General features: G+C 55.5%; 52 protein-coding genes (2 of these 52 running past the window's edge). 15 read left to right on the top strand and 37 right to left on the bottom strand.

All coding sequences use genetic code 11. The annotated features are described in order from the left end of the window. The 7 genes in view from LK04_RS12595 to argH are tightly spaced (at most 19 nt apart) and all read right to left on the bottom strand, a layout consistent with a single transcriptional unit that may run on beyond the window. Positions 1-1,341, bottom strand: partial view of an MmgE/PrpD family protein gene (locus LK04_RS12595; RefSeq protein WP_039329624.1) — the 5' portion only. 21 nt of this gene lie to the left of the window's left edge; the window shows 1,341 of its 1,362 coding nt (coding positions 1-1,341); its start codon is at positions 1,339-1,341; the stop codon falls past the left edge of the window. Then, positions 1,325-2,212 carry a polysaccharide deacetylase family protein gene (locus LK04_RS12600; RefSeq protein ID WP_039329626.1) on the bottom strand — a complete coding sequence of 296 codons (888 nt, stop codon included), beginning with the start codon at positions 2,210-2,212 and terminating at the stop codon, positions 1,325-1,327. Before LK04_RS12600 ends, LK04_RS12595 begins: the two co-directional genes overlap by 17 nt. Continuing rightward, on the bottom strand, positions 2,205-3,050 hold the full coding sequence (locus LK04_RS12605; protein WP_039329628.1) for a polysaccharide deacetylase family protein: 846 nt from the start codon (positions 3,048-3,050) through the stop codon (positions 2,205-2,207). Before LK04_RS12605 ends, LK04_RS12600 begins: the two co-directional genes overlap by 8 nt. Before the next feature lie 12 nt (positions 3,051-3,062). After that, positions 3,063-3,884, bottom strand: coding sequence for an ABC transporter substrate-binding protein (locus LK04_RS12610; protein ID WP_039329652.1), 822 nt, complete (start codon positions 3,882-3,884; stop codon positions 3,063-3,065). A 19-nt stretch (positions 3,885-3,903) separates the two neighbouring features. Next, positions 3,904-4,668: an amino acid ABC transporter ATP-binding protein gene (locus LK04_RS12615; RefSeq protein ID WP_034820986.1), complete on the bottom strand. Its 765-nt coding sequence runs from the start codon at positions 4,666-4,668 to the stop codon at positions 3,904-3,906. A 13-nt stretch (positions 4,669-4,681) separates the two neighbouring features. Continuing rightward, positions 4,682-5,560, bottom strand: coding sequence for an amino acid ABC transporter permease (locus tag LK04_RS12620; RefSeq protein WP_039329631.1), 879 nt, complete (start codon positions 5,558-5,560; stop codon positions 4,682-4,684). 10 nt (positions 5,561-5,570) lie between these two features. Beyond that, positions 5,571-6,998, bottom strand: a complete 1,428-nt coding sequence (gene argH / locus LK04_RS12625) for an argininosuccinate lyase (RefSeq protein WP_039329633.1) — start codon at positions 6,996-6,998, stop codon at positions 5,571-5,573. Positions 6,999-7,155: 157 nt separating this feature from the next. On the opposite strand from argH, the gene LK04_RS12630 reads away from it, so the two are divergent. After that, on the top strand, positions 7,156-8,127 hold the full coding sequence (locus LK04_RS12630) for a LysR family transcriptional regulator (protein ID WP_039329635.1): 972 nt from the start codon (positions 7,156-7,158) through the stop codon (positions 8,125-8,127). Between the two features lie 38 nt (positions 8,128-8,165). On the opposite strand, the gene LK04_RS12635 is transcribed toward LK04_RS12630, so the two are convergent. Continuing rightward, entirely contained in the window at positions 8,166-8,684 is a 519-nt protein-coding gene (locus LK04_RS12635; protein ID WP_039329637.1) for a GNAT family N-acetyltransferase, read from the bottom strand. Continuing rightward, on the bottom strand, positions 8,681-9,244 hold the full coding sequence (locus LK04_RS12640; protein ID WP_039329639.1) for a helix-turn-helix domain-containing protein: 564 nt from the start codon (positions 9,242-9,244) through the stop codon (positions 8,681-8,683). Before LK04_RS12640 ends, LK04_RS12635 begins: the two co-directional genes overlap by 4 nt. 151 nt (positions 9,245-9,395) lie before the next feature. On the opposite strand from LK04_RS12640, the gene LK04_RS12645 reads away from it, so the two are divergent. Continuing rightward, positions 9,396-10,130 carry a MerR family transcriptional regulator gene (locus LK04_RS12645; protein WP_039329653.1) on the top strand — a complete coding sequence of 245 codons (735 nt, stop codon included), beginning with the start codon at positions 9,396-9,398 and terminating at the stop codon, positions 10,128-10,130. 171 nt (positions 10,131-10,301) lie between these two features. On the opposite strand, the gene LK04_RS12650 is transcribed toward LK04_RS12645, so the two are convergent. The 4 genes from LK04_RS12650 to LK04_RS12665 are packed head-to-tail and all read right to left on the bottom strand — an operon-like array spanning position 10,302 to position 14,039. After that, positions 10,302-11,033, bottom strand: coding sequence for an ABC transporter permease (locus tag LK04_RS12650; protein ID WP_039329640.1), 732 nt, complete (start codon positions 11,031-11,033; stop codon positions 10,302-10,304). Further along, the gene (locus LK04_RS12655) at positions 11,033-11,968 is read right to left on the bottom strand and encodes an ABC transporter ATP-binding protein (RefSeq protein ID WP_039329642.1); all 936 of its coding nucleotides are present in this window, start codon (positions 11,966-11,968) and stop codon (positions 11,033-11,035) included. The genes LK04_RS12650 and LK04_RS12655 overlap by 1 nt, the downstream gene beginning before the upstream one ends. Continuing rightward, entirely contained in the window at positions 11,961-13,127 is a 1,167-nt protein-coding gene (locus tag LK04_RS12660; protein WP_039329644.1) for an ABC transporter permease, read from the bottom strand. Before LK04_RS12660 ends, LK04_RS12655 begins: the two co-directional genes overlap by 8 nt. A gap of 3 nt (positions 13,128-13,130) precedes the next feature. After that, positions 13,131-14,039, bottom strand: coding sequence for an ABC transporter substrate-binding protein (locus LK04_RS12665; protein ID WP_039329646.1), 909 nt, complete (start codon positions 14,037-14,039; stop codon positions 13,131-13,133). A gap of 217 nt (positions 14,040-14,256) precedes the next feature. On the opposite strand from LK04_RS12665, the gene LK04_RS12670 reads away from it, so the two are divergent. Then, positions 14,257-15,723: an MFS transporter gene (locus LK04_RS12670; RefSeq protein ID WP_039329648.1), complete on the top strand. Its 1,467-nt coding sequence runs from the start codon at positions 14,257-14,259 to the stop codon at positions 15,721-15,723. Between the two features lie 31 nt (positions 15,724-15,754). Here the strand turns inward: LK04_RS12670 and idi are convergent, their stop codons facing one another. From idi to LK04_RS12690, 4 genes are all read right to left on the bottom strand, one after another. After that, positions 15,755-16,288, bottom strand: a complete 534-nt coding sequence (gene idi / locus LK04_RS12675) for an isopentenyl-diphosphate Delta-isomerase (protein WP_039329650.1) — start codon at positions 16,286-16,288, stop codon at positions 15,755-15,757. Positions 16,289-17,083: 795 nt separating this feature from the next. Continuing rightward, positions 17,084-18,640: an MFS transporter gene (locus LK04_RS12680; RefSeq protein ID WP_039331037.1), complete on the bottom strand. Its 1,557-nt coding sequence runs from the start codon at positions 18,638-18,640 to the stop codon at positions 17,084-17,086. Between the two features lie 102 nt (positions 18,641-18,742). Next, a complete protein-coding gene (locus LK04_RS12685) occupies positions 18,743-19,807 on the bottom strand; it encodes a Gfo/Idh/MocA family protein (RefSeq protein ID WP_039331039.1) in 1,065 nt (354 codons plus the stop codon). 10 nt (positions 19,808-19,817) lie between these two features. Further along, a complete protein-coding gene (locus LK04_RS12690; RefSeq protein ID WP_039331041.1) occupies positions 19,818-20,987 on the bottom strand; it encodes a Gfo/Idh/MocA family protein in 1,170 nt (389 codons plus the stop codon). A gap of 196 nt (positions 20,988-21,183) precedes the next feature. Here LK04_RS12690 and LK04_RS12695 point away from each other — a divergent pair, with 196 nt between their 5' ends. Beyond that, entirely contained in the window at positions 21,184-22,251 is a 1,068-nt protein-coding gene (locus tag LK04_RS12695) for a LacI family DNA-binding transcriptional regulator (protein WP_039331043.1), read from the top strand. A 39-nt stretch (positions 22,252-22,290) separates the two neighbouring features. Here the strand turns inward: LK04_RS12695 and LK04_RS12700 are convergent, their stop codons facing one another. Then, positions 22,291-24,186 carry a methyl-accepting chemotaxis protein gene (locus LK04_RS12700; RefSeq protein WP_039331045.1) on the bottom strand — a complete coding sequence of 632 codons (1,896 nt, stop codon included), beginning with the start codon at positions 24,184-24,186 and terminating at the stop codon, positions 22,291-22,293. 237 nt (positions 24,187-24,423) lie between these two features. After that, positions 24,424-25,539 (bottom strand): suppressor of fused domain protein, encoded by a 1,116-nt coding sequence (locus LK04_RS12705; protein WP_039331047.1) that lies wholly within the window; start codon positions 25,537-25,539, stop codon positions 24,424-24,426. Between the two features lie 224 nt (positions 25,540-25,763). On the opposite strand from LK04_RS12705, the gene LK04_RS12710 reads away from it, so the two are divergent. Then, positions 25,764-26,057, top strand: a complete 294-nt coding sequence (locus tag LK04_RS12710; protein WP_039331049.1) for a hypothetical protein — start codon at positions 25,764-25,766, stop codon at positions 26,055-26,057. Positions 26,058-26,060: 3 nt separating this feature from the next. On the opposite strand, the gene LK04_RS12715 is transcribed toward LK04_RS12710, so the two are convergent. Both LK04_RS12715 and bglX read right to left on the bottom strand, forming a co-directional pair. Further along, positions 26,061-26,924, bottom strand: coding sequence for an oxygenase MpaB family protein (locus LK04_RS12715; RefSeq protein WP_039331051.1), 864 nt, complete (start codon positions 26,922-26,924; stop codon positions 26,061-26,063). A 122-nt stretch (positions 26,925-27,046) separates the two neighbouring features. After that, a complete protein-coding gene (gene bglX / locus LK04_RS12720; protein ID WP_039331053.1) occupies positions 27,047-29,344 on the bottom strand; it encodes a beta-glucosidase BglX in 2,298 nt (765 codons plus the stop codon). 389 nt (positions 29,345-29,733) lie between these two features. Here bglX and dld point away from each other — a divergent pair, with 389 nt between their 5' ends. Continuing rightward, positions 29,734-31,443: a D-lactate dehydrogenase gene (gene dld, locus LK04_RS12725; protein ID WP_059109807.1), complete on the top strand. Its 1,710-nt coding sequence runs from the start codon at positions 29,734-29,736 to the stop codon at positions 31,441-31,443. 105 nt (positions 31,444-31,548) lie between these two features. Here dld and LK04_RS12730 read toward each other — a convergent pair whose 3' ends face one another. The 3 genes from LK04_RS12730 to LK04_RS12740 form a co-directional block, all read right to left on the bottom strand. Further along, on the bottom strand, positions 31,549-33,993 hold the full coding sequence (locus tag LK04_RS12730) for a DUF3772 domain-containing protein (protein WP_039335595.1): 2,445 nt from the start codon (positions 33,991-33,993) through the stop codon (positions 31,549-31,551). Between the two features lie 177 nt (positions 33,994-34,170). Beyond that, positions 34,171-35,109: a D-alanyl-D-alanine endopeptidase gene (gene pbpG, locus LK04_RS12735; protein WP_039335600.1), complete on the bottom strand. Its 939-nt coding sequence runs from the start codon at positions 35,107-35,109 to the stop codon at positions 34,171-34,173. 218 nt (positions 35,110-35,327) lie between these two features. Next, entirely contained in the window at positions 35,328-35,915 is a 588-nt protein-coding gene (locus LK04_RS12740; RefSeq protein WP_039335593.1) for a Yip1 family protein, read from the bottom strand. Positions 35,916-36,083: 168 nt separating this feature from the next. Between LK04_RS12740 and LK04_RS12745 the strand changes: the two genes are divergently transcribed. After that, positions 36,084-36,659, top strand: a complete 576-nt coding sequence (locus LK04_RS12745; protein WP_039335591.1) for a DedA family protein — start codon at positions 36,084-36,086, stop codon at positions 36,657-36,659. Here the strand turns inward: LK04_RS12745 and LK04_RS12750 are convergent. Further along, a complete protein-coding gene (locus LK04_RS12750) occupies positions 36,656-37,435 on the bottom strand; it encodes an SDR family oxidoreductase (RefSeq protein WP_058969813.1) in 780 nt (259 codons plus the stop codon). The genes LK04_RS12745 and LK04_RS12750 overlap by 4 nt on opposite strands. Before the next feature lie 119 nt (positions 37,436-37,554). Here LK04_RS12750 and LK04_RS12755 point away from each other — a divergent pair, with 119 nt between their 5' ends. Both LK04_RS12755 and LK04_RS12760 read left to right on the top strand, forming a co-directional pair. Continuing rightward, a complete protein-coding gene (locus LK04_RS12755; RefSeq protein WP_039336567.1) occupies positions 37,555-39,369 on the top strand; it encodes a glycoside hydrolase family 15 protein in 1,815 nt (604 codons plus the stop codon). A gap of 197 nt (positions 39,370-39,566) precedes the next feature. Then, positions 39,567-40,643 carry a L,D-transpeptidase family protein gene (locus LK04_RS12760; RefSeq protein ID WP_039336569.1) on the top strand — a complete coding sequence of 359 codons (1,077 nt, stop codon included), beginning with the start codon at positions 39,567-39,569 and terminating at the stop codon, positions 40,641-40,643. Positions 40,644-40,789: 146 nt separating this feature from the next. On the opposite strand, the gene LK04_RS12765 is transcribed toward LK04_RS12760, so the two are convergent. Beyond that, a complete protein-coding gene (locus LK04_RS12765; RefSeq protein WP_039336571.1) occupies positions 40,790-41,812 on the bottom strand; it encodes a transporter in 1,023 nt (340 codons plus the stop codon). 165 nt (positions 41,813-41,977) lie between these two features. On the opposite strand from LK04_RS12765, the gene LK04_RS12770 reads away from it, so the two are divergent. Both LK04_RS12770 and ppk2 read left to right on the top strand, forming a co-directional pair. After that, positions 41,978-43,588 (top strand): inorganic phosphate transporter, encoded by a 1,611-nt coding sequence (locus tag LK04_RS12770; protein WP_039336574.1) that lies wholly within the window; start codon positions 41,978-41,980, stop codon positions 43,586-43,588. 12 nt (positions 43,589-43,600) lie between these two features. After that, positions 43,601-44,521, top strand: coding sequence for a polyphosphate kinase 2 (gene ppk2 / locus LK04_RS12775; RefSeq protein ID WP_039336576.1), 921 nt, complete (start codon positions 43,601-43,603; stop codon positions 44,519-44,521). Here ppk2 and LK04_RS12780 read toward each other — a convergent pair. Beyond that, positions 44,518-45,723, bottom strand: coding sequence for an MFS transporter (locus LK04_RS12780; RefSeq protein WP_072214948.1), 1,206 nt, complete (start codon positions 45,721-45,723; stop codon positions 44,518-44,520). The genes ppk2 and LK04_RS12780 overlap by 4 nt on opposite strands. Positions 45,724-46,165: 442 nt before the next feature. Here LK04_RS12780 and LK04_RS12785 point away from each other — a divergent pair, with 442 nt between their 5' ends. Beyond that, on the top strand, positions 46,166-47,395 hold the full coding sequence (locus tag LK04_RS12785; protein ID WP_233797812.1) for a glycosyltransferase family 4 protein: 1,230 nt from the start codon (positions 46,166-46,168) through the stop codon (positions 47,393-47,395). A gap of 10 nt (positions 47,396-47,405) precedes the next feature. Here LK04_RS12785 and dusC read toward each other — a convergent pair whose 3' ends face one another. The 3 genes from dusC to LK04_RS12805 all read right to left on the bottom strand — a co-directional run bounded on the left by dusC (position 47,406) and on the right by LK04_RS12805 (position 50,470). Further along, on the bottom strand, positions 47,406-48,362 hold the full coding sequence (dusC, locus tag LK04_RS12790; protein WP_039336582.1) for a tRNA dihydrouridine(16) synthase DusC: 957 nt from the start codon (positions 48,360-48,362) through the stop codon (positions 47,406-47,408). 3 nt (positions 48,363-48,365) lie between these two features. Then, entirely contained in the window at positions 48,366-49,745 is a 1,380-nt protein-coding gene (gene rhlE, locus LK04_RS12795) for an ATP-dependent RNA helicase RhlE (RefSeq protein ID WP_039336584.1), read from the bottom strand. Between the two features lie 332 nt (positions 49,746-50,077). Next, entirely contained in the window at positions 50,078-50,470 is a 393-nt protein-coding gene (locus LK04_RS12805) for a YbhQ family protein (RefSeq protein WP_039336588.1), read from the bottom strand. A 176-nt stretch (positions 50,471-50,646) separates the two neighbouring features. Between LK04_RS12805 and LK04_RS12810 the strand changes: the two genes are divergently transcribed. Genes LK04_RS12810 through LK04_RS12820 form a run of 3 tightly spaced genes read left to right on the top strand, consistent with a single transcriptional unit; the run spans position 50,647 to position 53,614 of the window. Continuing rightward, positions 50,647-51,408 carry an endonuclease/exonuclease/phosphatase family protein gene (locus LK04_RS12810; protein WP_039336590.1) on the top strand — a complete coding sequence of 254 codons (762 nt, stop codon included), beginning with the start codon at positions 50,647-50,649 and terminating at the stop codon, positions 51,406-51,408. Next, positions 51,405-52,649, top strand: coding sequence for a cardiolipin synthase ClsB (clsB, locus tag LK04_RS12815; protein ID WP_039336592.1), 1,245 nt, complete (start codon positions 51,405-51,407; stop codon positions 52,647-52,649). Before LK04_RS12810 ends, clsB begins: the two co-directional genes overlap by 4 nt. Continuing rightward, complete coding sequence (locus LK04_RS12820) at positions 52,649-53,614, top strand: lysylphosphatidylglycerol synthase domain-containing protein (protein ID WP_039336594.1); 966 nt, start codon at positions 52,649-52,651, stop codon at positions 53,612-53,614. Before clsB ends, LK04_RS12820 begins: the two co-directional genes overlap by 1 nt. A 180-nt stretch (positions 53,615-53,794) precedes the next feature. Here LK04_RS12820 and LK04_RS12825 read toward each other — a convergent pair whose 3' ends face one another. From LK04_RS12825 to moaA, 7 genes are all read right to left on the bottom strand, one after another. Further along, complete coding sequence (locus LK04_RS12825) at positions 53,795-54,502, bottom strand: Bax inhibitor-1 family protein (protein ID WP_039336595.1); 708 nt, start codon at positions 54,500-54,502, stop codon at positions 53,795-53,797. A 57-nt stretch (positions 54,503-54,559) separates the two neighbouring features. After that, a complete protein-coding gene (locus tag LK04_RS12830) occupies positions 54,560-55,654 on the bottom strand; it encodes a DUF1615 domain-containing protein (RefSeq protein WP_039336597.1) in 1,095 nt (364 codons plus the stop codon). An 81-nt stretch (positions 55,655-55,735) separates the two neighbouring features. Then, the gene (moaE, locus tag LK04_RS12835; protein ID WP_039336650.1) at positions 55,736-56,188 is read right to left on the bottom strand and encodes a molybdopterin synthase catalytic subunit MoaE; all 453 of its coding nucleotides are present in this window, start codon (positions 56,186-56,188) and stop codon (positions 55,736-55,738) included. A 2-nt stretch (positions 56,189-56,190) separates the two neighbouring features. Further along, complete coding sequence (gene moaD, locus LK04_RS12840) at positions 56,191-56,436, bottom strand: molybdopterin synthase sulfur carrier subunit (RefSeq protein ID WP_039336599.1); 246 nt, start codon at positions 56,434-56,436, stop codon at positions 56,191-56,193. After that, on the bottom strand, positions 56,429-56,911 hold the full coding sequence (gene moaC, locus LK04_RS12845) for a cyclic pyranopterin monophosphate synthase MoaC (RefSeq protein WP_039336601.1): 483 nt from the start codon (positions 56,909-56,911) through the stop codon (positions 56,429-56,431). Before moaC ends, moaD begins: the two co-directional genes overlap by 8 nt. A gap of 2 nt (positions 56,912-56,913) precedes the next feature. Next, the gene (gene moaB, locus LK04_RS12850; RefSeq protein WP_039336603.1) at positions 56,914-57,429 is read right to left on the bottom strand and encodes a molybdenum cofactor biosynthesis protein B; all 516 of its coding nucleotides are present in this window, start codon (positions 57,427-57,429) and stop codon (positions 56,914-56,916) included. Positions 57,430-57,446: 17 nt separating this feature from the next. Beyond that, a protein-coding gene (moaA, locus tag LK04_RS12855; RefSeq protein ID WP_039336606.1) for a GTP 3',8-cyclase MoaA crosses the window boundary here: on the bottom strand, positions 57,447-57,671 show its end. It continues 762 nt past the right edge of the window; the window shows 225 of its 987 coding nt (coding positions 763-987); its start codon lies off the right edge, out of view — the gene reads right to left on this strand; its stop codon occupies positions 57,447-57,449.

Raw genomic sequence — 57,671 nt, forward strand, 5'->3', positions numbered from 1 at the left:
CACCATTTCCCGCACATCCGCCACGTCGTCCAGATCCAGACAAAGGATCTCCAACTGCTCAACCTGCTCCAGCGGCAACACCCGCCCCGCTAAGCTACGGTATTTCGCCAGCAACGCTTCAAGACTCAGCGGATTGGCCGGTGCGCCAGAGGCAACAGCAACATGATGCTGCCACTGCTCCCCGTGCTGGGTTTCAATGCGCACCCAGGGTTCATCATCGCGCCCCTGCTGTTCATCAATCTCCAGCACGATACGTGTCATGAATTCGGCCACCTGAGGGTGCAGGCGCTTCGCATCATCGTAACTCCCCAGTTCGGCAGAACCATACAGTGCACGTGCCGCCAGCGCATACGGCAAACTCATCTGCGCACTGGCCAGGCTTTCCAGCTCACGTCCGCCACACATATCGAGCAGGAACGGATTAAGCCCCACCACAATGCGTTCGATATGCTCGACACGCACCTGATGCTGAGACAGCAAGATGCCTAACGCATCAATCGCCGCATGGGTGCCGCGACAGGAGGCATAAGGCTTGATTGAACAGCGTGCGAGTTTCCACACACTGCCGAGATCGGCAGTTAACGCGGCGGGCTGCTGGGTTTCTGGCGCCAGGGTTTGTAAAAATCCGCCCCATTTCGCCTCAAATACCGCTGATGGCCCATTGATGCCACGCTGTGCCAGCAACGCAGCCTGTACGCCGCCTTCTGCCGCACGCGCAGCATGCAATTTTTTGGTGTGTGAACCGTCGTGGATAAAGCCCCACAGACCGCCGCTAAAACTGGCGGCAATACCCAGCGCAGAGGCGCACTGCTGACGATCCAGCTGCAACAGGCTGCACACGGCGGCGGCCGCACCAAACACTCCGCAGCTGGCCGTTGAGTGCCAACCCGCGCCATTGTGCGCAGAGTAACCCCCACAGGCTTCCAACACCCGACGTCCCACATCATAGCCAATCACCATCGCAACGATCAGCGCCCGGCCTTCCACCGGATGTGTAGCGAGCGGCAGTGCCGCCAGCAAGGCGGGCAACACCACCGCACCTGAGTGATCGCAGCCGCCAGTGTCATCCAGCTCATACATGTGCGCCGCCACGCCGTTTAGCCAGGCCGCCTGACGCGGTGAACACTGTGCATCACTGCCCCAGACCACCGACTGCGCCTTGCCGCCCTCTTCAGAGACTAATGCCAGACAGTCACGCCAGATGGCACTGTCCGTGCCCGCCAGCGACGCACCAAAGGTATCGAGCAGGTGACGCTTCGCTTGCTCAACCAGTGAGGATGGCAGTTGCTCAAACTCGGTGGTGGCGATAAACGCGGCCAGTTGTTCAAGCGTTGAAGCCATGGGCACCTCCAGTAATGCGAGTGAAGACTTCCGCAGGATGCGAGATATCGTTCCCTGGCTGGGATTGCCAGTGTGCAGCCACCTGCTCGGCCGTGGCGATCCACACGTTGTGCTGCTGTAGAGTATCGATCAATTCACGCAGCAAGCTGATGCGTCCAGCGGTACCCATAATCTCCGGATGCAGGCGCAGCAGATAACACAGGCCAAAGCGGTGGAAGCCGTGGAAATCTTGCGTCATATTCGCCAGCGTCTCAGCATAGGGCGCAATACGCGATTGCCCCGGTGGAATCGCCGGGCTGAGGTTGAAAGCAAAGTAAGGTTCGTCTTCCAGCGTATAGTGCATCGGCAATTCGACTAAGCGAGTGCCGGGATGGAAGTACGGCAGATCGTCGCCACGCCAGCTGGATGACCAGCGAATCCCCTGAGCCACCAGCGCTTCTGCCAGCCCCGGTTTCCACTGCCCGGCTGGAGTGCGAAAACCTAAAATCGGTTTGCCGGTCAGCTGTGCCAGTTTGTCGCAGCCGCGCGCCACGCTGTCGATCTGCTGCGCTAACGTCAGCTGCGAGAAATCTTCATGACTATCACCGCTACAGGCAATTTCATGGCCTTCCGCCACGATACGTTGCAGCAGTTCCGCTTGCTCCTCGGCGACAATCGCGGGCAGGCACCAGCTGGCTTTCAGCTGCTTTTCCGCCAGCAGCGCCAGCAAGCGATCGACACCGCGCAGCGTGCCATAGCGCCACACTGACAGGGTTTTATCGCGCCCGGCAACAGCCGGTGCCTGCGTGAGAATGCCGTGGATATCATTGAAATCGATGGTGAGAACCGCGGCCGACTGGAAGCCCAGCGGCCAGCGAGAAGATTCAGTCATGCTGTTGCTCCTGCAAATACCACTGCGCCACCGCGTCACAGCGCGCAAACCACACGTCATCACGGGCGGTCATATGTTCAAACAGTTGTTCCAGCAGCAGGATACGCCCCGGCTGACCGGATATTTTCGGATGGAACAGCGTGGTCAGGCACAAGCCTTCATCCATCGCGCCGTCGAACTCACGCTGCCAGTTATCGCGCGTTTGGGCATAGCTGGCGATGCGATCGCCGCCTTTTGGGAAATCAGGCTGACGCGTATAGGCCAGCGAGGCATAGTCATCCATCTCCCACTTGCCGGGGATCTCAACCAACGGCGTATGGCCCGCGACGGGCATCGCATAGGGACGATCATCACCGCGCATGCTGCTGGAGTAGATCACCCCCGCTTCACGCAAAATTTGTGGTGTTTCTGCATGCCAGTCACCTGAGGGAGTACGAAAACCACAGGCGGTAATTCCCAGATGCTGTTTAAAAATCTCAGCAGATTTCACCATCACCGCCCGCTGCTCTTCCGGTGAAATAGCCCAGAAGGATTCATGACGGTAGCCGTGATAGGCCACTTCGTGGCCCTGTTCGATAATCGCCTGACACTGCTGCGGCCACTGCTCCACCACCCATGCTGGCACAAAGAAGGTGGCGGGCAGATTGAAGGCGCGCAGCAGGTCGAGCAGACGCCCGAGCGCGCGGTATGGCCCGTAAGCCCCAAAGGTAAAATACTCTGGCGTTGACCACAGGCTGCCATTCAACATGGCATCGCCAGTGGGACCATCAAGGTCAAACGCCAGCGCCATACAGCCGCGTTTACCCTGCGGCCAGCGCACTGCGCCCGGTTGTTGCATCTGCTTGCTCCTTTAGCCCTGATTAACCATCGCTTTATCGATACCGTTATCGCTCAGGCCCCATTTGCTGAGGATCTTCTGGTACGAACCATCGGCAATCATGGCGTCAATCGCGGCCTGAATCGCTGTGGTCAGCTCGGTGGCATCTTTGCCCATCGCCATGCCGGTGTACTGGAAGGAGAAGGCTTTATCCAGTGGCTTAAAGGTGCCTTTTTCCAGATTCATGATGTACGGCAGGGTTTCGCTACCCTGTACTGCGCCATCCAGACGCCCCTGACGCAGCTGAGTACGCGCATCTGCCGTGCCTTCTGCGCCCACCACCACGATTGCCGGTTTACCTGCGGCTTCACAGTGTGCTTTCGACCAGTTGGCAATCTCTTGCGGGAAGGTGGTGCGACGGCTGGTGCCGACTTTCTTACCGCACAGATCCATCGCGCTGTTGATCTCAGTATGAGAACTCAAGGTGTAGAACTGTGGACCGGTTTTGAAGTAGTCGATGAAGTTGACCACCTTCTGGCGCTCTTTGGTGTCAGTCATGCCTGACATCACCAGATCAACGCGTTTGGTGACCACGGCGTTAACCATCTGCTCAAAAGCGATCTCTTGCCAGTTGATCTTTACGCCCAGCTTTTCACCAATCGCCTGGCCGAGATCGTAATCGACACCGGTGAGCTGATTGGTTGCCGGATCTTTAAAGTCCATTGGCGGGTAGTTCGGCATAATCGCGACCGTTAGCCCTTTCTCTTTGATTGCCGCAGGTACAGCGATATCTGCCCAGGCAGAAGATTGCAGCAACACAGCAGCACTGATGGCACTCAATAACAGCTTTTTCATGTTTTTCACCCCGGTCACATTAAAGAAGAATCGCGTTTATAAAGTTTTTCATCCGTGGGTTCTGCGGGTTCAGCAGAATGTCTTCTGGTGCGCCCTGCTCAATAATTCGTCCCTCATCCATAAACACCACCTGATTAGCCACCTCACGGGCAAAGCCCATTTCGTGCGTGACCACCAGCATGGTGGTGCCCTCTTTTGCCAACTGACGCATCACTGCCAGCACTTCACCGACCATTTCCGGATCCAGCGCTGAGGTGGGTTCGTCGAACAGCATCAGTTTCGGTTTCATTGCCAGTGCGCGGGCAATCGCCACCCGCTGCTGCTGCCCACCGGATAACGATTGCGGATAGTCATGCGCCTTGTGCGCCAGACCCACCCGATCCAGCAGTGCCATGGCCTCTTCACTGGCTTCACGTTTCGGACGCAGCAAAACACGGCAGGGTCCTTCGATGATGTTCTCCAGCGCGGTTTTGTGCGGGAACAAGTTGAAGCGCTGGAACACCATGCCGGTTTGCAGGCGCTGACGTGCAATCTGCTTGTCGCTCAGTGCATGTAACTTGTTGCCGGCAATGCGATAACCCGCCAGTTCGTTGTCAACCCAGATTCCGCCTTGATCGACCTTCTCCAACTGATTGATGCAGCGTAAAAAGGTGCTCTTACCCGATCCCGATGGGCCGAGGATGCACATCACCTCGCCGTAATTGACCTCAAGGCTGACATCCTTCAAGGCGTGGAACTGGTCGAAATATTTGTTCACCTTGACGGCGCGCACGATGTTTCTCATGTCTCACTCCCAATTACTGACGCTGGCGATGGCCGCGTGAGAAGTAGCGTTCCAACTGGCTCTGACCAAATGACAGCACGGTCACCACAATCAGGTACCAGATGCCCGCCACGAACAGCAGCTCCATCACGCGCGCATTGGCGAAGTAGATGGTTTGCGTGTTGTAGAGCAGTTCCGAGTACTGGATCATGCTCGCCAGGCTGGTGGTCTTGATCATGCTGATGAATTCGTTACCCACGGGCGGCAGTATCACGCGCATCGCCTGTGGCAAAATAATGCGCTGCAGCGCTTGCAGACGTGGCATCCCGATGGCTTTTGCGGCTTCGTATTGCCCGGTATCCACCGACAGCAAACCGGCACGCACCACTTCCGAGGTGTAAGCCCCTTGGTTGATACTCAGGCCCAGCAACGCCGCCAGAAAGGGCGTCATGATGGTGACGGTTTGCACGCTGAACACGCCGGGAATACTGATAGTGGGAAACACCAGCGCGAGGTTGAACCACAGCAGCAGTTGCAGAATCAGCGGCGTGCCGCGGAAAATCCAGGCGTAGCCCACCGCGATGTAGTGCAGCACCGGGTTCGGCGACATATACATGATCGCGGTGATCACCCCGAACAACACGCCCAGCCCCATTGCCAGCACGGACATGATCAAGGTGTTAACCACACCGTTGAGGATGGCCTGCGCGGTAAAGAACTGGCCGACAAACGACCATTCGATATTGCCGTGTGCGAAGGCATTCACCAGCAGCGCCAGCAGGATCAGGATGACGACGGAGGCGGTGATACGGCCGTAGTAACGACGCGGCACCACCTGATAGCGGTCAAGATCGTAGTGCATCTGCTCGCGACTGTTATTCAGGCTGGGTTCTACCGGGGTGGATTGCGACATAGATGACTCCTCAGGCACGCGGGCCAGCGTAATCTTCGGTCCAGCGCTGCTGGTCCTGCATCAGGGTTTGCAGGCGGGCCAGTTGCTCGCGCACACGTGCTGGAGCGGTGCCGCCGTAGCCACTGCGGGCCGCCAGCGCTGCTTCTAACGTCAACGCACTGCGCACATCCGGCGTTAAACGCGCATCCACCGCCTGCAACTGCGTATCGCTCAGATCGGACAAGCCGCAATTTTCCTGCTCGCACAGCTGTACCAGTTGACCGGTGATTTCATGCGCTTCACGGAATGGCACGCCGCGCATCGCCAGCCAGTCGGCCACTTCGGTCGCCAGCGTAAAGCCATCGGGTGCCTGATCGCGCATCACATCGGTGTTGAATTTCAGCGTCGACATCATGCCCGCCATCGCTGGCAGTACCAGCAGCAGCGTGTCTACGGCATCAATCACGTTGCGCTTGTCATCACTGAGATCGCGGTTGTAGGAGAGTGGCATGGCTTTCATGGTGGTGAGCAGCGCCATCAGGTTGCCGACCAAACGGCCTGAGCGACCACGTGTCAGCTCAGCGATATCGGGGTTTTTCTTCTGCGGCATGATTGAGCTGCCGGTGGCGTAGCTGTCGTGCAACTCGACCCAGCGGAACTGGCGTGAGGCCCACATGCACACCTCTTCGCACAGACGCGACAGGTTGATGCCGATCATGCTGGTGACAAACAGGAATTCTGCGGCGTAATCGCGGCTGGCGACGGCATCAATCGAGTTCTCACAAGGTGCCAGGTAAGCGAGGTCGGCGGCCGCCTGTTCTGGCTGGCGCGCAATTGCCGATCCCGCCATCGCCGCGGCACCCAATGGGCAGCGTGCGCTACGGCGATCCCAATCCTGCATACGTTCGATATCACGAGAGAACGATTGCGCATGCGCCAGCAGTTGATGGCCGAAGACGATAGGCTGGGCTTGCTGTAAATGGGTGAAGCCCGGCGCCACGCTGTTGGTGTGTTGGGCGGCTTGCTCAACCAACGATTGCTGCAATGCCAGCAGCGCCGTGACCACCTTGCGACCGTTATCGCGTAGGTAGAGGCGTAAATCGTTAACGGTTTGATCGTTGCGTGAACGGCCAGCACGCAGTTTGCCGCCCAGTGGCCCTAAACGCTCGGTCAGTGCGCGTTCGATAAAGGTATGCACATCTTCATCCGCCGCGATGGGATGCAGATTTCCCGCACGGTAATCCGCATCCAGCGCGTCTATCGCCGCCAGCATGGTGCTCAGTTCGTCGGCACTCAGCAGATCACCGCGTGCCAGTTCACGTGCATGTGCCCGGCAGCCCGCCAGATCGTAAGGTGCCAAGGCAAAGTAATAATCCGGGCTACGTGAGAGCGCGGTTAAACTGGCCGCTGGTGCCGCTTTAAAACGCGCGCCCCATAACAGTTCGGCATTATCAGACATGCTATTTCCCCTTACAGATAATCTTCAGCGATATGAAAAAAATATGGATATCTCAGCAGCGATAATAAAAACTTATTTTATTGCCAAGCTGGTAAATACGTCATATTTCAGGTTCACTGTACTTTCACCGCAATTATTCCGGAGTTGAATAGCAAAGATGGAAAGTAAAGTTTCCCAGTCAGGAAACAATGTGAATCATCGCGGCGATAATGCGGTTCTGGCACTGAGTAATATCGACTTAAAATTACTGCGGGTATTTAAGTGCGTGGTGGAAGCCGGTGGATTAACTGCAGCCAGTCACGAATTGAATATTGGTCTGGCGGCGATCAGCAAACAAGTTTCCGACCTGGAGATTCGCCTCGGCATGACGCTGTGCAGCCGTGGGCGCGAAGGTTTTGAGCTGACGCAGTACGGTATCAACGTCTATCAGGCCACGCTTGAACTGTTTGTCTCGCTGAATCTGTTCCGTGAGCGCCTGCACAACAGCCGTAATGAGTTGCTGGGTGATATCGCCATTTGTGTGGTGGATAACACGATCTCCGACCCGCAATCGCCGGTCACCGATGCGGTGCAGCAACTGCACCAGAATGCACCAAAAGTACAGATTCGATTACAGACCGCGCAATTAGATGATATTGAGCGCGGTATCAGTGAAGGGCGTTTTCATTGCGGCATCGCCCCTGTTTATGAAATGAAAAATGATTTTGATTACTTCCCACTTTATAAAGAATATTCAAAATTATATTGCTCCATGTCACATCCTTTATATTCTGGCTCTTGTGATAAAAAAGTATCAGTGGAAACATTACGTGAGCAGAAGATTATTAATCATTTATATGTCACCCCGCGTGATGACCGCCGCATCATTCCGTTGCAGGACAGCGGTGCTCAGGCCGTGCAGGTTGAATCTGTCGCGATGCTGATTTTAACCGGTCACTTTATTGGTTATTTGCCGGAGCATTATGCCGCGCCCTTTATTGCACGCGGTCAGCTCTGTGAGTTGGGTGATGAATCAGTGCGGCGTGAAAATCCCTTCTGCCTGCTGATTAAGAAAGGCCGGAAAATTAATCCGATTATCCGGCTGTTTATGCAGGCATTGGGGCTGGGTGAGGCAGCTGGCGCGCACTGAGATGGTGCAGATCACTGCGGTCTGACCCTCTCACCCCGTTATTTGACCCACTTATACATCACCGTCGTTGCATCCAGAGCCCCTTCGGTCGACTCCGCATAATAGGGAATCGATCCCGCGATTTGCCATGCCATCGATAAATAGAGATCGGTTGCCACGTCGCCGCTGCGCGTATCCAGTACCAGCAGCGTTTTACCCTGCCCTGTGGCCAACTGCTCGGCGTGCTGCATCAAGCGACGGGCAATCCCCTGGCGCCGGGCATCAGGGTGCACCAGCAGTTTGCTGATCTCCGCACGGTGGCGTCCATTCGGCATCGCACTGAATCCCACCATCACCGTTGCCACGATCACGCCCTGCTGCCAGGCCACCAGCAGTTGATTATCGCCGCTGGCCAGGCTGAAGATCTTATCCTGCCAAAAGCGCTCCATCGCACCACGATCGGCTGCATCAATAAATCCCACGCTGGCGCCGTCTGCCACGCACCCTTGCAACACATCGGTTAACGCCGCCAACAGAGGTTGGGCTTGCGTCGCGCTTAATTGTTCGATCTCAATCATGGCTTACACACCACCAAAAGGTAACGCGCGCCCCCTTCAGGATGCGCTTCAAAGGAGGATTTCCCCGTGAGATGGAAGCGCAGGCAGTCACTCGCCTGTAAAGTCCAACGCTGTTCATCCATGGTGAACGTCAACTCGCCAGATTGCAGCCAGATGTGTTGTTCCAGTCCCTGCACCGGGGGCGCGTTGTACTCAATACGCGCACCGGGCTGTAGCACGCACTCCACCACTTCGGCTTTGAACTGGCTGGCAGGTGGCGACACGCTGCGACGCTGATAGCCGCTGGCTTCATCGTGCCAGACCGTCTGGTCGCTGGCTTTCAACAGCAGCGCCGACTCTTCTTCCACTTCACTCAGCAAACGCGACATGGTTAAGCCGTAAGCCACACACAGTCGGTTAAGCAAAGCGGCTGTCGGGCTGGTTTCGGCGCGTTCAATGCGCGACAATGACGCACGACTGATGCCTGTCGCCATTGCCAACTCGTCTAACGACCAGCCACGTTGTACCCGCAACTCGGCCAGTCGGGCGGCCAGTCGGTCTTCCGTATTTAACACAGACATCGTCACCTCTCATTTATGGGAATTAAATCTCAATAATGAGATAGAACCTGAAATCGTGCACTGGGTCAAGTTGTACAGGAACAAAAGAGTTGTACAACCCAAGCGTGACGGTTAAGGTGTTGTAATGCAGGTCAGAATTTTTGAGGACGCTATGGCCTTATACAGTATCGGTGATGTTGCCGAGCGCTGTGGAATCAACCCGGTAACACTGCGCGCCTGGCAGCGCCGTTACGGTTTACTTAAACCCCAGCGCACCGAAGGCGGACATCGTCAGTTTGATGACGAAGATGTTCAGCGTATTGAAGAGATCAAACGCTGGATAGAGAGTGGTGTGCCTGTCGGTAAGGTCAAAGCCTTGCTGGAAGGCGAAACCGTGAATGCGCATGATGGCTGGAGCGCGCTGCAGGAAGAGTTAATGGGCGTGCTGCGACATGTTCGCCCCGCTAAATTACGCACTAAAATCGCCACGATTGGCCGCGAACATCCGGTGGATGCGTTGATCGATCACATTTTTGTGCCAGTGCGTCAACGCCTTGGGCTCGACCAAAACACCGCGCGCACCATGTGCAGCCTGCTGGATGGTGCGTTGATAGATTACGTGACCTTTTGCCTGGCGAGTGGACGGAAAAAAGCCGGCAAAGATGCGTTAATGATTGGCTGGGGTGTCGAAGATCGCACACGCATCTGGCTGGAAGCCTGGCGCTTATCGCAACAGGGTTGGCGCATGGATGTGTTAGCCGAACCGCTGGATATGCCGCGTCCTGAGCTTTTTCCCGGCCAAAATTTGTTTATCTGGACAGGTAAAAAGCCGACGCGCCGTCAGTTAGAGCAGTTTGAACACTGGCAGGCGCAAGGATTTTCCATCCACATCCACGATCCCGCTTAACGAAAAATCGCACACTCGGCCTTTGCCTCGCCGGATGTGCGCGCTATCATGCCGCACTCCATGACTTTACTCAGGTTTCCATTATGAACTGGAATAAAATTTTCATCGGCACCCTGTTTGCCGTGATGGCCATTGGCGGCATGGGCGGCATGATGTTGGTTGGTTACAGCCTTATCCTTCCCAGCCACTGAGTGTTCTCTGCACGCGCTCTAATACGCGATCGCAGATTAACGCCAGTAACGCCACCAGCACGGCCCCCTGAATGACATAGGCGGTGTTAAAGCCGCTGAGTCCGATGATCACCGGCGAGCCTAAACTCTCCGCGCCCACGGTAGACGCAATGGTCGCCGTGCCGATGTTGATCATCACCGAAGTACGCACTCCGGCCATGATCACCGGAGCCGCCAGCGCCAGTTCAATCTGCCACAGACGTTGCCAGGGCCCCATGCCCAGCCCGATAGCGATTTCGCGATTGCTGGCCGGCACGCTGTCTAATCCCGCTAACGTGCCCTGCAGAATGGGTAGCAGTCCGTAAAGGAACAGTGCCATGATCGCGGGCGTCGCGCCAAAACCCATCACCGGCACCGCAATCGCCAACACCGCCACCGGTGGAAAGGTTTGCCCGGCTGCTGCTAACGTCTCCAGTAGCGGACGAAAAGCCCGTCCGGCGCGACGTGTGGCAAATACCGCACAGCCGACCCCGACCACCAGCGCCAGCATGCTGCCACTCAACACCAATGAAAGATGTGCCAACGCCAACTGCCAAAAACTCTCCTGCTGATACAGCGGCCGATCCAGCTGCGGGAACCAGTGGGCGAACAGCGGTCCACTGTGCGGTAATCCCCACAGCAGCAGCAAAAACGCGGCCAGCAACCAGTAGAGTGGATCGCGCAACAGACGCATTAACCGGCCTCCCGCTGGCGTAGCAGATCGCTGAAATGCAGCACACCAAGCGGCTGCTGATGCTGATCCACCACCGGCAACTTATCTGTGCGTCGGGCGATAAATTGCGACAACGCTTCACGCAGCGTGAGTGCCGCAGCAATCGGTTCGCCCTCCAGCCACTCTCCTCGCCGAGCCGCACTGCCTGCGCGTCCCAACGCGAGCAATCGCACGCCCAACTCACTGCGGCCAAAGAAGGCACGCGCGAAATCATTGGCCGGCTGCGTCAACAGTTCGATGGGTTTGCCCTGCTGAACAATCTCTCCACCGTCCATCAGCACCAACCGATCGGCCAGCGTGAGAGCTTCATCGATGTCATGCGTCACCAGCACCACGGTTCGCCCCGAGAGCTTCTGAATACGCAGCATCTCCTGCTGCAGTGCCTGACGATTCACCGGGTCGAGTGCACCAAAGGGTTCATCCATCAATAACAGTTCCGGATCGGCAGCCAGCGCACGCGCTACCCCGACTCGCTGTTGCTGTCCGCCAGAGAGTTGATGCGGAAACCGTGATGCCAGATGCGCGTCCAGATTCAACAATGCCAGCAACTCCTCCACGCGCTGATTAATTTTCGCCTGCGGCCAGCCCAGTAAAGCGGGCACGGTGGCGATATTTTTCGCCACATTCCAGTGAGGGAACAGCCCAATAGACTGGATGGCATAACCGATACGGCGGCGTAAGGCGCGCGCATCCATACGCTCAATGGCTTCTCCGTTGAACAGGATCTCACCGCTGTCATGTTCCACCAGCCGGTTAATCATCTTCAGGGTGGTGGATTTGCCCGAGCCGGACGTGCCAATTAATACGGTAAAACTGCCTTTCTCAATATGCAGCGTCAGATCTCGCACCGCCGTTTTGCCAGCAAACACTTTGCTGACCTGGTGAAACTCAATCATGTGACCTCTCCAACAGTGCCGACAGTAAACGCAACGCGGCATCAAACATCACCGCCAGCGCCACCACCGGAATCACGCCCAGCAAGACCAAATCCAGTGCGCTACTCAGTAATCCCTGAAACAGAATCGCGCCAAATCCTCCGGCACCAATCAGCGCTGCCACCACCGCCAGCCCCACGGTTTGCACCACCACCACGCGCAAACCCGATAGCCACACCGGCAGCGCCAGCGGCAGTTCTGCATGCCAGAATTGTTGCAGCGCACTCATCCCCATACCGCGCGCGGTTTCACGCACCTCTTGTGGCACTTGCTGTAATCCGGCCACCACGCTGCGCACCAACGGCAATAGCGCATAGAGCACCAAAGCGATCAGCGCCGGGGCGGTGCCAATTCCGCTGATACCCCAGCTCGCCAGCACCGGGAAGGCAGAAGCCAAACCGGCTAACGGCGCGATCAGCAGACCAAAAAGTGCAACAGAAGGAATGGTTTGAATCAGGTTTAACACGCTGAAGGCGGCACTTTGCCAGTGTGGCCGTCGGGCAATCACCAACCCTAGCGGTACACCAAGCATTAATGTCGGCAGTAGCGTGCCACCCAACAGCAGCAGATGCTGGCTAAAGGCCGCATCAAACACCGACTTACGGTTGGCGTACTCTTTTAACAGAGATAAGTGATCGAGGTGCCCGCTGAGCAACAATACCAGCGGCACCAGCCAGATTTGCAGATTCAGCAGAATGCGCCAGGGCGTGCTGGCAGCCAGTTGGCGGATGACCTCAGCCGCCAGGAGTAACGCCAGCGCGGCGGCACACCATAAACCACTGCCCAACGAGGTACGCGCCAGCGGACTGCCGCCATTCGCCAGGGCGCTCGCGGCATGCCCGGCGATACCCACCAACAACGCCAGCATGACTTCAGCTGCCAGCATGGCCACAAGCAGAGGGTAACGATGCGGCTGGCACCACAATCCCAGCCATAGCACCAGCAACGGCAGCAGCAACCACCAGGATTGCGCTACCTGCCACAGCATCAGCGGCTGCCCCGAGACCAGACGATTCGCCGCAAAGCTCAGCAACGGCAATGCAAACAGGGCGAGCGTGATCAGCAGTGTAAGCACCAGCAGCACCGGCTGCTGGCGCGGTCTAAGCAACAGAGGCGGCACTGCTTACAGCAACTTATTCTGCTGCAACCACTGCTGCGCGACCTGGCCGGCATCCTGACCTTCAACCGCAATCTGCGCGTTTAATTGTTGCAAGGTCTTCTCATCCAGCTTGCTAAACACCGGCTGCAGCCAGTTGGCGATATCTGGATACTGTTGTAGCACGCTGGCGCGAATCACCGGCGTCGGTGCATAGATCGGTTGCACACCTTTAGGATCGTTCAGGGTTTGCAGACCCAGCGCCGCCACCGGACCATCGGTGCCATACGCCATCGCCGCATTGACGCCCGACGTTTGCTGCGCCGCCGCTTTGATGGTCACCGCGGTATCCCCGCCCGCCAGCGACAATAGCTGCGATTGATCCAGCTTGAAGTTATAGGCTTTTTCAAAGGCGGGCAGTGCGTCACTGCGTTCGATAAATTCCGCGGACGCGGCCAGCTTGAAAGTGCCGCCTTTTTTCAGGTAAGCACTGAGGTCGTCGAGGGAGTGAAGATTGTTTTTCTGCGCCACATCGCCACGCACCGCAATCGTCCAGGTGTTGTTGGCTGGGGCGGGTGTCAGCCAGACCAGATGGTTTTTATCGGCATCGAGCTTTTTCACTTTCTCGTAGCCCTGTTGTGCATTCTTCCAGGCGGCGTCTTTCTCATCGTTGAAGAAAAATGCGCCGTTACCGGTGTATTCCGGATAGATATCCAGTTCACCCGCCGTAATCGCGCCGCGCACCACTTGGGTGGTGCCGAGCTGGATTTTGTTGACGGTTTTCACTCCGTGTTTGTCCAGAACCTGCAGGATAATGTTCCCCAGCAGCGAACCTTCGGTATCGATTTTCGATCCCACCTTGACCGGATCAGCAGCGTTAGCCGCGCCCACACTCATCGCTAACGCGATCATCCCCAATAAACCCTGCTTAATCATGCCGCTTTCCTCTGCTTATGTTTCGCTGTGTGACTATCAAGCGTAGCCTGGCGAAACCAGATGGGGGCGGTCAAGCCGCGCAGTTCGAGCTTTTTCTGCTATGAATTGCGCATTGTTTATAACCGTAACGAAGGACTTATAACCAAATGGAATTTTTAAAGCGTTGACTGGGGATTATTCTCATAGGCCCACTCTTTACAATAAAATACATAACATCATGTCCGACTTAGCTTCTCCGGCGCACGTCGCGCTGGCAGGGAATACGCCATCAGGCGAAACAAAATGGATTCGCAGCGCGGCTGACGTGTCGAATCTTGTCAATAACAGCAATGAATCGCGCAGTAACGCGCGCATTGTGGTCGCTATCGCGCTGGGCGGCGTGTTTCTTGATGCGTACGACCTCGGCGCACTGGCCTTTGGCATCAAAGACGTCACGCGCGAATTTAATCTCACCCCCACCGGCACCGGTATGGTGGCCTCGGCCATCACTTTCGGCGCGATTGTCGGCGCCCTGATCGGCGGTTATCTCACGGATAAAATCGGCCGCTACCGCGTCTTTATGGCGGATATGTTCTTCTTCGTGGTCGCTGCGCTGGCCTGCGCCTTTGCGCCGAACGAATATGTGTTAGGCGGTGCGCGCTTCGTGATGGGGTTGGGGGTCGGCATTGATTTGCCGGTGGCGATGGCGTTTCTGGCGGAGTTTTCCAAACTGCGCGGACAGGGCAATAAGGCGGCCAGTGTGGCGATGTGGTGCCCCACCTGGTATGCGGCAATCAGTATTTCCTATCTGCTGGTGTTACTGCTGTATGCGGTGCTGCCGGAGAGTCACACCGACTGGCTGTGGCGTCTGATTCTTGGTTTTGGCGCGGTTCCCGCGTTGTTGATCATCGCGATTCGCAGCCGTTATATGAGTGAATCTCCGGTCTGGGCGGCGAATCAGGGCAACCTGCAGGGGGCAGCACAGATCCTGCAACGCTCCTACAACATCAACGCGCAGGTGGCGGATGATGCCGATTTAACCCAGGCCAAACCGGTACGCAAGGCCAGCTGGCGCAACTATGGCGCGCTGCTTCAGGGTGTCTATCGACGCCGGACGATTTTAGCCACGGTGACCTCTATTGCTTCATCGTTCGCCTATAACGCGGTGGCGTTTGGCCTGCCGGTGATCATTTCGAGTTTCTTCGCCCAATCGATGCTGACCACCATTCTGGTGTCGCTGGCGCTCAACCTGCTGTTTGCGTTTGTCGGCGGATTGCTGGCCGTGCGTCTGGTGCCGCGTCTCGGTGCCTGGAAGATGTCCGTAGTGGGTTACAGCTGCCAGTGTATTGCACTGCTCGGACTGGCTTTGATTGGCCGTCCTGAAGGCGGTGAACAGGCCGCCGTTGCCATCGCCATGCTGGCGCTGTTCCTGTTTGGTCAGGGATTTGGGCCGGGCTCGCACACCATGACGTTCGCTTCACTGAGCTATCCGGCTTCACTGCGTGGCGTCGGCGTTGGCTTTAACCAGACGCTGATGCGCGGCAGTTCGACCGTGTCGCTGTTTGTTTTCCCGCTACTGGTCGCCGCGTTTGGTACTGGGGTATTTTGGGTGATCTTCCTTGCTCCGTTGATCGGATTGCTGGCTCTGCTGGCGATTCGCTGGGAACCCTCAGGCTACGATGTCGATGCGGAAGACTTTAGCTAGAATGACGACGCCCCATGCATGGGGCGTTTTTTTATGCAGTCAGGCGGAAGTCGCCAAGGGTATTGGGGATGCGTGGGAAGGTGTGCAGGAACCAGGGCGTAAACTGCTCAGGATCATCCTGCATTTCCTGCTGAATCTGCGCAATCGAGCGATAGCACCAGGCATCCGCTTCTTCCGGATTGAGTTGCGGCTCAACATCGCTGATGGCGAAGAACACATGACCGTATTCGTGCTCGGTCAAACCATTGCTGAGCGGCAGGTTGTAGCTCAATTCGAATACAGGGGTCAGCGCTAACTGCATACCCATCTCTTCACGCAAGCGACGTTCTGCGGCATCGCGCGTCGACTCCTGTGGGTAAGGATGACCACAACAGGTGTTGCTCCACAAGCCACCACAGTGATATTTGCCGTTTGCACGGCGCTGCAGCAGCAGTTCATGGCGCGAATTGAACACGTAGACCGTCACCGCACGATGCAGTAATCCTTTCTCATGTACTTCCAGCTTTTCCATCTTGCCGGTGGGACGATCGAGGTGGTCGACGAGAATAACTTCAATGGCGGGCATGACAACTCCTTCGGAAAATTCTCAGCTATTGTACACAACCTCTGAGCCTGAATCTGAGGAAATCGCGCACATTCCGTGCGCTGGCGCGATGAAGATAAGCTTAGCAGCCATAAGGCAAATAGCGGAAAATTTGCAACGATGCGCCAGGTGTGCGCACAGGATCGTTGTAGGGTCACCATTTATGGCTTAATGCTCGTCAGTTAAGAACTCAGGCTGCTTATTAATAAGTGGCCTGTCTTTTCAGTGCGGGCTCTGCCGCCACTACTGCCCCCTCTGGGCCGTCCTCGCGCCGCTAAAGCGGTACCTTCGACTTCCACGTCGTGCCGGACGGACCGTTCGCGGATGACCATCCATGGTCGGCCGCGAACTGCCCCACGCCTCCCCGCGTGGGGCTCCTGGCCCAACGTAAAAGTCTCAGCGCTGCGGATAACCCAGAGGGGGCAGCAGAGGCGTCATAGCCTCAGACAATGTGCCCTTTTTAACAAGTCGCACTGAAGCTAATGAGCCGGCTGGGGTCGCACCGGGGCTGGCATTCCGCAGCGCTGAGCTGAGCGAGTATGCCAGGAGAGCCCGCAGGACGCGGGCGAAAGGTGGCGCTGGAACATGGATGTTCCATCGGCACCGGTCCGTAAGGCAGACGAGTGAAGTGAAGGCACCGCGTAGCGGCGCGAGGACCGCCAGCCCCGGTGCGGCCCCAGACGGCGTTATCGTCTGTCGCTTAACTGACAAGCACTACGCCATTTATGGCGACCCAAAAGCGCTTGATTAAGCAGCATGATGCCCTGCTTTATGTCCCTACTCTTTTAATTTAACGCTCTGAATGATCACCGGCTCACTGGTTGTTTTCTTATGCCCCGCCCCCCACACCTCGTCATAGGAATATCCGGTGAGGTCTTTAATCACCACGCGGGTTTCTGCATCGCAGTGCGCGGGGGCGCCGCCCAACTTGCGGCGCGCCACTTCTTTGATCAACAACTTGTGGCTACGCTGGGTCAACTTGAACTTAAAGGTCAGCCAGAAACTCACCGCCAGCAATGCGCTGGTGACGAACACCATTAGCCCGACAATCGCATGAATGGCACTCTCAGGCTGTGCGCCATTGCCCTTCACGAATCCGCTCTCTTGCAGCACGATGCCGATCATAAAGATGGCGATGGCAACCGAGCTTTTACGCGTCAGCACCATCACGCCCGCGAAAATGCCTTCGCGTCGTTTGCAGGTCACCATCTCATCGATATCCGGTATAAAGCTGTAAATATTCCACGGGATGTAAAACAGCCCTGCACGCACAATCCCGAGGAAGAGAAATAGCGTGCTGAACAGCAGCGTCGGTATCTGCCACTGCCACAAATAGACAGCAAATAGCAGAACGAAGATGGCGGTGATACTGAGATAGCAGATCCTCAGCGCATTAGAAGGCGTCATGTTATATCGCCCCAGCAGCATCATAAAAATAAAGGTGCCAGGGATAGACATAAACATCATATTACTCAGTAGCAGTGAGGCTAATGAAGCATCCTGCTTGAGACCGTAAATCACGAAATAGGTAAAGACCGCCAAAAAGGCGTCCATCGCGGTAAATGAGCAGATATAGATCAGCAAATGCTGGCGAAACGCTTTGATTTTGAATGACGACGCCAAATCCACAAACAGAAATTTAAGGTGCGAACCCAAACTGCCGCTTCGCGCGGATCGTTGCGCGACATCCTCCTCCGGTTGAATATCCTTTGCCTCCCAGGTGGTCAGCCAGGTAACAAACACGGCGATGCAATAAATCACCGAGAAAATCACCCCAGTCAGGGTAAAGGTGATGGCATTATCTTTACCGGTGTAGGACATGATCACCCCCGGCACAGAAACCGCGAGGAAACTGCCAAGCGCGGAGAACATCAGTCGCACACCAGAAAGGCGGGTACGCTCGCTAAATCGGTTGGTCATCTCGGATGACAAGGTTTCCCACGGCACCAGTATCATCGCTGACAGCAATTCAATCGTGAGATAAGTGCCCAGATAGTACCAATAGCCCATATCCGTCACCCAGAGTGCGCCATACAGCAGCATTAACGGTGAGGAGATCAAAATAAAGAAGCGGCGGCGACCAAATTTACGCCCCAGCCAGGTATTACCGAAATTATCGGTGATATAACCCATAATCGGACTTAATATCGCGTCGATCACGCGGGCAATAGCAAATATCGAACCGGCTTCAAATACCGATAATCCGCAGTAGGTGGTATAGAAAAACAGCAGCCAGGTGCCAATTACCGCAAAGGCACCGCCGCCAAATAAGTCAGTTAATCCGTAGCCTATAGCTACGCCATAACCGACGCGACGTTCTGTAGGTTTAACCATCGATCCGATTCCTGTTCTGGTAGGGGTGTAATAACGGCAAGGTGCAATGCCCTGCCGCTGTTGTTATCAACAGAATTGGAAATCAACGTAATAAGGGAGGCGTTATCCCGCGTTGGCTAACATCTGCGCCTTAACGCACAACTCCGCGGCTTTAAACGCATGCTGCTGGGTCATAGCGTGTTCGGTGCGATGAATACAGTCTTTAATCAGTTGCCCGAAGAAGGGAAAACCCACTTCGCCTGACACGGCATAGCGGAATTCCCCCTCTTTATTCACCAGGTAGACCACATCCTGCTCGCCACGTGTCAGGTCGGTATATTTACGAATCTCGATATAACCGTCGGTGCCGAGTAGCGTCATACGTCCATCGCCCCAGGTGGATAAGCCATCTGGTGTGAACCAGTCGCAGCGGAAATAGCCGGTCGCGCCGTTCTCTCCGGCCAGCATGGCATCACCAAAGTCTTCAAATTGCGGATGTTGCGGATGGCGGAAATTACGCACCTGGCTGGCCACGACAGTGGCATCACTGTTGCCGGTGTAATAGAGGAATTGTTCAATCTGATGACTTCCGATATCGCAAAGAATGCCGCCGAAATAACGACGTTGATAGAACCAGTCTGGCCGTCCAGTGCCTTCACGGTGTGGGCCGGTGCCCAGTGTTTGTACCACCTGACCGATAGCCCCGCTTTCCACCAGCTGTCCGGCAAACACCGCGCTCTCAACGTGTAAACGTTCACTGTAGTAGACCGCATACTTCCGTCCGGTTTTGGCGCACATCGCTTTCGCATCTTCCAGCTGTTCAAGACTGGTGAGCGGCGCTTTGTCGGTAAAGTAATCTTTGCCCGCTGCCATCACCTTCAGGCCCAGTGCACAGCGTTGTGACGGGATCGCCGCTCCGACCACCAGTTGAACCTGCGGGTCCGCCAGCAGCGTGTCCAGTGAGTCCGCCACCTGCACCTGCGGATATTGCTGCACAAACTTATCCACTTTGGCGGGATCGGGATCAAACACCCATTTCAGCGTGGCGCCGGCTTCGGTTAAGCCATTGCACATGCCGTAAATGTGGCCGTGATCGAGCCCTGCCGCTGCGATCACAAATTCCCCCGGCTGCACCACCGGCTGCGGTTTGCCTTGTGGCGCGTAGTTCATGCCATCCTGCTTATTCATGGTTGTGTCCTCACGCAAAGTTTTTGCCCAGTGGGATATCATCGACGTCGGCAAAATTGTCCACCGAAGCCTGTTTTTCATAGAAGTGCGGCGCATGGGCAATCAGCCCGCCGGTGCGATAGAAGGCGTCATCCTTAGGAATCGGCAAGGAGACGGTGCTTTTAGTGATAGCCGATTTATAAATGGCGGTGATCAGCTCCAGCGAACGCTTACCCTGCTCGCCATCAATCAGCGGTGCACGTTGTTGTTCGATGGCAGAGAAGAAGTCATCCACCTGTCCTGCATGTAACGTCCATTTGAGCGGTGGCGTATCCGCATGGAAACGTTCCAGCTCACTCTCCAGCGCCTGGTTGTTCTCTTTCTCAGGGAAACCGTTCTCAGCCGCCTGCATAGCCACCGCTTTCCACGGAGCAGAGAGTCGCGCTTTTTCACCCTGCAGCACGATTTTCTGATCTTCACCGTGATGCACCACCGAAGCGGTGAGTTGTGCGAGGGTGCCGTTGGGATAACGGAAAATAGCCGCGCTGAGATCCTCAACTTCGGCATTGTCGTGCGCCACGTTGCCGATCATGGCGACCACTTCACTCGGCGCGCCGAGCATCCACTGCATGGCATCGATATGGTGTACCGCATGGTTGAGGGTGCAGCCGCCGCCCTCTTTTTCCCAGGTACCGCGCCACCACAAGTCATAGTAGGCGTGACCGCGCCACCAAAAGGAGTCCACTTGCGCATGACAAATTTTGCCCGCCAGCCCGGAATCCACGGCCGCCTTCAGCCGCCAGAAAGCGTCAGTGAAGCGGTTCTGTGCCACCACCGACAATATTTTCCCGCTGGCTTTTTGCGCGGCGATCATTGCATCGCACTCCTCCAGCGAGGCCGCCATCGGTTTTTCACACAGCACATGTTTCCCGGCCTGCAGCGACGCAATCGTGTTCTCCGCATGGACGTAGGGCGGCGTGCAGACATCCACCACGTCAATGTCAGCACCTTCGGCCAACATCTCTTGGTGATCGCGATAAACACGCACATCGTGCAGGCCGTAACGCTGCAATTTCTCGCGCGCTTTTTCCGGATACACATCCGCTACCGCGACAATTTTGCCGCGCTCAGGAAACTGCAAAAATGCCTGGATATGTGAATTGGCAATATTGCCCATGCCCACTATCGCAATTTTTAACATCGTGATTCTCCGCCTGTGACCGCTATTGAGGTGTCTGCGAGGAACATAAAAAAGCGCGGCGGAGGGGACAAACTGTTTTTGTGAGAATGCTCGCAGAGCGGTGCGGATGTTTGTGAACCAAATGTAAAACAGTCTTAATATCAGTCCACTACGTCTGCAAAAATTTGCAAAAATTGATTGGGATGGGGATCACATTATGGCTGGCAAGCTCAAAATGGACGAAATTTCAGCAATAACCGGCTACTCGGTTAGCACCGTTTCGCGCGTATTGAGCGGGAAATCCTACACCAGTGATAAGGCACGTGATGCCATCGTAAATTGCGCACGTCGGCTCGGCGTCTTACACGAAATGATGAGTGGCCGGCTGCTGATCAATGGCATTGTGGTGTTTGCGCCCGCCCGCACCTTTACCCCGCGCGGGGACCACTTCTATCTCGAAGTGACACGCGGCATCGCCGAGGCCTGTGCATCACACGATGTGCATATCAGCTACTGTCCGCTGGAGGAGCAACGCGCCGATGTGAAGCTGTTTCTGGAGAAAGCCGGCGCAAAAAATATCAGCGCCATCATCATTATCGGCACCGACGATCAGGCCATTTTCAGTCTCGCGGCATCGTTGGATAAGCCCTGTGTGTTGATCAACTCGCGGGATAAAGATATGAGGCTGGATGCGGTCTCTCCCGATCATCGTGCGATTGGTTTTAGCGCTATGCAGCATCTGTTTGAACAGGGCCATCGTCGCGTATTGACCGTGACCTGTCTGCGCCGTGAGACACTGTTTCTGCGGCTGGAAGGAATCAAAGACGCCTATCGCCACTTTCATATGCCGTTTAATTCGCAGCATGATTTGATCGTGATTGAAGCTTACTCATCACAGGATACCGAAGCGGCGTTGCATCGCTGGCTGGATGCGCATCCCCGTGAACAGTGGCCAGATGTGATTCTGCCCGGCGGTAAAGGGATCATTACTGGCGTACAAAAGGCATTGCTGTCACGCGGTTTACGTGTTCCCGAGGATATGTCGTTGATGACCACCGATCTGGCGAGCCGCCTGGAGGGATCACCTGAAATGCCGATTACGGGATTCGCCGTGCCCTGCCGCGAATTGGGTTATGAAGCGATACAGTTGATTCAGAACCGCCTCAATCGACCGCAGTCATCAATCTACAATTTGCTGTTGCAGGGGAAATTGGTGGATCGCGGCACCGTCGCCAATGCCACACGCCATGCGGCGCGCGAAGAGATTCGTAACGCGTTTACGTGATATTGGCACGGGGCGATGATTAACATCGCCCCGCCCCCCTTACAGCTTAAAGCTCTGCACCACCAACTCCAGCTGCACGCTCTGCTCTTCCATCGCATGGGCCGCAGCGGAGACCTGCTCCACCAGCGCGGCGTTCTGCTGCGTGCTGCCATCCAGTTGCGTGATCGCCACGTTAACCTGCTCGATCCCCATGCTCTGTTCGCGGCTGGCAGACATGATTTCGCTCATCAGCGTTGTCACACTGCTAACGCCTTGCATCAGCTCATCCATGGTCTGTCCGGCCTGCTCAACCAGCTGGCTACCGGTATCGATGTTGGCCACCGACTCCTCAATCAGCTTCTTAATCTCGCGCGCGGAGTTCGCCGAACGCTGGGCCAGATTACGCACTTCCGATGCCACCACAGCAAAGCCACGCCCCTGCTCACCCGCGCGCGCCGCTTCAACTGCAGCATTCAGTGCGAGGATATTGGTCTGGAAGGCAATGCTGTCAATCACACTGATGATATCCACCACCTTGCGTGATGAGTGGTTGATCGCGCCCATGGTGCTGACCACCTGGCGCACCACGTCGGTACCACGCGCGGCCACCTGCGAGGCACCGTCTGCCAGCTGATTAGCATGCGTGGCGTTATCGGCGTTCTGACGCACGGTCCCGGTCAACTCCTCCATCGAAGCTGCCGTTTGCACTATCGAGCTGGCCTGCGATTCGGTGCGTGCAGACAAATCCGCATTACCGCTGGCGATTTCACGCGAGGCAGCGGTGATGGCTAAAGCACTGTCGCCAACCTGACGCATCAATCCCTGCAGATACGCAATGAACTGGTTAAAACTCTCCGCCACCGCATTGAATTCCGGGCTATTGCTGGCAGGTAAGCGCTGGGTGAGATCGGCACCGCCCGTTGAAAGCGCTTCAATGTTGCGATGCAACAGACTCAGGCGTTTCATCATCGCGCGCACGAAACCGAGCAGAACCAGCAGCAGAATAACTGCCAGAGGGATCTGCACCAGGCCAAGCCGCGTCAGCATGCTGTGTGTTTGCGCGTCCAGCAGGCTGGAAGGCACATCGCTGGCGAGATACCACGGACTGCCCGCAATCGCCTGCAGGAACAAGGTGTGTTCGCCATCCTCACCTTTGAAAGTCGTTTGGGTTGGCTGCGTTCCCGCCTGCGCCAGTAAACCTTTCAACGCAGACGCCATTGGCAACTGGGTATCGGACAGGTTTTCCAGCTTCGGCGTGCCGTCCAGCAGCGCGGCGTTACCCACCACTTTGCCATCGGCTTCCACGATCAGCACACGTCCCTTAATCGCATCACCCATCTGTTTTGCCAGCTGGTTAAAGAAGCCGAGTGTGACGTCGATAGTCGCCACTCCCCACACCGTGCCATCACGATAAATCGCCATGGCGCAGTTGGTGCGTGGCTGCGGGCTGGCAGCATCCTGGTAGGCTTTCGCCCAGGCACACTGCCCTTTTGCTGCCGCCATACCGTCTTTGTACCAGGGTTGTTCCCAGTATTTATCCGCCGCATCAGAGTTCCAGTATGTGTTGACCTGCAACTGATTGCTGGCATTGCGCGCAAAGAATGAACTGTCCTTCTCTTTCGCGGGATCGCGACGATTAGGCAGTGGCCAGATACCGCCACCAAAAACGTTGCTGTCCTGGTATTGGTTCACCAACGCAGGCAGTAAGGTGTCGATGGCGGCGCTGTCCATCACGCCAGCCGCCTCCGTGATCGCGCGCTGTTGTGCCTGCACACGGTTCATCTGTTCAACGATGCGCCCGGCCAGACCATCAACTTCATAGCGGACCAAACGGCTTTCGTTTTGACTCAGTTGCGGAGCAATAAACTGATTGATCACCACCACGGTAACCAGCATCAGGACCACGAAAAATGCGACCAACGTCGCGGTAAAACGAGATTGTGTAGTTTTTAACATTGATGTGCCCTTACCCTGGTTGGCGAGTTGCCTGATCGAGGTTAACGGCGTGTTAAAGCGGAACTTGAGGTGAGGCAGATCACAAAAATGCAAATAGTTGATTTAGGTGATCATTAGGGTGGTGACTAACGCTGCGCTTAGTCGGTGGAATGAGGAATTTGTGTCGCTTCCAATTGTAGGCCGCCCGTGCCGACAGAGGGCGTGCCAAGGCACGCCCCTACAAAGTTCAAATAGACTTCATTGAGAAGATGGGGAATCCACCACTTCCTGACGCGGTCGGAACACGTGATTATTCCCGTCAGCCTGTAAACGCTGCAACAGCAGCTGGCCGCCGCGTTCATCAGACTGGGCGAACTGGCGTTCCGCTTCAGTGATCGGCGTGGCCCATAGCAAATTGGGGCGATCGCCATCGCGCTTTGGCAAACGGAATTGTGCCGCTTCCGGTGCCAGGTCATTCGCCAGCAGGAAACTCTCAAAGCCTACTGGCGCCACTTCGGATGCCAGCGTATGCCCTTCGCCAATCCACGTCAGGCGCGCCCATGGTAGGTGGGCGAACTCTGCCAGCGCACTCGCCATCTGTACCGCATTGGCTTCCGTCATCACTTCGCCATCCACTGCCATCGCTAATTCCACGCGGCGATACTGCGGTGCCAGCTCATCAAACAGATAATCCACTTGCGGCATCGGACGGATCGCCATACCAAGGGTGAGAAAATACCAAACGCCATTGTGCCAGTGCTGAGAAATCGCCATCGGCGGCCAGTTGCCCTGGTCGATGGCGTAATACTTCACCGACTCGCCAAACTGCGCCTGATAGCACTGCATCACATCGCGCTGCACGCTGTCCCACAGCTGGCCATCATGCCAGTCGCGCCAGAAATGGCGCTGTTGCTCGGCGCGCGCATAGTAATCATTGGTGGAAGCAGAGCCGAGGGGTGCGGTAAGGCGATTCTCTTTGATGCAGCCAGCAGAGAAGCTGACCTGCTTGTCCTGATAGAGGCTCCAGCCGGGGATCACCGCCAGCAACTGGCCGTAATACCAGAGCGCGGCCCCGTCATCGCTCGGCTCCCACAGAATTTGTAAACCAGCAGGATCGAGCATTGGCTCCGCTTCCAGCGTACGGCAAAATTCCGCGCTGAGCAGCGGTGCAATGCCCTGCTCCATCGCTTCACGATCTTCGCGCGCCGGGGCGGGCAACAGGTTGCGCAGCCAGCAACCGCGCACGGCATACTGGCTGCGAAACAGATCGTTCGGCCAGATATAGAAATAGGCGGTACGCGCATCCTGTTCGACGATGGCAGTAAGTGTATTTTGCTGATTAGGCACCTCAGCAATCAGAGGTTGGTGTGTCATAACGCCTCGACAAAGCCTTGAGGGATCCATTTTCCCTGAGAATAGAGCAGGATCGACACTCGCACCACGTGACACAAGGGTAAAACTCTCAAAGTGCTAACAGGAATCTTGAGAGATGCTAATGAATGGCAGCAGGGTGCACTTTCAGACATCACATTAATTCGTGATTCTTTTGCCGTCTCGCATGCTATTGTCTGCGCATTACCCCTTGTGGAATGGCCGATATGGTACTGCAAAATCTCGATTTGAATCTGCGTGACGTCGTCATATTCGCGATTTTGGTGTGGTTGTTTATTCGCTACACGTGGGTGATGTCGGCGTTGACCATTTTGCTGGGTGGCGTCGCACTGCTGGTGTTGTTACCGATTGATATCTATTACAGTTTGCTGCCGCTGGCACTGATAGGATTGGGACTGGGCATGTTGTTGCATCATTATCAGCAGCGCCAACTCACCTTAAAACGCGAAGCCCGCACCCCGCGTACCTACACCAAAAAGCAGGATGAGCTTCACCTGTAACCCTCAGCACCCCATGCGTTGCATCGCACGGGCGTAAGCACCGCGCTGAATTGACCAACGCAGCAGTCCGGCAATCACGGCAATCTCTTTATCTACCCGCCACTGGGTGAAGCGGCCAATCGGATGCTGAATCTGCTGTTGCGCCCAGTCCGGTAATAGCCCCATACCCGCTTTTAACATCACTTCCATAGCCGGTTTCGCCTGCCACGAAGGTGCAGGAGCGTTGATCAGCAGTTGCATCACTTCTCGCGTGCGTTCATCACAGATCAGTTCTGGACGCATCGCCTGCAGATAATCCTCCACCGCCTTAACACTTTTTGGCACCTGTTGCGCCCCGAGCGCCTCCGCAATCAGTGCGGCTTCCTGGTAGTAACGATTCTGATCGGCGTGACTGAGATGCGGATTTTTGTAACGCAGATGCGCCGCGAGGAAGCGGCTGGTTTCCGCCACGTGTACCCAGGTGAGCAGATGCGGATCGCTGGCGGCATAGGGTTGGCCCGCATTATCAATGCCGGTCACCCGCAGATGAATACGTTTGACGCGTTCAATCAGGATGTTGGCATCCACCGTATTGCCGAAGGTGGTCACGGCAATAAACTGGCTGGTGCGACGCAGGCGTCCCAGCATGTCCTGGCGGAAGTTAGAGTGATCCCACACCCCTGCCAGCGCGGCCGGATGCAGCATTTGCAGCATCAACGCGCTGATACCGCCACACAACATCGAGGGAAAGTCGCCGTGTACGCGCCAGATAACATGATCCGGCCCAAACAAGCCAGGATCGCCAGGCGGTTGCGAGATATCAAATTCGTTAAGTGACAGACCGTTAAGGCGAAAGACTTGCTGTTCGATGCGTTTGCGCAGGTTCATGGTGATTGGTGGTTGTGCCCGTTGGCAGGAATGGCTGAGGTATATCATATACTGCGATGTGTAGCGGCGCGATTCATCGCGCGATAAATCGCGCCGCTACAGGAGGTGCAAACTGTTAATGATTATAAATAATCAAATTGCCCATCTTCAGTCCGCACGGAATCCAGGCCAATCATCACGTTGAATTTGCCCGGTTCGGCGACGTGCTGCATTTTCTGGTTCCAGAATTTCAATGCATCCACATCAATCTTAAAGCTCACGGTCTGCGATTCGCCCGCTTTCAGCATAATGCGCTTGAAGCCACGCAGCTCCTGCACCGGACGACTAATGCTGGCAACCGGATCGTTAAGATACATCTGCACCACCGTCGCGCCATCACGCTTGCCGGTGTTGGTCACCGTGACGCTGGCTTCTACCGTGCCGTTACGCGGCATGGTTTTGGCGGACATCTTCACAGGCGACACCGTAAAGGTGGTGTAGCTCAAACCGTAACCGAACGGATAAAGCGGACCGTTCACCGCGTCGTAATAGTGCGATGTGTACTTGTTAGGCTTGGCGAAATTATACGGGCGACCGGTTGGCAAGTGGTTGTAGTAAATCGGCAACTGGCCCACTGAACGCGGGAAGGACATCGGCAGCTTGCCCGATGGGTTATAGTCGCCAAACAGCACGTCAGCAATGGCATTGCCGCCTTCGGTACCGCTAAACCAGGTTTCGACCATCGCATCCGCGATACGATCTTCATTCACCACCGTCAATGGACGGCCATTCATCAGCACAATCACCAACGGCTTGCCGGTGGCTTTCAGCGCCGCCAGCAGCTTTTGCTGGCTTGGCGGGATGACCAAATCGCTGCGGCTGGAGGCTTCATGGGCCATACCCTGCGCTTCACCAACGGCGGCCACCACCACATCGGCTTTCTTCGCCTGAGCAACGGCTTCATCAATCAATTCCTGCGGCGAACGTTTGTCGACGCTGACCGCCTGCTCATACAGGTTGAGGAAATCCTGAATGCCTTTGTTGTCGGTGATGTTGGCACCCTTGGCATACAGTAAGGTGCCTTTGCCTGCCATCGCATTCTTCATGCCTTGCAACAGAGGGATGGACTGTTTGGCCACACCCGCCGCTGACCAGCTGCCCATAATGTCGCGCTGGCTATCCGCTAACGGGCCGACCAGCGCCACGGTTGCGCCTTTCTTCAGTGGCAGCGTTTCATGCCAGTTTTTCAGCAGCACGATACTTTTACGCGCCACGTCACGCGCTTCAGCACGATGCAGTCGGCTCTCGGCGTTGGTGTCCTGCGGATCGCTGCCTTTCGGGCCTAAATGACTGTAAGGATCGTTAAACAGTCCCATGTCGTATTTGACGTTCAGCACGTGACGCGCAGCATCATCAATCTCCGCCATACTCACGGCACCGCTTTTCACCAGGCCAGGCAGATATTTGCTGTAGTACTCGTCGCTCATGCTCATATCGATACCGGATTTCAGCGCAATACGCACCGCGTCCTGTGGGTCGCTGGCCACACCGTGTTTCAGTAGTTCTTTGATGGCGCCGTGGTCACTAATGGTAATGCCCTTGAACTTCCATTCCCCGCGCAGCAGGTCTTTCAGCAACCAGCTATCCGCCGTTGCAGGTGTCCCGTTCAGTGAGTTGAGCGCCACCATTACCCCGCCGCTACCGGCATCCAGTGACGCTTTGTACGGTGGCAGATAGTCCTGGAATAAGCGCTGTGGGCTCATGTCCACGGTGTTGTAATCACGACCGCCCTCTACCGCACCATAGGCCGCAAAGTGCTTGACGCTGGTCATGATCGAATAACGGTCGGCGGCGCTTTTACCCTGCATCGCTTTCACCATGGCGCTGCCCATCTGCGCGCTCAGGAAGGTGTCTTCACCAAAACCTTCGGACACACGGCCCCAGCGTGGCTCGCGCGACACATCCACCATCGGTGCCCACGTCATGTTCAGGCCATCGTCGGCGGCCTCATAGGCTGAGATACGGCCGACTTCGCCAATCGCATCCAGATCCCAGCTGGCCGCCAGGCCGAGCGGAATCGGGAAAATAGTGCGTTGCCCGTGCACCACATCGTAGGCGAAGAACAGGGGAATTTTCAGGCGGCTGAGTTGCATCACCTGGTCCTGCATCACACGGATATCGGGCCGCGTGACGGTATTAAAAATGGCACCGACCTGGCCGTGCTGAATCATGTCGCGAACCGCCTCTTTGGGCGTATCCGGTCCCACACTGATCAGGCGCATTTGCCCAATTTTTTCATCAAGGGTCATTTTGCTGAGCAGCTGATTCACAAAGGTGTCACGCGCTTGTTCAGTCATTGGATGGGGGCCAAACAGCTCATCTGCGAAGGCAGGTTGCATGGCAAGGGAAACAGCGAGGCTAACAGAGTAAATCCATTTCATCAGGTCGGGTTCTCTTAAGTAACTACGTAATATACCCAAAATAATTCGAGTTTCAGGAAGGCGGCAAGTGCATGAATCCTCAAGAGCTTACACAAGTAAGTGACTGAGGTGAATGCACGTAGCCAACGCACCTGCAATTTGAAGTTTGAAGGGGTATACCCAAAATAATTCGAGTTGCAGGAAGGCGGCAAGTGCATGAATCCTCAGGAGCTTACTGAAGTAAGTGACTGAGGTGAATGCACGTAGCCAACGCACCTGCAACTTGAAGTATGAAGGGTAGGCAGTGTGCCACAAGATGAGGATAGCAGGTAGCAACCGATGTCACACCGCGACCATGCGGTTGGCGCATGCTACAGTAGAAACGCAACGTTAACGACAAGGACAGGTTCATGAATAACAACACCTCACACCCTACACTGCTTGCTGAGCTGCGCCGCCTGGTCGGACCTTCGCACCTGTTAACCGAAGCGGAACAGACCGCGCGCTACCGTAAAGGCTTTCGTTCAGGCGAGGGCGATGCGCTGGCGGTAGTGTTTCCAGGTACACTGCTGGAACTGTGGCGTGTGCTGCAGGCACTGGTGCAGGCCGATGCGGTGATCCTGATGCAGGCGGCCAACACCGGTTTGACGGAAGGTTCCACCCCCAACGGCAACGATTACGATCGTCCGGTGGTAATCATCAGCACGCTGCGTCTCGACAAATTGCAGCTGATTGATGGCGGCAACCAGATCCTCGCCTTCCCGGGCAGTACCCTGTATCAACTGGAAAAAGCGTTAAAACCGCTGGGGCGCGAGCCACACTCGGTGATCGGGTCATCCTGTATCGGCGCATCGGTGATGGGCGGAATTTGCAATAATTCAGGCGGGTCGCTGATCAAACGCGGTCCGGCTTACAGTGAAATGGCGCTCTACGCGCAGATTGACGCCGACGGCAAACTGAAGCTGGTGAACCATCTGGGGATGGATCTCGGCCACTCGCCGGAAGAGATACTCGGCCGTCTTGATGACGACCGTTGGCAGCAGAGCGATGTGCGCTGGGATGAACGTCATGCTTCGGACCATGAGTATGCAAAGCGAGTGCGCGATATCCATGCGGATACGCCAGCCCGTTTTAACGCCGACGAACGCCGCCTGTTTGAAGCGTCTGGCTGCGCGGGCAAACTGGCGGTGTTCGCCGTGCGTCTCGACACCTTCCCCACCGAACCCAAGCAGCAGGTGTTTTACATTGGCACTAACGATCCGGCAGTGCTGGGCGATCTGCGCCGTCATATTTTGGCAGAATTTAACAATTTACCGGTCGCGGGCGAATATATGCACCGCGATATTTTTGATATCGCCGAGGTGTACGGCAAAGATACTTTCGTGATGATCGACAAACTCGGCACCGATAAAATGCCGCTGTTCTTCACCTTAAAAGGCCGTGTCGACGCCTGGCTGGCTAAACTGAGCTTCGTCAAACCCCATCTCACCGATCGCCTGCTTCAACGCATTAGCGGCTGGTTGCCTGCGCACCTGCCAAAACGCATGAAACAGTATCGTGATAAGTTTGAGCATCATCTGATGCTGAAAATGTCCGGTGAAGGGGTGGCCGAAGCACAAGAGTATCTGCACGAATACTTCCGCGAAGGCGGTGGCGAGTTTTTTGCCTGCGATGCCAAAGAGGGTGCACATGCCTTCCTGCATCGTTTTGCCGCAGCCGGTGCCGCCGTGCGTTATCACGCCGTACATGCCAATGAAGTGGAAGATATTCTGGCGCTGGATATCGCGCTACGCCGCAATGACAACGACTGGTTTGAGCGTTTACCGCCAGAGTTTGATCATGACCTCAGTCATCGCCTCTATTACGGCCACTTCTTCTGCCATGTGTTCCATCAGGATTACATCGTGAAGAAAGGCGTTGATGCCCACGCATTAAAAGAGAAGATGCTGGCAATCCTCAGCGAACGCGGTGCGGAGTATCCGGCCGAGCATAATGTCGGTCATCTGTATCAGGCTAAACCGCAGCTGCAGGCGTTTTACCGTCAATTAGACCCGACCAATTCCTTTAATCCGGGGATTGGCAAAACCAGTAAGCAGAAAGGATGGGCGGTGAAGGTCTGATAAATCCAGGTGCGCATCAATGCGCACCTTACAAAATATTCTGCCGGCCCAAGGGCCGCATCCTACACCCATCGTCGTGGGGCGGCCTTCAGGCTGTCTATGCTGTTAAGGCAGTTGCTCACCGTCATCCTGCACCGAAGCAGGCAGCGCACGGCGTTCGATAATCATCGTTTGCGGTGTAGAGAGCACAATACCCTCTTTGCGCAGACGCGTCAGAATATCGAACAGCAAATCGCTTTTGGCGCTGGAAATCTGGCGCTGTCCTGCCACATTCCCGGTCACGCTCAATACAATTCCGGCGGAGGTCAGGTCTTTAAACGAGACTGACGGCTCAGGCGTCTCCAGAATACGCTCATTCTCCTGATAAACCTCAAGCAGGATTTCACGCACCCGCACCGGATCGATATCCAACGGGAACGTCAGCAAAATGGTCACCACGCCCTGGGCGTTCCCCATGGTGGCGTTGCGCACGTTCTGTGAGATAAATTGCGAGTTCGGCACAATCACCGTGGATTTATCGCTGAGCTGAATCTCGGTGGCACGCACATTAATACGACGGATATCCCCTTCGATGCCGCTGATTGTCACCAAATCGCCCACTTTAACTGGGCGTTCGGTCAGCAAAATCAGACCGGAGATAAAGTTCTTCACGATCTCCTGCAAGCCGAAACCGATACCGACTGACAAGGCACTGACGATCCACGCCAGCTTGTTCCACTGCAGGCCCATGATCGACAGCGTCAGCAAGATGATCAGCACATACCCGATATTGCTGAACAGCGTCACCAGCGACACGCGCATGCCCACATCCATGGTGGTTTTTGGCAGGAAATCTTTATCCAGCCAACGGCGTACTGAGCGCAGCACGTAGATGCCCACCACCAGGCAGAGGATCGCATTGACCATGTGCGCCGGCACAATGTTCAGCGACTCCAGCCCTTTGCCTCCCCAGAATTCAATCACCTTCTGGATAAGCTCAATCGGGGTGGAAGAAGCAAAGGTGCCATTGAGCAACGCCAGCGCGACAAAGCCAATCAGCACCGTTTTGCCGACTGCCGCCAGCAGCGTAGCGGCCTGCTGCAAGTGTCGCTCGTCGATATTCAACGAGCCCTGCAGACGTTTGCCCGTGGCATTATTGGTGGAAAACAGACTCTCGCACCCATCATTCACCAAGTGGCTGAGGAAGTAGAATGAGCCGAACAAAATGCCACACCAAATCACTTCATAACTCAGGAAGCGAGCCAGCGTTACGTAACCGATGATCAGTGAAATCAGAATCGCCAGTGCCGTAATGGTCAGCGCCAGCTGCACTAAACCCACAATGGTCGGGCGAGCCTCGGGGGCATTGCCCTCTTGCACCATGCGACGACGCACGCGGTTGGTACGCATGCTGATCGCCAGTCCCGTACTACCGATCAATAGTGCAGTCAGTCCGTTGGCGAAAATAGTGGTATTCAGGCTGGTGCCAACGCTGTAGTTGAAAGATTCAGCGGTCTGGAAGACAAACACCAGCGCAGCGGTAATCGGTGGGAACGGCTTTAAAGCCTGCGCCACTTCATTGGAGATGCTCGGCAAACGCCAGCTTGGACGGCGCGTTGACAGGAACGCACGGCCTAAACCGGCAATCAGTCCGCAATAGACGCTGAGCTGGACCAGACGCTCAACAAAATCCTGCACATCGGTAGAGACTTCATCGCGGCGGGTAAATGCCAGCGCAATAAAGTTGAACGTCAGCACCACGGCCGCCAGGGTGGTGAGCGCAATGGCTGCCGCCAGGAAACTGCGACGCAAGCGCCCTTCCGGCATTTTATGGATGCTGACCCACGCCAGAAACTCTTCGCTGTAGCGACGGCCCAGCGTCATCACCAGCATCGCCGCAATCAACCAGCCAATGGTGCCAAAACGCCAGCCTGGCTCCCAGGAGAGCGCTGCGGTGTCCTGCAGTTCCGCGATAAAATCACTGATTTTCTCGCCGTCGAGATCCTGACGGCTCACCAGCGGTGACCAGAATTTCGGCCCCAGAATACTGCCGGAATTTAAGGCTAACTGGCTTTTCAACTGATCGCGACGCAGGTTAACGATCTGCGATGAGAGCACCAGCGCACCGTTCTTAATCCCTTCGGCCTGTTTGATCTGATCGTCCAGTTTGCTTTTCTGGCTTTCCAGCGAGGAGCGTTTGCGCGTCACTTCGGGCGTCTCTTTCACGCCGCTGTCCGCTTTCGGGGCGGGCCCCAGTACCGCCAACTGTGCATCCAGCTGCTGACGTTGCGGGATCAAAGCCTGACCGAGGGTGTCTGCATTACCCGAAAGCTCCAGCGCCATCTCATTGAGCTGGTTGAGCTGGTTTTCGTTAGTATCACCGGACACCTGGCCTTTAATTTTATCGAGGATTTTCTGCATTTTCGGCAGTTCAACGGAAGGATTCACCTTCGGCGCGGCGTCCTCTTGCTGCGCCGCTGCGGCCGCATTGTCATCCGCATAGCCGATCGCCGGGCTCAACAGCACCAGCAGCAGTAAAATTGGGGTAAAGAGCGAACGAAGCTTAAACATATGAGTGAGATTCCAGCGCAATAACAGCCGATAAATACCAGTTAATAATGAATGGCGGCCAGTGTAGAGCGTAGCCGAAACGGAAACTATAGGAATGAAGCGGTAAAACATTGGTGCTGACGATAAGGGATTTTCATTTTTAAAAGGTCGCCATTGAAGGCGACCAAACCAGACGCTTTACTCCACGTCAGCAGTGCTGGCCGTTTGCGACGATTTCTGTTTCTTGTACGCCAACGCAGCGGCTGGCACCGGCGCGGCTTTGCCGGTTTCCAGCCAGTCACGCAGACGGTTGGCATCAGCAAAGTGGGTGTACTTACCAAAGGCATCCAGTACCACCAGCGCGACCGGACGGTTATTAATCACCGTGCGCATCACCAGACAGTGACCCGCTTCATCGGTGTAACCGGTTTTGGTCAATGCAATACGCCAGTCATTTTTGTACACCAGATGGTTGGTGTTGCGGAACGGCAGGGCATAGTTCGGATGCTTAAATATGGCGGTGTCTTCTTTGGTGGTACTCAATTCACCAATCAACGGATATTGACGCGTGGCTTTGGCCAGCTTGATCAGGTCTTCCGCGTTCGAGACGTTGTGAATCGACAAACCGGTCGGTTCAACATAATGCGTGTGCGTCATACCCAGCGCGCGCGCTTTGGCATTCATGGCGCGGATAAAGGCATCATAACCACCTGGATAATGATGCGCCAGGCTAGCGGCAGCCCGGTTTTCAGACGACATCAACGCCAGCAGCAGCATATTGCGACGGCTGATTTCACTGTTCAGTTTGACGCGTGAAAACACACCGCGCATCTCGGGCGTATGGCTGATATCGACGGAAAGCATTTCATCCATCGGCAGCTTAGCATCCAACACCACCATCGCGGTCATCAGCTTGGTGAGCGATGCAATCGGACGCACACGATCGGGGTGGCTGGAGAACAGCACCTTGTTGGTTTCAAGATCGACAATCATCGCACTGCCGGAGGCGATTTGCGGTTGCGCAATCGGCGCCAGATTAGATAGCGCAGCAGGCGCGGCCAGTGCAGGTGTTACAGCTGCGGGCGCGGCGACAAACAGCGCCAGCGACAGCAAGGAAATACGCATTTTTACAGACATCGTGTCAGGAAAATCCGATAAGGAGTTTTGCGCTGTGTTTGAGACACAGGCCGCACGCATCAAACCAGACGGGATGCGGGCTGGCAGCAGCATCATACCCACTTCCCTACGAAATTTCTTAGGTAGATTGTTTCCGGGCGTTAAAAAAAGGTCGTCATAAATGACGACCTTATATTCCATGGTTTATCTGTTGGGTTGCCATTTATGGCAACCGCCCATCAGAACAATCGCGGTCCATAACCCCACAGCACCACCGTCAACGCCAGCAGCACTTCAAACACCAGCACACCGATGGCCAGCGTTGAACCGGAGAAACGCAGGCTCTCCTCCCGGTCGATATTGAGGAATACCGGAATGCCGACATACAGCAGATAGCCGGTGTAAAGCAGAGCAACCGCTCCCGCCAATACGCACAGCCACACCAGCGGATAGAGCGCGACCAGACCGCTGATAAATAGCGGTGTTGCGACATAGCCTGCAAACACGGTACAGCGCGGTATGCTCGGACGCTGCGGATAGTTACGTGCCATCCAGTGAATGACGCGGCCCATTACCGCCACGCCACCTAAAATAATCAGATAAAACAGAATGCCCAGACCGATGCCGGTCAATAGATTGAGTTGAACAAATTGCCCTTCGCCCAGATTCCAGCCCAGTTGTGTGGTACCGATAAAGGCGCAAATCACCGGGATCGCGGCCATCATCAAAACATGGTGGGTGTAGTGGTGCGAAACGCTCTCGTTTTCTTGCTTGATATCGCGCATTTCCTGGTTAGGATGCGCCAGAAGACCCCAGACATGATTCATAAAATCACTCCTCTGATGCGATGGGCTGCCCCTCCAGCTATCAGACTGTCCAACTCAGGCAGCTTCCCTTCAAGTATAATCGGCGCTGCTGTTTTTGCGGACAGCGGCACAAAAAAAGCCACTGGCGTATAAACTGTTACCTGATTCATTCACGACAGGGAGGATAATTTGCATCTCGATATCAATGGATTAATTACGCAATATGGCTATCTGGCGCTGCTGATTGGCTGTATCGCAGAAGGGGAAACCTTTACTCTGCTGGGCGGCGTGGCGGCGCATGAAGGCTTGCTGCACTTCACTGGGGTGGTACTGGCCGCCATGGCCGGCGGGATTATTGGCGATCAACTGCTGTTCTGGTTGGGTCGCCGTTATGGCACGCGCATCCTGCGCCGTTTTCGTAAACATCAGGACACCATTCGCAAGGCCAATCACCTGATTCAAAAGCGCCCTAGCCTGTTTGTCATCGGCGTGCGCTTTATGTACGGTTTTCGCATTATCGGCCCGATCATCATCGGCACCAGCCGTCTGAAACCATTGCGCTTTTTTGTGCTCAACGTCATCGGTGCGGCCATCTGGTCCCTGATCTTCGTGACTCTTGGCTACTTTGCGGGGGAGATCATCACGCCGTGGCTGCACAAGCTTGACCAGCACTTCAAACACTTACTGTGGTTGGTGGCGGCGATTGTGTTCGGCATCGTGCTGCGTTATGTCATTCGCCGATGGAATCACCGCCGGGCGGGCTAATGGTGATAGCCCTTAAACTGCGGATTGGCCAGCATAAATCCGCCGTCAACGATAAAGGATTGACCGGTAGTGTAGGTGGCCCACTCGGAACAGAGCCACGCCACTAAACTCGCCACTTCACGCGTATCGCCGGGACGCCCAATCGGAATTTCCGGCATGCGCGTGCTGCGAGCCTGATCGTCAGTCAAGTTGTTCATCGCCGTTGCAATCGCGCCTGGCGCCACGGCATTCACCAGAATGTGGTGTGGCAACAAGCTGAGCGCCATCGATTTGGTCAATCCGCCCAACGCATGTTTCGCTGCGGTGTAGGCTGTCGCATCGGGCAGCGGGGTGTGTTCATGCACCGAGGTGATGTTGATGATGCGCCCGCCATCCCCTTGATCAACCATATGTCGCGCTGCAATTTGCCCACAGATAAAAGAGCCATCGACATCAACATTGAAGGTTTTACGCCAGTCTTCAAAGGTGACGTCGAGGAAATCCGCTTTAAGCATCACGCCCGCGTTATTGACCAGCACATCAATACGGCCCAATGAATTGATCAACTGCGTCAGTTGCTTGCCGCCTTCTTGGGGATCGGAGAGATCCAGTTGCCTTACCTGCGCCACCTGCCCTTTGCTCTCGACCAGCCGTGCCGTTTCCTGCGCGCCCTCTTCATCTGAGCGCCAGGTAATGCCGAGGGTATAACCCGCTTCAGCCAGCATCACAGCGCAGCTGCGGCCAATTCCTGAATCCGCACCGGTGACCACCGCCACTTTCTGTTTGCCTAATGCCATAACATTCTCCTGCGTGAAGGGTGTCTACACAGTATAGAAGTTATCCTTCCGTGCCCCGCCTCAGCTGAAAAAAGCTTTTCGTCTATAGTTAACAATCAGATACCGCCAAGGGAGGCCACATGAGCACCATTAAACGCAAAATTGATGACCACGGTGTCATCGGCGACTTACGCACCTGTGCACTCATCGCCAATGACGGCACCATCGATTATCTCTGTTGGCCCGAGCTCGATAGCCCTTCAGTGTTTGCCGCCCTGCTCGATGGCGACGAAGCGGGATTGTTCTCGCTGGCACCTGACTGGAAAAATGCCCGCCAGCAGCAGCTTTACCTGCCGGACACTAACATCCTGCAAACCCGGTGGCTGGGCGATGCAGGCGTGGCGGAAATCACCGATTACATGCCCATCTGCGATCAACCCAATAAAGTGCCACGTCTGGTTCGTCGGGTAAAAATGGTGCGCGGATCGGCCAACTTTCATCTGCTGTGCGCACCGCGCCATGATTATGCCCGTGCCGACACCCACACCGAATTACGCCCCGGCGGCATCGCGTTTCTCGCGGAAGGTCAGCCCGCCTTGCGTCTTAGCGCGACGGTAGTGATGACGCGAGAAAATCACAGTGCAGTGGCGACCTTTACCCTGAAAGCGGGAGAGTCTGCCGAGTTCGTGTTTGGCAGTGATGAAGATCCGTTCGTTGCGGAAATCGCCACCGAACAATGCTTCAGTGAGACCCTGAACTACTGGCGTCACTGGAGCAGCCACAGCACCTATCGCGGTCGCTGGCAGGAAAGGGTGACACGCTCTGCTCTCGCGTTAAAACTCCTGACCTCAAAACAGCACGGTTCTATCGCCGCTGCCGCCACCTTTGGTTTGCCGGAGGAGTTGGGCGGCGAGCGCAACTGGGATTATCGCGCCTCGTGGATCCGCGATGCCTCCTTCAGCATGTACGCGCTGATGCGGTTGGGTTATGTGGAAGAAGCGCGAGACTTTACCCATTGGGTCGGACGCTGTGTGGAGCACAGCCATGACGATACACCTCATTTACAAGTGATGTATCGCCTGGACAGCGGGACGGAACTGCACGAAACCGAACTGCTCAATCTCTCTGGATACGCCAATTCGCGTCCGGTACGCATCGGTAATGATGCGTGGCGACAAACCCAACTCGATATTTACGGCGAACTGATGGACGCGGTATATCTGGCGAACAAATACGGTGAGGCGATTTCACAACGCGGCTGGCGGCATGTCTCCGACATGATCGATTATGTCTGCGCGAACTGGAATCAGCCCGATGCTGGTATTTGGGAGATGCGCGGCGAGCCGGAACACTTCCTGCATTCGCGTTTAATGTGTTGGGTCGCGCTGGATCGCGCACTGCGCCTCGGGCTGAAGCGCTCACTGCCGATGCCGTATGAGCGTTGGGATCGGGTGCGCAGCGAGATCCGCGACGATATCTGGCAAAACTTCTGGAATCCCGAACTCGGACACTTCACCGCCACCCGTGGGGGAAAATTCCTCGATGCATCAATGCTGTTGATGCCACTGGTGCGTTTTGTCAGCTCCACCGATCCCGACTGGATCGCCACGCTGGATGCGATTAAAACCCATTTGGTGAGCGACGGTTTAGTGCGGCGCTATAACATTAGTGAGACGCCTGCCGATGCTTTAACCGGGGGTGAAGGCTCTTTTGCTGCCTGTTCGTTTTGGTATGTCGAGTGTCTGGCGCGTGCCGGGCGGGTACATGAGGCGCATTTTGAGTTCGAAAAGCTGCTGAGTTATGCCAATCCGTTGGGGCTTTATGCGGAGGAATTCACCACGCACGGGGAAGCACTGGGTAATATGCCGCAGGCATTGTCACATCTGGCATTGATCAGTGCCGCTTTTTTCCTCAACCGTAAATTGAGCAATGAAGTGACGCTGTGGCAGCCTTAAGAAATTCACATTTTGGGCGACACAGCAAAGAGAATAGTCTGGTAAATACCACTATTTGGGTAAAGTATCTTCAGCCAACGAAAATCATGATTCCCATCTTTGCGCCTATGCACATATAATGCGCACCGGGTCATTAAGACCGAGATGGATTCGACACACTGACAAGCCTGAAACACGGCCATAACGACTTGAAAAACATGAAAAAGAGCATTCGCGCGTTCGCTTCACTCGCCCTGGTACTGGCGGCGTTCAGCCAGTCGGCATTTGCAGTAGTCTATCCGCTGCCAGCGGCTAACAGCCGTTTGATCGGCGAAAACCTTGAAATCACCGTGCCTGATGACAGCCGTCTTCCGCTGGAAGCCTTTGCTGCACAGTATCAGATGGGCCTCAGCAATATGCTGGAAGCCAATCCGGGCGTGGATGTTTATCTGCCTAAAGCTGGCACCAAAATGGTGATCCCACAGCAGCTGATTCTGCCTGACGCGCCGCGTGAAGGTATCGTGATCAACAGCGCGGAAATGCGTCTTTATTACTACCCGAAAGGCACCAAAACCGTTGTTGTGCTGCCTATCGGTATCGGCGAACTGGGTAAAGACACCCCAGTCAACTGGACGACCAGTGTTCAGCGTAAGAAAGCGGGACCAACCTGGACGCCGACCAAAGCGATGCATGCAGAATACGCTGCACGTGGCGAAAGCATTCCAGCCGTGTTCCCGGCGGGTCCAGATAACCCAATGGGTCTGTATGCGCTGTACATCGGCCGTCTTTATGCCGTGCATGGCACTAACGCCAACTTCGGTATCGGCCTGCGCGTGAGCCACGGCTGTGTGCGTCTGCGTGCTGATGATATCAAATGGCTGTTCGACAATGTGCCAGTGGGTACGCGCGTGCAGTTTATCGATCAGCCGGTGAAAGCCACCGTTGAGCCAGACGGTTCTCGTTATGTTGAGGTGCACAACCCACTCTCTACTACCGAAGAGCAATTTAACTCACGTGAAGTGGTGCCAATCACGCTGACCGCTGCCGTGACCAAAGTGATTGCCGATGCCAGCACCAACCAGGATGCCGTGAACAACGCTATCCAGGCGCGTAACGGTATGCCAACCAAGATCAACGGTCCACAGGGCGAAGTGATGCCTGCTCCAGTGCCGGTTCAGGAGTCTTCTGACGCACAGCCGAAAGAAGAGCCAATGACCCCGCAAGGCGCCAGCGCCGTTGCACCGCAAACTGATGCAGCCCCTGCTGCTCAACCTGCGACCGGCAACAGCCTGTAATCTCGCCTAAGCCTTACAGTAAAAAGCCAGCCCGGTGAGGCTGGCTTTTTTGTGGGCGGTCGCCATCAATGGCGCCCCTACAACAACAGGGCACAGTTTTTGTAGGGTGCGCATTTATGCGCACTGGCCCTGAAGCCGACCGTAAACTACATTCTTCGCTTTAACGCCAGCCACCCTGCCACCAGCGTGAACACCAGCACCACAATCACTAACAGCAGAAATCCGTGCGGATTGTTCGCCAGCGGAATGCCGCCGACGTTCATGCCAAAAAAACCCGCCACGATATTAATCGGCAGCGCCAACACCGTAATCACCGTCAGCAAGAACAGTGTGCGGTTGCTTTGTTCCATCAGGCTGGCAGCAATCTCTTCCTGCAACAAACGTATGCGCTCCATCAGCCCCGCCAAATCACTGAGCGCGACGCTGAACTCTTCAGTGAAAATGCGCAGTTCTGACAGCGGTTCGCGCTTGAGCCATTTAGGTGGACGATTCAGTAAACGGAACAGCGCCGCGGGTTCAGGGGCCAGCAAACGTTGCACACGCAGCAACATACGCCGCAGGTGCCCCAGTTCGCTGCGGTTGGTTTTAATCGCCGCACTGAGCAGCCGCTCTTCAATCGCATCCACCGCCTGGCTGGAACGGCGCACCACCTGCTCCAACTGTGCTTCCTGCTCGCCCAGCAGCCACAACAGCATCGCATCGGGTTCGCTAAATTCCAGCCGGTCAATTTGCTGGTGCATGCGTTCAATCATCCCCACCGGCCGATAGCGTGCAGTGACGATGACGTGTGCACAGCACCAAATCCACAGCGTGGCGTTCTGCGTGCTGCGCTCTTCTTTACTGAAAGTCACATCATTAAGTACCGCCAGCAGCGCATCGTTTTGATGGGCTAAACGGGTGCGCGGCGAGGCGGAATGTATCTCGTCGAAAAAATCATTATCAACACTAAAGTGGTCCTGAACCCAGCGCTCAGCGCGCGCGTGGTTAAGGTTGATGTGAAGCCACAGAAAGTAAGATTCGGGCAGTTCATGTTGTGCAAGCTGTGAGGCCTCACGCGCGTTAAGCCTTTGTGGCGGCGCTTCCGGTGTGAATAAGTAACCATGAATAAGGCCAGCGACTTCATTATTGAAATCCGGCAGTGAGGCAAGCGGCAAGACAGGCTGGAACATGGCAGCGTGAGGATCCCGGAGCGGTCAGATCCACAGACTGCGACAGCCGTGTTACAGCAAGATGACACACCGTGATCGCCATCATCATTCTGTCATACAAACCACGTATCACACTGCCAGTAACGGATGCCGTTCGAGCATCGTCAATCCACACCGGGGTGTGTTATGGCTGAAAACAGTTTACCTGCATCGACATCATCGTCTCCCAGCGGACGTCCGAATCTTAACCAAGGCAGCGGTCGTGTCTCACGTATCATTTTCCTGATACTCCTGTGTGCCGGCCTGCTCTTTACCGCGATCAATCTGTTCAATGACGTAGAAGAGACCGGTGCGCCGGTCACCAGCTACACGCCGTTCCTGCTGCTGGGGGTCGCACTATTGATTGCCCTCGGCTTTGAGTTTGTGAACGGCTTCCATGACACCGCCAATGCCGTCGCAACGGTGATATACACCCACTCTCTGTCACCGGGTGTGGCCGTGGTGTGGTCTGGTTTCTGTAACTTCCTGGGCGTATTGCTCTCCAGCGGCGTGGTGGCGTTTGGCATCATTTCGCTGCTGCCCGTCGAGCTGATCCTGCAAGCGGGTAGCGGCAACGGCTTTGCCATGGTGTATGCCCTGCTGTTCTCCGCGATCATCTGGAACCTCGGCACCTGGTATTTCGGCTTGCCTGCGTCTTCCTCGCATACGCTGATTGGATCAATCATCGGTGTGGGCGTAGCCAATGCCCTGCTGCACGGTCGCAGTGGTACCAGCGGCGTAGACTGGGATCAGGCCATCAAAGTGGGCTACGCCCTGCTGCTGTCACCGGTGGTCGGCTTTATCTGCGCCGCCCTGCTGCTGTTGGCGATGAAAGCCTTTATCCGCAATCGCCAGCTGTATGAAGCGCCAAAAGACAACCAGCCACCGCCGCCGTGGATCCGTGGCCTGCTGATCCTGACCTGCACCGGCGTCTCCTTTGCCCACGGCTCGAATGATGGGCAGAAAGGGATGGGGCTGATTATGCTGATTCTGGTCGGCACCATGCCGATTGCCTATGCCCTGAACCGCTCACTGCCGCCAGACCAAATCCCGCGTGTTGCCGCGCTAACCCAGGTCACCGAACAGCAGTTACTGGCGCTGCAGCCGCCTCCCGCCGCGATGCCTGCTCCACGCGAAGTCCTGACGGAATTCGTGCGCACCAGCCAGAACCGCCCACAGGTTCTGCCTGCGCTGGGCATGATGCTGGGTGATATCGGCGAGCAAATTCGTCAGTACGGTTCGGTAGAGAACATTCCGGCCCAGGCGGTGACCAACACCCGTAACGATATGTACCTCGCCTCGGAAACCATCAAACATCTGCAATCCGCCAAAGTGCCGGTGCCAGAAGAGATCGCCAGTAACCTCACCGCGGTGAAGAAAGAACTGGATGCGGCCACACGCTTTATCCCGATGTGGGTAAAAGTGGTGGTGGCGATCGCCCTCGGCCTCGGCACCATGGTGGGTTGGCGTCGGATTGTGGTCACCGTGGGTGAACGTATTGGCAAAACCCATCTGACTTATGCCCAGGGTGCCAGTGCTGAATTAGTGGCCATGGCCACCATCGGTGCGGCTGACGTCTTCGGCTTGCCGGTCTCCACCACACACGTGCTCTCATCGGGCGTAGCCGGTTCTATGGCGGCCAACAAATCTGGCCTGCAGCTCTCCACCATCCGTAACCTCGCGCTGGCGTGGGTATTGACGCTGCCGGTATCAGTCTTACTTTCAGGGCTGCTTTACGCTCTGTTTATTCATCTGTAACGGGGAACAGTGATGGCGACACACGACAATAACTTCCGCAGTGAGACGTTTAATGCGCGTTTGCTGCAAGAATTCTATGACAGCTACGACGAAGAGCTGGAGATGGAGCTGGATGATCTGCGCTTCAAGGATAACGGCGCCCCCCAGCAAGAAGGTGATAAAGCCTTCCGTCGCCGCTACTTCCGTGAGCTGTTGCATCTGCAAGGCGAACTGGTGAAGTTGCAGGATTGGGTGATGCGTACCGGGCATCGTGTGGTCATTCTGTTTGAAGGCCGTGATGCCGCAGGTAAAGGCGGCGTGATCAAACGTATCACACAGCGTTTGAACCCACGTACCTGTCGTGTGGCTGCCCTGCCCGCGCCTAACGATCGTGAGAAAACTCAGTGGTATTTTCAGCGTTATATCGCACATCTGCCGGCCGCCGGTGAGATCGTGATGTTTGACCGTAGCTGGTATAACCGCGCAGGCGTTGAACGCGTGATGGGCTTCTGTAATGAAGCCGAAGTAGAAGAGTTCTACCGCAGCGTACCAGAATTCGAAAAAATGCTGACACGCAGCGGCATTCAGATCATCAAGTACTGGTTCTCGATCACTGACGAAGAGCAGGAACTCCGCTTCCTCAGCCGTATTCACGATCCGTTGAAACAGTGGAAACTCAGCCCGATGGATCTCGAAAGCCGTCGTCGTTGGGAAGACTACACCGAAGCGAAAGAAGAGATGCTGGAACGCACTCACATCCCTGAAGCGCCATGGTGGGTGGTGCAAGGCGTTGATAAAAAACGTGCGCGACTGAACTGCATTAGCCATCTGTTGCAGCAAGTGCCGTACGAAGAGAGTGAATCGAAAACGATTATGTTACCGATGCGCGAACGTCATGAAGATTATCGCCGCGCACCGGTCCCGGAAAACATGGTGGTGCCAGAAAAGTACTAATTCACCGTGGGCACGGTCGCCTGGCGGCCGTGCTGCTGTTGCAAGCGCAAGGTAATCAGGAATGCGCCTAATACCATCAGTGCCGCGGCCAGATAAACCGACTGCATGCCCCAATGACCAATCAGTAAACCCGCCACCGGTCCGGTTAGTCCTAGCCCTAAATCAAGAAAGGCCGAATAGGTGCCCAATGCCGATCCCTGATCCTGCTGCTGCACGCGTTTCACCGCTTCTACGCCGAGAGCCGGGAACACCAATGAGAATCCGCCGCCGGTCAGGAAGGCGCCAATATCAACCAGCCAGCTGCTGTCTGCCTGCCAAATCAGCAGCAAACCTGCACACTCCAGTACAAAGGACACCAGCGATACCTTAATGCCACCAAACCGCGTGATGTAACGGCCGCCCGCAAGGCGCACCAGCACAAACCCGAGGCTAAATAGCGTCAGAGCAAAGGCCGCGCCACTCCAGTCGCGGCTGGCGAAATAGAGCGTAATGAAGGTGGAAATCACGCCAAAACCGATGGTGCCAAACCCTAGCGCCAGACCAAACAGCCAGACGCGGCTCACCACCCGGTGGAACGGAATGCGCACGCCGGCAGTGACCTTAACAGGCGCTTTGCGACTCGCCATCCAGAAACCCACCACACCCATTACCGCGACCAGGCCAGCAAAGCCGCTGATGCCAAACCACTGATTGAGCAACACACCCAATGGCGCACCGATTGCCATGGCAAAATAGGTGGCAACACCATTCCACGAAATGACGCGTGCGGTTTGTAATGGCCCAACAATATTCATGCCCCAGAGCGTTGATCCCGTGCTGCTAAAGCTTTCGCCCACGCCCAAGAACAGTCTGCCTGCGGCCAGCAGCGCCAGGCTCAGCATCGGCACATCACTAAACAACGCTGCGATGATGGAGAGCACGCCGCTCATCCCGCAGCACACTAATCCCATCATCACCACGCGTTTGGGGCCATAACGATCGGCCAGGCGCCCGGAATGAGGTCGGCTAAGCAGGGTCGCGAAGTATTGCAGGCTGATGATCAAGCCAGCAATAAACGAGCTGAAGCCCAGTTGGTTGTGCACAAATCCGGGGAGTACCGCCAATGGCAACCCCACCGAGAGATAGCAGAAAAAGGTGAAGATGATGACGGAAATGATGCGTTTATTTAACTGAGCATGGCTCAGTACAGCGGCGTCTGACATAAGTGATGGCATTACAGATGAATGTAGGCCTCTACTATAGCGCGAACAGCGCTCATCTTGAACCTGACTTTAGCTGGAACTGTGTAATAGCGTAATTCCGTATGCAAACAACAATCTCAGGCACTAAATAATATCAAATGCCAGATACTTATTATTAATTAACTTTAATAAGCGAATTTAATTTAGTTTTTTTAAACCATAGACATGACAAATCTGAAAAATCCCCCTATTGGCAGGCACATTTAGCATTTATCAGAAAAAATTTATAGCAAAACCAGAGAGTAAGCGGATTGAATTTTAATCATTAACGCGAGTGATATTTGAACGTCCGCATTAAACATAGATTCTGTCGCCATCAAGCCTTAGGTTACAGATTATAAAATCAAATCCAGGTGGTTACTTTCAGTGAGTAACATACCTCTTCAGCGCGCGTAACTTCTCATTGTTCGACATATTTTTATTTCACTCTGTACCCTACCTGCCGGGAGAGATTATGAAGATAATCATCAGTGGAAGCGGATATCCTGAAAAAAGAAATATCATCACTAACCCTCACCACCAGTATATTGATTGCCGAAAAAAGAACATTTACTTTTATTTGAACGCCGTCAGATCCAGGCTGCTACATAAAAATAAGCAATTCATCTTTTATCCGCTGCCCGGCTTGCTGCCGCACAGTGCGGATGTCATTCATCTCTTTAACGAAGTTGCTCATACCAAACGTAACTGGATCGCCACCTTTGAGACTGAAATCCCCCGCGTGTTGCCCGTGCCCGGCATGGAAAAAACCGCTAATCCCGACTTGCACTCGCAACTGGCATTAATCGCCAGAGATGAATGTTTGTACCTGATTGCCATCTCACAAGCGACCTTTAACATCCAACTGAAGTTGCTGGAGGCTTTCCCTGCCATCAAGGCGGCAGCGGCCCATAAACTGCGTATTCTCCATCCTCCTCAGCCGTTGCTGTGTGTAAAACCGCGTTTAATTTCACCGGGAAAAATTCATTTCACGTTTGTTGGCAGTGAGTTCTATCGCAAGGGAGGGGCCGAAGTGGTGTTGGCGATTTCGCAACTGACTGAAGAGGATGTTTTCACTCGCAGTCAGATTCAGGTCACCCTGATTGGCGATCTTTCGCAGCGACATAATATTGCCCATCGCCAATTTCAGGATGATGAGGCGTTCTATACTCGCATTGAACACCTAATCAACACATCGCCACATATTCAGCACTTTAGCGCATTACCCAATCATCAGGTGTTGGCGCTATTGCAACGTACACACGTGGGGTTACTCCCCACCTGGCAGGATACTTATGGCTTCTCGGTGCTGGAAATGCAGGCCAGCGGCTGCCCGGTGATCACCACCAATGTTCGTGCCTTACCCGAGATCAATCCAGCAGGTGCAGGCTGGCTTATTCAACAGCCATTAAATGATGAGCATGAGTATGTGATTGACTCAGAAGAGCGCAAAAAGGATATTCGCCACCAGATCGTGCAGCAGTTGAAAGGTCATATCGTGGATATTCTGCGTAATCCGGGGCTCATTACCCAGTACTCCGCGCAATCACTGCAAAGAATTGCGGAACACCATGACCCGGTGAAATTCAGTGAGCAGATGGTCCGCTTTTACGCATCCAGTAAGCAGACACACTATACAGCAGCGTTTAAATAATGAGGGGGCGCTATGCGTGTGCGGTCAGTTGCTGCGCATGGCGTTCAATCGCTGTGGCGATCTCAGCGGAAACACGTAAGGTACGGATTTCACTGAACAGCCCATCGGCCTCGTCGTAGGCTTTACGCAGGTAGCCCAGCCACTGTTTTATGCGCGCCACGTGGTACATGCCGGTATCACCCTGCTTCTCTAACTGGGTGTATTTCAGCAGCAGTTCAACCACCTCGAACCATGGCATGGGCGCTTCATTGTACTTCACCACACGGCCGAGGTTGGGGATGTTGAGCGCACCGCGCCCTAACATCACCGCATCACAACCGGTGATGCGCAGACAATCCTGCGCATCCTGCCAGCTCCAGATCTCGCCGTTGGCGATCACCGGAATCGACAGGCGCTGGCGAATCTCACCAATCGCCTGCCAGTTGATGCTTTCAGCGCGGTAGCCTTCTTCTTTGGTACGGCCATGCACCACCAGTTCACTGGCCCCAGCTTGCTGTACCGCATCGGCAATCTCGAAGCGGCGCTCACCGGAATCCCAGCCCAGGCGTACTTTAACCGTTACCGGTAGATGGGCAGGCACCGCTTCACGCATCGCTTTGGCACCGCGATAGATCAGCTCAGGATCTTTCAGCAGCGTCGCCCCACCGCCGCTGCCGTTAACCAGCTTTGACGGGCAACCACAGTTGAGATCCACGCCCCAGGAACCGAGTTCCACCGCACGCGCAGCGTTTTCTGCCAGCCACTCGGGATACTGCCCAAGTAGCTGCATACGCACACGCGTGCCGGAAGGGGTGCGGCTGCTGTTGTGCAGCTCAGGACACAAACGCCAAAAGGATTTTACCGGCAACAGTTGATCGACCACACGCAAAAACTCGGTGACGCACAGATCATAATCATTCACCCCGGAGAGCAGCTCACGCACCAGCGAATCCAGCACGCCCTCCATCGGCGCCAGTAAAACCCTCATGGGTTAGATATTCCCGCTCTTCTTAGGGGCTGGACGACGGCGACCGCTGTTAGCTGCTGGCGCAGCCTGGCCCGCATTGCCGCCCTGACGACGCGCTGGACGTGCTTCGCCTTGCGGACGTGGCGCATGACCGCTGTGAGGACGAGAAACGTTACCGCCCTGTCCGCGCCCCTGGCCTTGACCACGGCCCTGACCGCGACCTTGCTGCTGACGTCCGTTTTGGATCGGCTCCGCTTTGATGCTTGGATCGACTTCAAAGCCAGGCAACTCGATGCGCGGAATTTCACGCTTCAGCAAACGTTCGATGTCACGCAGCAGTTTGTGCTCATCGACACACACCAGCGACAACGCCGCACCAGTCGCCGCCGCACGACCGGTACGGCCGATACGGTGTACATAGTCTTCAGCCACATTTGGCAGCTCGTAGTTCACCACGTGTGGCAGCTCTTCAATATCCAGGCCACGCGCGGCGATATCGGTCGCCACCAGCACACGAATACCACCAGATTTAAAGTCCGCTAACGCACGGGTACGCGCGCCCTGGCTTTTGTTACCGTGGATAGCCGCTGCGGTAATGCCATCTTTGTTCAGTTGTTCGGCCAGATGGTTCGCGCCATGCTTGGTCCGGGTGAACACCAGCACTTGCTGCCAGTTATCACGACCAATCATCAGTGACAGCAGTTCCCGCTTGCGCTTTTTATCAACGAAATGCACCTGCTGTGAAACCTGCTCAGAAGCGGTGTTGCGACGCGCCACTTCAACCTGTTCTGGGTTGGTCAGCAGTTTTTCCGCCAGGGTTTTAATTTCATCAGAGAAAGTCGCAGAGAACAGCAGGTTCTGACGTTTGGCTGGCAGACGCGCCAGTACACGACGGATATCGTGGATGAAGCCCATATCGAGCATACGGTCCGCTTCATCCAGTACCAGAATTTCAACCTGTGACAGATCGACGGCATTTTGATGCGCCAGATCCAGCAGACGGCCCGGCGTCGCCACCAGCACATCGACGCCACCGCGCAGTTTCATCATTTGCGGGTTAATGCTTACGCCGCCGAAAACTACCAGCGAACGGATGTTGAGGTACTGACTGTATTCACGGACGTTTTCGCCCACCTGCGCCGCCAGTTCACGGGTTGGGGTGAGGATCAGTGCACGCACCGGGCGACGACCGCGCGCAGTGGAAGGATTTGCACTGAGGCGCTGCAGCAGTGGCAGCGTGAAGCCGGCGGTTTTACCCGTACCGGTCTGAGCACTCGCCAGCAGGTCGCGGCCAGCCAGTACCACAGGAATTGCCTGACGCTGGATTGGCGTCGGTTCTTGGTAGCCTTGTTCCGCTACCGCACGCAAAATATCGGCACTTAAGCCGAGAGAGTCAAAAGACATGCAGGTGTATTACTCCGAACCGCCCTGATCGCCGTCAGCGATGTAGTTTTCAGGGGGGATATGACGCAAGCCTGAGGCTCACGTGTGAAAAGGGCACAAACTACCATGCGTAAGGGCGAGAGTTTAGCAGGTTTCGGCTGGGACTGCGACAGCCATTACCGCGAGGGGTTTTCTTAGGGCGCATAAATGCCCCCCTACGGTTTTACCGATGTACTCATAATGTGTGCCTTTCTTTATTGTCAGGTCGTCAGTGATGGCGACCTGATTACCCATAAAAAAGGAGCCATAAATGGCTCCTTCTTTCACAGCAGGCAGAAAGATCCCGCCAAACATTAACTGCGTTTTTTCTCCACGCGATGCGCGGGTTCTTTCGCCAGCAGTGACACCAGTGCCGGTCCCACTAACATCACCACGCCCAAACAACCAATCAGCAGGTTGTTGTGGATGAAGCGGGAAATCAGGAACAGCGTCAGCATCGCTGCACCGAAGTAATAGGTTGTCGTTACTTCTTCCAGAGAATCGCCAAATCGGCGTAAACGGGCACTACGCTGCAGAGCCAGCATGGCGATAAACACCAACGCATAAGCGGCTACCAGGGTACTGCTCACTTCTACCAGCGCCTTATGCTTCCAGCCCCACACCAGCGCTGCAATCACCAACAAGTGCATGGCAATATGCAAGCAGGTTTGACCGGTAACAATCTGAACACGATTAGACCATTTCATTCATTTCTCCTGGCAGACCCAACAGGTCGCCCAAGTGTATCTGGCTGCGGCCAGACGGATTTCCTCAATGTAAAGCAAATTTCGGATTACGCCCTAATTTTATGCTCCACTCACCACCCATTTGTGACAAAGACTACACTTTGTGCTGTTGATGATGAAAAGGAGCGCGTCGCAGTATGCCACAAATCACGCAAGGATTTTCATTTAAAGTCCTGACGATCAATACCCACAAAGGGTTCACCAGCTTTAATCGCCGCTTTATCCTGCCGGAATTGCGTGACGCCGTCCGCGAAACCTCAGCGGATATCGTCTTCCTGCAAGAGGTGATGGGCACCCACGCTATCCATTCGCTGCACATCGAAAACTGGCCAGAACACTCTCATTACGAGTATCTGGCTGACACCATGTGGCATGATTTTGCCTATGGCCGTAATGCGGTTTATCCTGAAGGACACCACGGGAACGCGATATTGTCACGTTTTCCGATTATTGAATATGAAAACCTCGATATTTCTGTGGCAGGAAGTGAAAAACGCGGCATGTTGCACTGCCAGATTCGCTTGCCTGACCGTCCGCAGCCACTGCATGTCATTTGCGTTCATCTGGGCTTAAAGGAACACCATCGCCAGACGCAGATGAAAATGATGAGTGAGCACATCGCCGCGCTGCCGCATGATGCGCCGCTGGTGGTGGCCGGTGATTTTAACGACTGGCAAGTTCGTGCCAATCGTTTTCTGAAACGCAGCGCCGGCCTTGAGGAAGTATTCAGCATGAAAAACGGCCACCCGGCGCGCACCTTTCCGGCCCGTTTTCCCCTGTTGCGCCTTGATCGCATTTACATCCGCAACGCCACGGTCAGCCATCCTTGGGCGCTGCCGGTCAAACCCTGGTCACATCTTTCCGATCACGCCCCGCTGGCAGTGGAGATCTTGCTATGAACTTTAGTTGGCGTGATGGCAACCAACTTCGGCTGCTGGAAAATGGCGATCAGTTTTTCCCGCGCGTTTCTGAAGCCATCCAAGGCGCGCAGCGTTCGCTGCTGCTGGAAACCTTTATTCTGTTCGAGGACACAGTTGGCCAGTCTCTCCATAGCGATTTATTGACGGCAGCCCGGCGTGGCGTCCATGTTGAAGTGATGGTGGATGGCTACGGTTCGCCTGATTTATCCGATCACTTCGTCAACAGCCTCACCGAAGCCGGCGTGCGCTTTCTCTATTATGATCCGCGCCCGCTTGTGCTGGGCATGCGCACCAATGTGTTCCGCCGCCTGCATCGGAAAATCGTAGTGGTGGATGAGACGCTGGCCTTCGTCGGCGGTATCAACTTTTCTGACGAGCACAACACCGACTTCGGCCCGCAAGCCAAGCAGGACTATGCAGTGGAGGTCACCGGACCGGTGGTGTTGGATATTGCGCATTACGTGCAGCAAGCCATGGGTAGCGAACAGGTGACGCGGCGCTGGTGGGGAGGCCGATCGCCACGGCTGGCGGTGAATGCCATGCCGGGTGACGCTCAGGTACTGTTTGTCTATCGCGATAATGACCAGCATCGCGATGACATTGAGCAGCACTATCTGGATATGTTGCGCAAGGCAAAGCACGACGTGATTATCGCCAACGCCTACTTTTTCCCTGGCTATCGGCTGCTGCGCGAGATGCGCAGTGCCGCACAGCGTGGCGTGCGCGTCAGGCTGATCGTCCAGGGTGAGCCCGATATGCCGATTGTCAAAGTCGGTGCTGAGATGCTGTACAACTATCTGGTGGATGCCGGTGTGGAGGTTTACGAGTATTGCCGCCGGCCGCTGCACGGCAAGATTGCGGTGCAGGATCAACACTGGTCCACGGTGGGGTCCAGCAATCTCGACCCGCTCAGTCTGTCACTCAACCTCGAAGCCAATCTGATGGTGCACGATCGCGCGTTCAACCAGACACTGCGCGAAAATCTGGAAGCACTGTTACAGCAGGATTGCGAGCGCGTACAGGATGACAAGCTGCCGCCACGCACCTGGTGGCATCTGACCAAAAGCGTCATCGTGTTTCACTTCCTACGCCATTTCCCGGCCATCGCGGGTTGGTTGCCCGCGCATACTCCGCTGCTGAGCCAGGTGGAACCGCCGGTTCAGCCGGAAATGGAAACCCAGGATCGGGTCGAAACCGACAATCAAGGAGCGAAACCCTGATGAGCAAGAAACATTCGCGCTGGCAATGGGCCAAGAAAATCCTCACCTGGCTGTTTTTTATCGCCGTGATTGTGCTGCTGGTGATTTACGCGCGCAAAGTGAACTGGCAAGACGTCTATCAGGTGATTGTGGGTTATAACCGCTACGTAGTGTTGGGTGCCGCCGCGCTGGTGGTGGTCAGCTATCTCACCTATGGCGTCTATGATTTGATTGGTCGTGCCTACTGCGGGCACAAACTGGCCAAACGTCAGGTGATGCTGGTGTCGTTTATCTGTTACGCCTTTAACCTGACGCTGAGCACCTGGGTGGGTGGCGTGGCGATGCGCTATCGGCTTTATTCACGCCTGGGACTGCCCGGCGGCACTATCACCCGCATCTTTTCCATGAGCATTGCGACTAACTGGCTGGGCTATATCTTACTGGCTGGGGTGGTGTTTGTGGCGGGGATGGTGCCGATTCCGCCGCGTTGGTTTATCGGCGAAAACACGCTGCGCATTATTGGTGCAGCGCTGTTAGTGCTGGTCGCTATTTATTTATGGGCCTGTACCTTTGCGAAAAAGCGCCAGTGGACGGTGAAAGGTCAGCATCTGCAACTGCCGTCACTGCGCATGGCGTTGTTGCAGTTTGCGGTCTCCAGCGCCAACTGGCTGGTGATGGGGGCGATCATCTGGCTCTTGCTGGCACGTCAGGTGGATTATCCGCAGGTGCTGGGCGTGTTGCTGATCAGCAGTATCGCTGGGGTGATCATTCATATTCCCGCTGGGATCGGCGTGCTGGAAGCGGTGTTTCTTGCGCTGCTGGCAGGGGAACAGGTTTCGCACGGCACGATTATCGCCGCGCTACTGGCTTATCGCGTGCTGTACTTTATTTTACCGCTGTTGCTGGCGTTGGTGTTGTATTTGCTGCTGGAGAGCCGAGCGAAGCAATTGCGGCAGAAGAATGAGCGCAAAATGGCTTCACGATAATGGGTTAAGGACCTTGTCGGGCTGCTACGAGACTGGACTCATTGAGGTGAGATGTTAACAACTTCATTAAACTGTAGCGGCGCAATTTATTGCGCGTCATTTAGCAGGGGTATCGCTGCTGAGACGCGCGATGAATCGCGCCGCTACGAAGATGATTTACCGACAATTACCGAAAATGATTTACCGACGGTTACCGAAAATGCGCAGCAGCATCAGGAACAGGTTGATGAAGTCGAGATACAGCGTCAGCGCACCCATAATCGAGTAGCGGCGCAGATTCTCTTTATCGTTGACGTTAATGCTCTCGCCAATCGATTTCAGCTTCTGCGTGTCATAGGCGGTCAGACCGACAAACACCACCACACCGATATAGGTAATGGCCCACATCAGCGCCGGACTTTTCAGCCAGAAGTTCACCAGTGACGCCAGCACAATCCCGATCAGCGCCATAAACAGCAAGCTGCCGAAACGGCTCAGGTCACGCTTGGTGGTGTAACCGTAGAAGCTCATTGCGCCGAACATCCCTGCCGTCACAAAGAAAGTGCTGGCAATGGAAGAATAGGTATAGACGAGGAAGATACTCGCCAGCGTCAATCCGGTCAGCGCGGAATAGAGCATAAACAGCCCGGTCGCGAGCGTACTGCTCAGGCGATGCACCATGCCTGACAGCACAAACACCACTGCCAACTGCACAATAATCAGCCCAAAGAAGGTGATACGGTTAGCAAACACCAGCTCCATAACGGCAGGCGTACGCGCAGCAAACCATGACACAAAGGCCGTCAGCAGTAAGCCGCAGGTCATCCAGCCATAGACCTGCGCCATATAGGTTTGCAGCCCGGTTGATGCCTGCTGCACGATTGAATCATTACGTGGATATCGGTCCATGATGCACCTCATTAAGTTGGACAAACGCTGTAAGTGTGGAGTCTACACCGCATTGCGTCAACGGCGCGTCAAGCACTGTTGATATCGGCCATCAACGCGCTGCGCAAACCACGCGGTGGTCAGGTTGCGGGTGATTTTTGGGCTCTCCAGTTTTATGCCCGGCAGCATCTCACGCGGCAGACGTTTGCCCGCCATTTTGTCGGCCAGAATAAACGTCTGCTTCCACAAAGTGCTGCTGCTGAAGCTTTCGGTGTCGCCCTTCTCCAGATCGCGGCGGATTTCGCGGTTACTCATATCCAGCTGCTTACTCAGCGTGCGCACTGCTAATTCGGTCGAACCGGCTTGCTCGCTGCCATACATAATCAAATCGCCATCCAGCGCCAGCTTTATCCCACTGGCACGCGCCACGGCGGCCTGGAAGGCGGCATTGCGGCTGGCGTACCATCCGGCATTGAAATCGGCAAAGCGATACAGCGGCTGGCTGTAATCTGCCGGATACCCCAGCAGATGTAAGGTGCCGAAGTAGATACCGCCACGGCGGGTAAACACTTCACGACGGATGGAGCCGTCAATCGGATACGGATAGCCCTTGGCGTGCGCTTCGGCAAATTCAATGCTGACCTGCATCGGCCCACCGGTGTGAATCGGATTCAGATTGCCGAACAGCTTCTGCCCCATCGGCACCATATCGATGAAATCATCAAAAATGGCACTCAGCTCTTTCTCACTGCGCACTTTGTCCAGGCGTGCCGCGTAGCTTTCGCCGGTGGGGGATTTGATCAGTAAGGCGGTACGCACTAAAAAGGCGGGAACATGCACTTTCGCGGTACGGCGATCGATTTCACCCCAGGCGATTTTCGGCAAACCCGGCACTGGTGCATCGGCATTAAAATTGGATTCCTGATCGGCGACGGCGATCACCGCACAGACATTGCTGACGCTGGGATCGATCTGCTGCACGCGAAAGGCGGTGTAGATGTCATCCGCCCAGGCGCTTTTTTGCTTCACGTCACTGGGCAGCAACTGTTGGATTTGGCTTTTAACGTCGGCCGGCTGACGTGCCGGTGCCTGCGGTTCTTTTTTGCTACTACATCCCGCCAACACCAGCGCGGTAAGCAGCGCTGCGCCTTTCAGCATTTTAGTGGTGTTCATCCTGTTCCCTGATAGCCAACAAAAACCGTACCTTAACGTTTTCAGAGGGCTGCGGCTATCGGCGCAGGCGGAATTTACGCCCTACTTCCAGCGTTCGGCGGCTTGATGGTCGCTGTCGCGCGCATCGACCCAGCGTTCGCCCTGTTCGGTGGCTTCCCGCTTCCAGAAGGGGGCGCGGGTTTTCAGGTAATCCATGATGAATTCTGTCGCCGCGAAGGCGCTACTGCGATGCGCGCTGCTGACGCCAACAAACACGATTTCATCACCGGGAAACAGTTCCCCCACGCGATGGATCACCGTCACCTGCTGCAATGCCCAGCGTTGGCGTGCCTCTTCGACAATTTCCGCCAGCGCTTTTTCTGTCATGCCGGGATAGTGTTCCAGCGTTAATGCCGCCACGCTGTCACCGAGATTGTGATTACGCACTTTGCCGGTGAAGGTCACCACGGCACCATCGCTGTCATGGGCGGCGAGTTGTGCATACTCCTGCCCGACATCAAAAGGTTCGACGCCAACGCGAATGCGGGTTTCCATGCTCATCCCCCCGTCACCGGCGGGAAGAAGGCCACTTCATCTCCGGCACGCAGCGGATGGCTCATCGGCACCAGAGTTTGATTCACCGCCGCCAGCAACTTGCCGGACTCCAGCGCCAGCGCCCAGCGGTCGCTTTTTCCGGCCAGCGCCGCACGCAGCGAAGCCACGTCCTGATACTCCGGTGCCAGTTCTAACGTACTGGTTCCGGTCAGCTCGCGCACCTGCGCGAAAAACAGCACTTTAATCATGCGCCACCGCCTGAAAATCGCCGGATTTGCCGCCGCTTTTACTCAGTAAGCGCAGTTGGTCGATGACGATATCTTTCTGCACGGCCTTGCACATATCGTAAATGGTCAAGGCGGCAACCGAGGCGGCCGTCAGCGCCTCCATCTCGACGCCGGTTTTCCCGGTCAGGCGGCAGCGTGAGGTCACACGTACGCGGCTGTGTTCGGGTTCCGCCACCAGGGTCACTTCCACCTTGCTCAACATCAGCGGATGGCAAAGCGGAATCAGCTCCCAGGTGCGTTTCGCCGCCTGAATCCCGGCGATACGCGCCGTGGCGAACACGTCGCCCTTGTGGTGGCTACCGTCGATGATCATTTGCAGCGTTTCGGCGCGCATCAGCACCAGCGCTTCGGCCTGGGCTTCACGAACCGTTTCGGTTTTGCCTGAGACATCCACCATATGGGCTTCGCCAGCGGCATTGATATGCGTTAATGACATGCTTACAACTTCTTCAAATGAGAGACAAAATTACAGGGACGCGTACGCGCATCCAACTGCTCTTCAATGATGCGTTCCCACGCGCTGCGACACGCGTTGGTGGAACCCGGTACGGCGAAAATCAATGTCTGGTTCGCGAGACCAGCCACCGCGCGCGATTGCAGCGTCGAGCTGCCAATGTCTTCGTAGGAGAACATACGGAACAGCTCGCCAAATCCATCGATTTCACGATCAAACAGCGGCAGCAGTGCTTCTGGTGTGCTGTTTTTGCTGTTGAATCCGGTACCGCCGTTGACGATCACTACCTGCACATCTTCACTGGCAATCCAGCGCGATACCGTTGCACGAATGCGGTAACGATTATCCGGCACGATGGCGCGATCCACCACCTGGTGTCCGGCTTCCGTCAACGCCTCGCGCAGGTAATCACCCGAGGTGTCGTTGCTGGCGTCACGGCTATCTGAGACGGTCATCACCGCCACATTCAAGGCGACAAATTCGCCGGTCGGTTTACCCATGGCTGTAACTCCTGTGTTTAGCCACCAATGAAGGAGAGATTTTGCGTGATGCCCGTGTTGCCCTGATGCAGGAAGTGCGTCTGCTTTTTGTGCCCGAGGCTATGCGCGATACGCGCCTGCAGTTCATCTTGTTGGGCATCGGAGGCCAGCAGATCGCGTAGCGGCACGCCGCTATCGCCAAACAAGCATAAATGCAGGTTGCCGATGGCCGAGACGCGCAAGCGGTTACAACTGGCACAGAA

The sequence above is a fragment of the Pantoea vagans genome, from assembly GCF_001506165.1.
Lineage (GTDB): Bacteria > Pseudomonadota > Gammaproteobacteria > Enterobacterales > Enterobacteriaceae > Pantoea > Pantoea vagans_C.

Coding starts and splice junctions, on each gene's coding strand:
- moaD (WP_039336599.1), bottom strand. CDS start 56,436: ATGATTAAAGTGCTGTTTTTCGCGCAGGTGCGCGAGCTGACCGGAACC.
- ppk2 (WP_039336576.1), top strand. CDS start 43,601: ATGGCGACACACGACAATAACTTCCGCAGTGAGACGTTTAATGCGCGT.
- LK04_RS12600 (WP_039329626.1), bottom strand. CDS start 2,212: ATGACTGAATCTTCTCGCTGGCCGCTGGGCTTCCAGTCGGCCGCGGTT.
- pbpG (WP_039335600.1), bottom strand. CDS start 35,109: ATGTCTGTAAAAATGCGTATTTCCTTGCTGTCGCTGGCGCTGTTTGTC.
- LK04_RS12730 (WP_039335595.1), bottom strand. CDS start 33,993: ATGTTTAAGCTTCGTTCGCTCTTTACCCCAATTTTACTGCTGCTGGTG.
- LK04_RS12740 (WP_039335593.1), bottom strand. CDS start 35,915: ATGAATCATGTCTGGGGTCTTCTGGCGCATCCTAACCAGGAAATGCGC.
- LK04_RS12755 (WP_039336567.1), top strand. CDS start 37,555: ATGAGCACCATTAAACGCAAAATTGATGACCACGGTGTCATCGGCGAC.
- LK04_RS12705 (WP_039331047.1), bottom strand. CDS start 25,539: ATGACACACCAACCTCTGATTGCTGAGGTGCCTAATCAGCAAAATACA.
- LK04_RS12805 (WP_039336588.1), bottom strand. CDS start 50,470: ATGAAATGGTCTAATCGTGTTCAGATTGTTACCGGTCAAACCTGCTTG.
- dld (WP_059109807.1), top strand. CDS start 29,734: ATGAATAACAACACCTCACACCCTACACTGCTTGCTGAGCTGCGCCGC.
- idi (WP_039329650.1), bottom strand. CDS start 16,288: ATGCCCGCCATTGAAGTTATTCTCGTCGACCACCTCGATCGTCCCACC.
- LK04_RS12690 (WP_039331041.1), bottom strand. CDS start 20,987: ATGTTAAAAATTGCGATAGTGGGCATGGGCAATATTGCCAATTCACAT.
- LK04_RS12680 (WP_039331037.1), bottom strand. CDS start 18,640: ATGGTTAAACCTACAGAACGTCGCGTCGGTTATGGCGTAGCTATAGGC.
- LK04_RS12610 (WP_039329652.1), bottom strand. CDS start 3,884: ATGAAAAAGCTGTTATTGAGTGCCATCAGTGCTGCTGTGTTGCTGCAA.
- moaE (WP_039336650.1), bottom strand. CDS start 56,188: ATGGAAACCCGCATTCGCGTTGGCGTCGAACCTTTTGATGTCGGGCAG.
- rhlE (WP_039336584.1), bottom strand. CDS start 49,745: ATGTCTTTTGACTCTCTCGGCTTAAGTGCCGATATTTTGCGTGCGGTA.
- LK04_RS12655 (WP_039329642.1), bottom strand. CDS start 11,968: ATGATTGAGTTTCACCAGGTCAGCAAAGTGTTTGCTGGCAAAACGGCG.
- LK04_RS12810 (WP_039336590.1), top strand. CDS start 50,647: ATGCCACAAATCACGCAAGGATTTTCATTTAAAGTCCTGACGATCAAT.
- LK04_RS12645 (WP_039329653.1), top strand. CDS start 9,396: ATGGCCTTATACAGTATCGGTGATGTTGCCGAGCGCTGTGGAATCAAC.
- LK04_RS12615 (WP_034820986.1), bottom strand. CDS start 4,668: ATGAGAAACATCGTGCGCGCCGTCAAGGTGAACAAATATTTCGACCAG.
- LK04_RS12765 (WP_039336571.1), bottom strand. CDS start 41,812: ATGTTCCAGCCTGTCTTGCCGCTTGCCTCACTGCCGGATTTCAATAAT.
- LK04_RS12605 (WP_039329628.1), bottom strand. CDS start 3,050: ATGCAACAACCGGGCGCAGTGCGCTGGCCGCAGGGTAAACGCGGCTGT.
- dusC (WP_039336582.1), bottom strand. CDS start 48,362: ATGAGGGTTTTACTGGCGCCGATGGAGGGCGTGCTGGATTCGCTGGTG.
- LK04_RS12695 (WP_039331043.1), top strand. CDS start 21,184: ATGGCTGGCAAGCTCAAAATGGACGAAATTTCAGCAATAACCGGCTAC.
- LK04_RS12820 (WP_039336594.1), top strand. CDS start 52,649: ATGAGCAAGAAACATTCGCGCTGGCAATGGGCCAAGAAAATCCTCACC.
- LK04_RS12700 (WP_039331045.1), bottom strand. CDS start 24,186: ATGTTAAAAACTACACAATCTCGTTTTACCGCGACGTTGGTCGCATTT.
- LK04_RS12620 (WP_039329631.1), bottom strand. CDS start 5,560: ATGTCGCAATCCACCCCGGTAGAACCCAGCCTGAATAACAGTCGCGAG.
- LK04_RS12830 (WP_039336597.1), bottom strand. CDS start 55,654: ATGAACACCACTAAAATGCTGAAAGGCGCAGCGCTGCTTACCGCGCTG.
- LK04_RS12710 (WP_039331049.1), top strand. CDS start 25,764: ATGGTACTGCAAAATCTCGATTTGAATCTGCGTGACGTCGTCATATTC.
- moaB (WP_039336603.1), bottom strand. CDS start 57,429: ATGGGTAAACCGACCGGCGAATTTGTCGCCTTGAATGTGGCGGTGATG.
- LK04_RS12685 (WP_039331039.1), bottom strand. CDS start 19,807: ATGAATAAGCAGGATGGCATGAACTACGCGCCACAAGGCAAACCGCAG.
- LK04_RS12750 (WP_058969813.1), bottom strand. CDS start 37,435: ATGGCATTAGGCAAACAGAAAGTGGCGGTGGTCACCGGTGCGGATTCA.
- LK04_RS12760 (WP_039336569.1), top strand. CDS start 39,567: ATGAAAAAGAGCATTCGCGCGTTCGCTTCACTCGCCCTGGTACTGGCG.
- LK04_RS12665 (WP_039329646.1), bottom strand. CDS start 14,039: ATGATTAAGCAGGGTTTATTGGGGATGATCGCGTTAGCGATGAGTGTG.
- LK04_RS12650 (WP_039329640.1), bottom strand. CDS start 11,033: ATGCGTCTGTTGCGCGATCCACTCTACTGGTTGCTGGCCGCGTTTTTG.
- LK04_RS12780 (WP_072214948.1), bottom strand. CDS start 45,723: ATGTCAGACGCCGCTGTACTGAGCCATGCTCAGTTAAATAAACGCATC.
- clsB (WP_039336592.1), top strand. CDS start 51,405: ATGAACTTTAGTTGGCGTGATGGCAACCAACTTCGGCTGCTGGAAAAT.
- argH (WP_039329633.1), bottom strand. CDS start 6,998: ATGTCTGATAATGCCGAACTGTTATGGGGCGCGCGTTTTAAAGCGGCA.
- LK04_RS12670 (WP_039329648.1), top strand. CDS start 14,257: ATGTCCGACTTAGCTTCTCCGGCGCACGTCGCGCTGGCAGGGAATACG.
- LK04_RS12630 (WP_039329635.1), top strand. CDS start 7,156: ATGGAAAGTAAAGTTTCCCAGTCAGGAAACAATGTGAATCATCGCGGC.
- bglX (WP_039331053.1), bottom strand. CDS start 29,344: ATGAAATGGATTTACTCTGTTAGCCTCGCTGTTTCCCTTGCCATGCAA.
- moaC (WP_039336601.1), bottom strand. CDS start 56,911: ATGTCATTAACGCATATCAATGCCGCTGGCGAAGCCCATATGGTGGAT.
- LK04_RS12635 (WP_039329637.1), bottom strand. CDS start 8,684: ATGATTGAGATCGAACAATTAAGCGCGACGCAAGCCCAACCTCTGTTG.
- LK04_RS12825 (WP_039336595.1), bottom strand. CDS start 54,502: ATGGACCGATATCCACGTAATGATTCAATCGTGCAGCAGGCATCAACC.
- LK04_RS12770 (WP_039336574.1), top strand. CDS start 41,978: ATGGCTGAAAACAGTTTACCTGCATCGACATCATCGTCTCCCAGCGGA.
- LK04_RS12715 (WP_039331051.1), bottom strand. CDS start 26,924: ATGAACCTGCGCAAACGCATCGAACAGCAAGTCTTTCGCCTTAACGGT.
- LK04_RS12640 (WP_039329639.1), bottom strand. CDS start 9,244: ATGTCTGTGTTAAATACGGAAGACCGACTGGCCGCCCGACTGGCCGAG.